Genomic DNA, 57671 nt, shown 5'->3' on the forward strand with positions numbered 1-57671 from the left:
AGGGTCAGGCAGGGGGGTGAGGTCCTCACGCAGCGAGGCTAGTTGCGTAATGGCGCTGACGAACGTTTTGATTGCGGGGCTGAATCGCTGTTGCTGAAAGTGCTCGGCGGATATTTTCAGCAACTTGTAGCTGCGCCACACCACCAGAGGGTACCTGAGTTTTCCCTGCAAAAAGTTAAGCGCCGTCTGAAATCCGTCCTTGAGCAATCCCGTCAGGCTGTGCCAGTCGTCTGCTGCGTCGTTGACGAATTGGCAGGTGAGCATCTTACCGAGTAAGTGGATGTTGTCGTCAAAGATGCGGGTCAGCAGATTCCCCTCGATAGGGGTGTTGCCTAGGCGAATTTCCGAACCCTGCGGATGAGAGGGGGCTTGCAACAAGTTACGGTAGGTGGCTGCATCGGGATCCTGCAGGCGTCGCAGGACCCACTCCTGCAAGGCCCCCGGCGCACTGATCTGACCGACCAAGTCTTCTTCGCGTTGATATTCCCTGAGCGTGTGATGGGGGCTATAGGGGGCGTACAGGACCAGCGGCCCATCGCTGGGGTCGGACGATCCGATCACATAGATGCCGCGAGCCGCTGCCGGCGTGGCGCCTTCGGTGGAGATCAGTTCCAGGGGCCGGATGGTTGCGCAGGCACCCCTGACGCCTTTACGCGCCAGGCCGTCGGGCATATCGAGCACCTGCTGGATCAAGCTCCAGGCCGTCGCTGACAGGCGCTCTTCAAGTTTTTCCTCGTGGGCATGGCGCAGCAGTTGCCACGGCAGTTGCCGACAGAAACGCGTGCGGCGCTGGCGTGCATCGTCAGAGTCGGCTCCAAGGTGTTTGCGCAGCCAGTCGCCGTAGGTGGTCTCCAGCTCCAACTGCTGGATAATCTGGATCACCGCACTGGCGTTGAGCGTGTCCGGCAGTGGTGTGGCATTGCGCGAACGCGGCTCCAGAAGCCGGCTTTGCAGGTCGGGGTGATGCTGCAGCGCAAAGTCGGTCAAGGTTTGTACATCGCCGTCGAGCGCCCGGCGGCCAGGAATCAGGATGTGTTCGCAATTGAGCGCCTGTCCGGGATAACGCTTGTCGAGCAATGCTGTCAGGCGCTTGGCAACCTGCTCGCGCAATGCCGGTATGCCGTGCAGATAATCTTCGCCGTCCAGGGCGCTGAGGCGTTGTTGTTCAAGCAGTTCAGCATGAACGCGCTGCTCGGCGGGTGTGGCCATGCCCAGCCATACCGGAAGTCCCTGCTGCAAGGTGATCGCGCGGGCCAGCGCCAGGGCTCGCGGCACATTGGTGGGGGCCGCCTGCTGCATCAGCGTATCCAGGCAGTCTTGCAAGGGAAGGGCGTTGAGGTGAAGTGCCAGCAGGTGGTCAACGCCGTCGAGCAGGAAATCTCGGTGGCTTTGCTGGCGGTCTTGTATCAGATCGTCATCGATCCTTTGTAACGGGCCGAGCTGATAGGCCTGGTGCGGTGTGCGCCGGGAAATGGACAGGTTTTCGAGCAGCGGCAAACGTGCTTGCGCGTCGTCCAGGCGACGCTGCAAGGCCCTACGCAACGCCTGGATCGAGGTAAAGGTTTCGTGGCCAAGACGGGGAGTCCAGAGCACGGCTTGACCGGAGCGCTCAGGATCGATGCCACCGCGCTCGGTCAGCACGAAGCAATGGGCCAGGGGGCAGGGGGTCGGGTCATCTCCAACGCTGACGGTCAATCTGAATGCGTCTGGCAGAAAACCGTTCAGTGCGTGGCGCGTAAGGCGCCTAAGGCTGTCAGGGCGCAGGACGGTGTCGAGAATGGCATGGGCGCGAGGGGCCATGGTTTTGTTCAGCACACGCAGCTCAGCTTCCTTGCGCAGGCCCATCATCAGGCTCTGGCTCAACTGGCTTTGCCGGGTCTCGAAAAACAGGTGGGGCAAGGTGCGCACGTCATGGCGTGCAAAGGCGGGCGTCACCGCCGCAATGATCGCGTTGAAGGCGCCCACGGTCAGGCTCTCGATCCTGTAACTGGCGCCCGCCTGGTGTTTGCCGTACAGCCCGGTTCGTGCGGTATCGGTGAGCAATTCTCCCTGGTCTGCCAGGCGTTCGATCAGATGATCGACCATGTTCACTGAATGCTGGGCCAGGCGATGCTCTTGCTCCAGGGCTGAAGTGGCGTAGGTATTGATGTAGATATCGTTGGCATCAAGGTCCAGCTGGCGCTTTTCCAGCTCTGCATTCAGGGCCTGGGCCGCCAGGCGGCGCAGGGTAGGCGCGTGGTCGCGCTGTGCGGTCAGGGCCGCTTCTGCCGCCTGCAAGGGTAAAAGATGTTGCTTGGCCCTCTCTGCCTGTACGGTTGAGGGGCGTCCGTTGCCGCTGCTCACCGGGTGCAGGCTCCAGCGCCCTTCGGCATCCAGTGCCAGTAAGCGGTTGTCGAGCATGTTTCGCACGTCCAGGGCCTGGTCGAGCAGGGCATCCAGGTCGACCACGCCTTCACTGCGCCGAAACAGGCCCAGTGCATAATCCATATTGCTCGATTGCTTGAGCACGATGTCTTTCATCATTGCCATGAAAACGCCGTTGGCGATGGGCAGGCCGATGAATTCGACCTCGTCCAACCCGATGAGCAGGCTGCGTTCGTTGATCGATACTAAATTGAGCAATTCATCCTCATGCCCGGACGCCTTGAGCATCGAGCGCAGGGTGTCCGTCAGGTCGTCCTTATCTTTAAGTACTTGCAGCCCACGGGACTGGCTGTACAAGTAGGCGCAGCCGGCGCTGATCATCAGCGTGCCAGCCAGGTCCACATAGTGTTGATAAGGCGCCTGGATGCGCACTCTCTCGATGCGCAGCCTGGTGGCATAGGCAGTGCGGGCAGCCTGGTCGGGAAGGAACAGGGCGAGCAGCTGGGTGCTTTCGGTTACGGAAAGGATACCGCTCTGGCGCTTTAGCAACAGGTCCAGGCGGAACGTGTCACTCATGAACTGGGCAAATAACTCCAGGCGGGACCGGCCGTTTTCGACGTCTTCGTTCCAGTAGGTCAGCAGCAGGCTGCTGAGCAGTTTAGACAGGATGCCAGCGGTTTGTGTGACCAGGCTTTCCCAATGCTGTAGGGTTTTTTCAGGCCGTGCGTCGCCGCCGGCCTGGCGCAGATTGTAAAAGCGACGCGACTGATCAGCAGGCCAGTCTTGCTGCACGTAGAACTGCAACAGCGCTTCACTCAAGGGCACAGAGGCCACCAGGCGCTTGTCCAGCGTTGACTGTGCGCCGACGACAAAACTGTCCATGCGCGTATCGCGCTGGTCCAGGTCTGGAAAGTACGAACGCCCCATGATGGACAGTAATGTGTCGAGCATCCATGGCAGGGAGGGGGTCTTGCGCAATTGCGCCAGGATTGCATTGAGATTCTGCAGATGCGCCGCGTGAAGTTGCCGCTCCTGGTTTTCCATCACGGCGCCGCTGATCAGTTGAGTTGTAACGGGTAAGGAGGACGCCGTCCGCAGCGCGTCACGCTCGGAAATAGACAGGAACCGCACGAGCTCCAGCCGCTGCGGTGGGTCGTTCAAGCGCTGCGTAATCTGTGTCAGCAAATCAGCGCGGGTATCGAAGACCTCCAGGCCTCCGTAGGGCGTGTAGAGCAACGCCTTGCTGCCATCCGGGCTGGGGCTCATCAAGAAAACACCTGCCAGCGGTATTGAAGGCTGCTTGTCCAGGTCGATCATCAGTGTTTCGACGACCATCGGGGCCTCTCGCATGCGCGGGTTCTGACGCGCCTGATCAGTGGCGTAGTACAACGTGAGCATCCAATCGAGGTCCATTAGCGTCAGCCCCAGGGTGCGCTCACGATCAGAAGGCTTGACCCGTTTGACGGGCAGCAGGAATTCGTCGAAAAAATACGGCGGCGTTAACAGTGTCATGGGCAATCCCTGTCGCGGGTGAACGTTACGACAGGGTAGATTTGTGCCCAACGGCGCCTGCGTTAGATAACTGCTGCCGGGCGGGCGGGCAGGAAAAACGCAGGTTGACAGCAGGCTTGTACCGCGGTGTTAATCGTCGGTCAGGATGCCCGGTTTGTTGCCTCTTCCAATCATAAGAACGGAGCTGCAGATGTCACAGGTCCAAGAGCAGGCGTTGACCTGCATCGGCTTTAGCGAACTGGTGGCGTTGCTTCATCAGGTGTTTGTGCGCCACGGTACCTCGCCGCAGGTCGCTGCAATCCTGGCGCGCAACTGTGCCACTGCCGAGCGTGACGGCGCGCACAGTCACGGCATTTTCCGTATTCCCGGTTACGTCAGCACCTTGACCAGCGGCTGGGTCAACGGCAAGGCGGTGCCCGAGGTAACAGACGTGGCATCGGGGTTCGTGCGGGTAGACGCCGGCAATGGCTTTGCCCAACCGGCCCTCGAAGCCGCCCGTGGGTTACTGGTGGAAAAAGCCCGCAGCGCCGGAATTGCCTTGCTGGCGATCCACAACTCCCATCATTTCGCCGCGCTGTGGCCGGACGTCGAACCCTTCGCCGAAGAAGGCCTGGTGGCGCTGAGCGTGGTCAACAGCATGACCTGCGTGGTGCCCCATGGTGCCGACCGCCCCCTGTTCGGCACCAACCCCATTGCCTTCGCCGCGCCCCGTGCGGATGGCCTGCCCATCGTGTTCGACCTGGCCACCAGCGCAATTGCCCACGGTGACGTGCAGATTGCCGCGCGCAATGGCGAGCGCTTGCCGCCCGGCATGGGCGTCGATGGCCTGGGGCAGCCGACCCAGGACCCCAAGGCCATCCTCGAAGGTGGCGCACTGTTGCCGTTCGGCGGGCACAAGGGCTCGGCCCTGTCGATGATGGTCGAGTTGCTCGCAGCGGCACTGACGGGCGGTAATTTTTCGTTTGAATTCAATTGGGCCGACCATCCTGGCGCGAGAACACCGTGGACGGGCCAACTGCTGATCGTGATCGACCCGAGCAAGACTGCCGGGCAGTCGTTCGCCGAGCGCAGTCAGGAGTTGGTGCGACAGATGCATGCAGCGGGATTGCGGCGTCTGCCGGGGGATCGGCGTCATCGCACGCGGGAACGCTCGGATGAGCGGGGAATAGCAGTGGACGCAGCGGCGTTGTCGCACATACGCCAGTTGAGCCTCTAAAGACCGGCGCACCGGCGATGGCATCATCGCCGGTGCGCCCATCGAATCAGTTACGGCGACACAGCAACAGGCCGACCACCAGGCCAAAACCTGCGGAAATGGCTACGGTCTGCCACGGATGGCCGCCAATGTAGGTTTCGGTGGCATCGACGACAGGCTTGCTGCGCTCACGCACGTTGGACACCGAGTCCAGGGCTTGCTTGAGCTTGATCGCCACCTGTTCGCGTAGGGTTTCACCTTCTTCACCCACCAGGGAGGCGCTGCTTTTGAGCAGTTTGTCCGATTCTTCGATCAGCGCGGTCAGTTCACTGAAAGCCTGGTCCTTGATTTGGTCTTCGACAGCTTGGGCAGCAGATTTACGGGCCATTGTGTGACTCCTTGCGGGTAAATGTGACAGTGAACAATGGAGTGTCGGGCAGCATCAAAAGTTGCAGTTTTTTTGCCTTCGCCGGGGCTCGTGCCAAATCCGAGCCCGGACATTTCGACCTACAGTGTAAGATGTCGCCTATTTGTGCAGCAGGTAATTCAACATGAGCTTCAATCTGGCCAACAAGACCCTCGCCGAACGCGCCGAGCTGGAAGATGAAAAGTCCCGCCTCTACGACCTGTGGCAAACCAATCTGGGCAAGGCCAAGGGCGAAGCGGCACGCTTGTTCGGTGAGCGTGCCAAACGCAAGGGCAAGTGGGCTGAATGGGTCCGTGCAGAACTCGACGGCATGTCGCCGCCCGAGTTCTCGAACATGGTGCGCAGCGAAGTCAACAAGCTGATGGCCGCTAGCAAATAAAGCGCGCAACAATCGCATCACGCCCCCCTGCCTGGCGCCAAGCGCCCGGTTGAAACGGTAGGAGGGGCGCCCCCCCCATTGAACCTGCACCGGCAGCAGGATCGACGGATTACCAGGTGGCAGTGTTGGGCAAGTCCAGCGTCCCGCGGTCCACAAAACGCATCGTGCCAAACAGCCCGCCCGCCAGCTTGCCCCGTAGTACGTAGGGCAGGTTGTTCAAGCTCTGGGTCTGGCTCAGGCCGAGGGTCTGGCGCAATACCGAGAACGCCGAAACACTCACTGGCACCGACAGCACGGTCTCGGAAAAGCGTGGAATGCTGCCGCTCTGATCACTCACCCCCGACGCCAACGGCCGGCCATTGACCTCCAGGTCCAGGGCCACGCCGTTGTAGTCGATCGCCGTCTCGTTGGGGTTTTGCACCCGCAGCTTCACGGCAAAGCGCACTTCCAGTTCCTGGCTTTGCAGCGGCTCGATGCCCACTACATTGATGTTCACCGGGTCATGGTTGGGAAACAGCGCGCAGGCGCTCAAGGTCAGCAGCAGTAGCGATAGAACCATGAGCTTGCGCATCGGTAAGTGCTCCTATTTCGTGACGTCCGGGTCCTGCATCACCTTGAGGGTAGAGGACTCCGGATCAAATTCATCTTCTTCCAGCTCTATGAACTCCTCGGGCAGGAAAATGTTCAGCAGGATTGCACAGAAAGCGCCCACGGTAATCGGCGATTCGAAGATGTTGTGCAGCGCCTTGGGCAGGTCGCGCAACACTTCCGGCACCGCCGCCACGCCCAGGCCCATGCCGAGGGAGATCGCCACGATCAGCACATTGCGTCGATGCAAACCGGCTTCGGCGAGGATCTTGATGCCGGCCACCGCCACGGTGCCAAACATGATCAGGGTAGCGCCGCCCAGCACGGGCTTGGGCATCAGTTGCAGCACCGCACCGATCATCGGGAACAGCCCCAGCAGCACCAGCAGGCCGGCGATGAAATACGCCACGTAGCGGCTGGCCACGCCGGTCAGTTGGATCACGCCGTTGTTCTGGGCGAAGGTCACCATCGGCAGGCTATTGAACGTGGCGGCCATCGCCGAATTGAGGCCGTCGGCCAACAGGCCGGACTTGATGCGCTTGATGTACAGCGGACCCTTGACCGGCTGCTGGGAAATCATCGAGTTGGCCGTCAGGTCACCGGCCGCTTCCAACGGCGAAATCAGGAAGATGACGGCCACCGGGATAAACGCCACCCAGTCGAACGAGAAACCGTATTTGAACGGCACGGGCACGCTGATCAGTGGCACCTGTGGCAACGCGGCCATGTCGACGCGGCCCATCAGCCATGCCACCACGAAGCCCAGGGTCAGGCCGATCACGATCGAACCCAGGCGCAGGAACGGGTTGTCGAAGCGGTTGAGCACCACGATGGTCAGCAACACCAGGGCCGCCAGCCCCATGTTGCTCGCGGCACCCAGGTCGCTGGCGCCGAAGCCGCCGGCCATGTCGGTGACCGCTACCTTGATCAGCGACAGGCCCATCAGGGTGATGATGGTACCGGTCACCACCGGCGTGATCAGCTTGCGCAATTTGCCGATGAACTGGCTGAGCACCACTTCGATAAACGCGGCGAAAAAGCAGATGCCAAAGATCGTCGAGAGGATTTCATCGGTGCCGCCGCCCCGCGCCTTGACCATGAAGCCGGCGCTGAGAATCACGCTGATAAAAGAAAAACTGGTGCCCTGCAGGCACAACAGCCCTGAACCGATAGGGCCGAACTTGCGCGCTTGTACAAAGGTGCCGAGCCCCGACACGAACAACGCCATGCTCACCAGGTACGGCACTTCGCTTTCCAGGCCGAGTACGCCCCCAACAATCAGGGTCGGGGTGATGATGCCGACAAAACTGGCCAGCACATGCTGCAACGCCGCGAAAATCGCGGCGGTGAAGTGCGGGCGGTCTTCGAGGCCATAGATCAGGTCGGATTTATAGCGGGGGCGAGGGGCTTGAGCGTCAGACAAAATGCGGGCTCGGGTCAGAAAATGGAGGCGCAGAATGCCAGAAACTGCCTGACGTCAGAAGTGTAAAAATATATTTATAAAACCCCTACGCCTATCCAACGTGCGTGCCGACGCCTCGTATAGGCCCATATTCCACCGATAACCGGCGGTGGATTTGGACGGGAGGGTGGCGCAGTTGATCGCATCAACTGTGTGGCAAGCCCCCTCCCACATTGGGTTTGTGGTGTGTCAGGAAATCAGTGCTTCCAGGCGGCCGGGTTCACCAGGTTTTTGGGCTTTTCACCTGCCAACGCTTGCAACAGATTATCCACCGCACAGGTCGCCATCGCCTCCCGCGTCTCATGGGTCGCCGAACCGATATGGGGCGTGGCGACCACATTGTTGAGGCGCAACAACGGTGAATGGTGGTCCAGCGGTTCTTTCTCGAACACATCCAGGCCGGCAGCGCGAAGGGTGCGCTGTTGCAGCGCTTCCACCAGCGCTGCCTCATCCACCACCTTGCCCCGCGAGATATTGATAAAGATCGTCTCCGGGCCCATTCGCGCGAATTGTTCGGCGCCGATCAGCTTTTCGGTTTCGGCCGTCAGCGGCAAGGTCAGGCAGACGAAGTCGGCCTCTTCCAGCAGCGCATCCAGGCTGCGGAACTGCGCGCCAAACCGCGCCTCCACCGCCGGCTTGGGGGAATGGCTGTGGTAGATCACCGGCATGCCAAAGCCAAAGTGGCCGCGCTGGGCCAGGGCTTCGCCGATGCGGCCCATGCCGATGATGCCCAAGGTCTTGCCGTGCACGTCGCTGCCGAAATGCGCCGGGCCGATGTTCTTGTTCCACTGGCCGGCGCGCACCATGTCGGCCAGTTCGACCACACGGCGGGCGGTGGCCAGGATCAGCGCGAAGCCGGTGTCGGCGGTGGTTTCAGTCAGCACGTCCGGGGTGTTGCTGAGCAGGATGCCGCGTTGGGTCAGGTAGTCGATGTCATAGTTGTCGACGCCCACCGAGACGCTCGCGACCGCTTCCAACTGTGGCGCCAGGTCCAGCAGCCTGGCGTCCAGGCGCAGGCTCGCACCCAGCAGGCCATGGGCGGTGGGCAGCGCGTCGCGCAGTTGGGCCAGGCCGGTCTCGTCCAGGCTTTCGATCAGCGTGACGTCGGCCTGTTCATGCAGGCGCGCCATCAACGGGGCGGAGAGCTTCTTGTACAGCACGACAGATTTTTTCATGAGGTCTTTACCTTCAATTCCAGGGTTGGCCGCGGCGCGCGTTCGCGGGCCTCGGGCTTGAGGGAAATGGTCAGCACCACCGACAGCAGCAACGCGCCGCTCATCAGCAGGTACGAGGCCCCCGGCGAACCGGTGCTGCTATTGAGGTAGCCCACCAGGTACGAGCCGCCAAACGAACCCAGGGCGCCCATGCTGTTGATCAGCGCCATGGCACCGCCGGCAACGTTGGCGGGGAGGATTTCCGGGACGATCGCAAAAAACGGCCCATACGGCGCATACATGCACGCGCCGGCAATCACCAGCAGGGTGTAGGACCACCAGAAGTGTTCGGCGCCGAGCACGTAGGAGGCGTAGAAGGCGATGGAGGCGATCAGCAGCGGCGGCCACACGAAGCGCTTGCGTTTTTGCAGCTTGTCCGAGCCCCACGACACCACCAGCATAGCGATCACCGCCGCCAGGTAGGGCAATGCCGACAGCCAGCCGGCCTCGACCATGTTCATCTGCAACCCGGCCTTGAGGATCGACGGCAGCCACAGCACGAAGCCGTAGACGCCGATGCTCCAGCAAAAGAACTGCAGCGCGAGAATGATGACCTTGGGCGAACGGAACGCCTCGCCGTAGTTCTTCACCGCCTTGAGGCCCACCTGTTCGGCGGCGAGGGCGGTTTCCAGGCTGTGCTTTTCGCTGTCGCTGAGCCACTTGGCATCCTTGGGCCGCTCATCGGCCAGGCGCCACCAGATAAACGCCCAGAACACGGCCGGCAGGCCTTCGACGATAAACATCCAGCGCCAGCTGTAATGCTGCACCAGGTAGCCCGACACCACCGACATCCACAGCATGGTCACCGGGTTGCCGAGGATCAGGAACGTATTGGCGCGCGAGCGTTCGGCGCGGGTGAACCAGTGGCACAGGTACACCAGCATGGCCGGCATCACGGCGGCTTCGACCACCCCGAGCATGAAGCGGATCGCAATCAGCATGTAGGCATTGGAGACCACGCCGGTCAGCGTCGCCAGGCCGCCCCAGAGGATCAGGCTGACGAAGATCAGTTTCTTGACGCTGCGCTTTTGCGCATAGATCGCGCCCGGCACCTGGAAGAAAAAGTAACCGAGGAAGAACAGCGCGCCCAGCAACGACGACATGCCGGGGGTGATCATCAGGTCTTCCGCCATCCCGGAGGCGGCGGCAAAGCCGTAGTTGGCGCGATCCAGGTACGCCAGGCTGTAGGTGATGAAGACGATGGGCATGATGTACCACCAACGACGGGTGGCGAGTTTCACGGTTTCCATGGGGTTGCTCCTGAGCTTGTTGTAGTTGTGGCAACAGGGTGTGGGTCATGCAACGGATTTAACGGGTAGCTCTGAACGGGTGGGCAAGCCTTCCATGTCGCCACGGCTCTGCACGGCGCGGCTGCCGATCCAGTTGCCGCGCTGCACTGCCTCGGGAAAGCTGAGGTTTTCCAACAGGGCGCTGATCATGCCTACGGCGAAGCCGTCGCCGGCACCGACGGTGTCGACGACGTTGTCCACGGGAATGGCGGCGACAAAGCCGTGGTCCATCTGGGTGCGGTAATAAGCGCCGTCTGCGCCGAGCTTGATCGCCACCGCTTCGGCGCCCAGGTCGAGGTAGAACGCGGCAATGTCCGCCGGATCATCGAAGCCGGTGAGCAGGCGGCCTTCGCCCAGGCCAGGCAAGACCCAGTCGGCCAGGCCGGCGAGCGCATTGATTTCACGGATCATCGTCTGCTGGTTGCGCCACAGCGACGGGCGCAGATTGGGGTCGAACGACACGCTGCGCCCGGCTTTGCGCATTTGCGTCATCAGCTCGACGGACAACTCGCGGGTGGCCTCGGACAACGCCGGCGGAATGCCGGTGGCGTGCACGTGGCGGGCTTGCAACAGCGCAGGGCTGAGCGCAGCGATAGACAAATGACTGGCCGCCGAACCTTTGCGGAAGTACTCCACCTGCGGGTCGGCGCCGGTCTCTTCGCGGGACTTGAACTGGAAACCGGTGGGGTGCAGCGGGTCCACTGCCACATGCCGGCAATCCAGGCCTTCGTTTTTCAACGTATCGACCACATAACGCCCGAGGGAATCATCGCCTACCCGGCTCAGCCACGCGACGTTGAAACCCAGGCGCGACAAGCCAATGGCGACGTTGCTGTCGGCGCCGGCAATACGCTTGTGAAACTGCGCGACCTGGGCCAGGTCGCCCGTCTGCTCGGCGACAAACATCGCCATGGTTTCACCGAACGAGAGGATATCGATCTCAGACATGGGCATTCTCCACGCGGGGTTGGCCCAGCAGGGCGAGGGTGGCGACGTGCTGTGCGGTGACGTCGATCAGGTCATCGCCTTGCAGTGGGAATTCCACGGCCCGGGTAATGCTTTGGGGCATGTGCCTGAGCAATTGTTCCCACAGATGCAGGTCGGTGGCGGTGGGTGGCTGGGCGACGAGCTTGCCGTCGGCGCGACGGGCCACGGCCTTGCAGTGCAGGTAATCCACATGTCGGCCCAACAGGCGTGCGGCGGTGAGCGCGGACTGGTCTTGCCACTGCCAGTTGCCGATGTCGAATGTCATCTTCACCGGCAGGCCCAGGCGTTCGACTTCAGTGAAGAAACGCTGCATCGGCTCGATGCGCCCGCCGTGCAGGGTCTGGTCGTTTTCGACCAACAGGTGCACGGGGTGGCGGGCGAGCAGGGCGTGCAGGCTTTCCAGGTCGTTGGTGTCGGTGAAATAACCCAGCGACACTTTGAGCCAGCGCGCGCCAAACGCCTGGGCGCGATCCAGTGTGGAGACCAGTTCCGCGTTCGGCTGGGCGCGTCCAGCCACCCACAGCTCCAGGGGCGATGAGAACACCGATTCCAGCTGTTGCTGTGCGGCCGCCTGGGCGAGTTCGGCGGGTTGTTCGGTGGTCAGCAGCTCTTCGCGCCATTCGATGCGCTGTGCACCGGCGGCCTTGAGCACATCCACAAAACTCAACTGGGTGTGCTGGCGGACCAGCTCGGCGCCGTAGCTGGAAAGGCTGATGGAGACGGGGTATTTATGCATTGTTGTTTACCTCTGAAACCGGTTTCATTTTTTCTGAAAAAAACACTGCGTGTGTAGGCGCGAGCGTGCTTGCGAAAAACTCACGTGCGCCGCGATAACCCGGATGACCGCGTGATCATTGGCGTTTTTCGCGCGCAAGCTCGCTCCTGCAAGGGGTGGTGGAGCCTCGGACGATCAGTTGGGGCAAGAAATCCTGGGTACGGGTGGGTTCGGTGTCCCCGCGCAGGCGCTTGAGCAGGCAATTGAATGCGGTCGCACCGATGGCATCGGTGGGTTGGGCGAGGGCGGTGATGCCATTGCCGACCAGCGGGTACCAGTCCAAGTCATCCAGAGCGATAAGCCCGACGTCGCCAAACAGGTCGCAGCCCAGATTTTTCAGCGCGCGGGTGCAGGCCAGCGCGGCGACGCCATTGGCGCAGAACAGCGCCTTGGCGCCGGGCTTGGCAAGGAAGGTGTGCAGGTGGTCTTGCAGGGCGTCATCCAACTCCAGCACCGCGCCGGTCAACCGCGGGCGGTTGGCGATCTCGGCCTGGAAACTGTGCAAGCGCTCCAGCCGCGAACTGGTGCCATCCGGCGCTTCGCTGACCAGCAACAGATCGCGGTAACCCTGCTGCTCCAGATGCTCCACTGCCATGCGCACCGCTGCCGGGTTGTCCAGGCCGACCAGGTCGCTGTGCAGCGGCTCGACCTTGCGGTCCACCAGCACCAGGGGCATCTCCCGTTGCAGTTCGAGCAATTGGTCGAGATGGTGGCCGAGGGTGTTCACGATCAACCCTTCGATGTTGTACGAACGCAGCGCCGCCAAATGCTGGCGTTCCTGCTCGTCATCACGGTCGGTGTTGCACACCACCAGGCTGTAGCCGTGCTGGCGGCAGGCGGTTTCGACGCCGTGCATCACCGCAATGGAGTAGGGGTTGCGAATGTCTGCCACCAACATGCCGATCAGGCGGGTACGCCCACGTTTGAGGCCACGGGCCATCTGGTTGGGGCGGTAGCCGAGTTGCTCGATGGCGTGCTCGATGCGCAGCGCGATGGCGTCGGAGAGCAGGGCGCGGTCGTCGCCGATAAAACGCGAGACGCTGGCCTTGGACACACCGGCGTGCTCGGCCACATCAAGCATGGTCACGCGGCTGCGCTGGGCGGCAGAAAAATTGTTCACGGTCATCGACCTTCTGTTTTTATTGGAATGACTGAAACCGGTTTCAGGAAAACATTAAACCAAGAAAGTCGTCAAGCCGTTGTAGGACAAAGTCAGATAGCCGGTGCGTCAAACCACCACACCCAGCCAGGTCGCGAGTAGCAACAACAGCGCCATGCCACGGTTGAAACGCTGCATGGCCTTGGCCGAACGGAACACGCGTGTCGATCCAATGCCCAGCAGCGCCCACGTCATCAGGCAGGGCAGCGAAATCACGAAAAATACCAGTGACAGGTACACCACCTGACGTTGGCGCTCCTCACCCTCGCCTGCAAATACACTCACTACCGCGAGTGCCATCATCCAGGTTTTCGGGTTGATCAACTGCAGGCCAGCGGCGCCGATCAGGCCCAGGGGCTTTTCGGTTGAACTCACGTCAATGGCTTGAGCGGGTGCGCTGAAGAGCTGCCACGCCAGGTAATTGAGCCAGGCGACGCCGGTCCATTGCATGGCCAATTGCACCTTTGGCCACTGCACCAGGGACTGGCCAAATCCGCTGCCCACTAACAACACGAGGCCCGCGGCCCCGGCGCAGGCGCCGAGAATGATCCGTAAGGCGGCTTTGAAACCATGTCGAGCGCTGTTGCTCAGCACCAGAATGTTGGTGGGACCGGGGGTGATAGACGCAACGAAAGCGAACAACATAAATGGCAACAATGTGGACAGCATGCTCGGTGACTCCGCAAAACCAATCGGTGGAGTCGATCTTCTCGGCTCTGCACGTTACACGTCTGGAAGATTTGAGCAGCGCTTGCGGTACGTAGCGGGTGTCAGGCCGTAGGCGCGCACGAACCAGCGGCCAAGGTGGCTTTGATCGGCAAAGCCCAGGGTAATGGCGACATCCGCCGGTGGCTCGCCCTTGGCCAGCAAGTGCCGGGCGCGGGCCAGGCGCAGTTGCACCAGGTAGGCGTGGGGCGCAAGGCCAAAGGCGCTCTTGAAAGCGCGACTCAAGCGAAAGCGATCAACGCCGCATGCCAGGGCCACTTCGTCCATACCCACGTCATGGTGCAAGTGGGCATGCAGGTATTCCCGCGCCTTGTTTGCCACCGAGGGCAGTCGTGGGTCGTTGCGGTAGCGCATACGCCAATAGAGCTGGCCGGTGAGGTGCTCCAGCAACTGGTCCATGGCGCGTTGCCGCACGATGCGCAGTTCACCGCTGTGCAAGGTCTGGAAGGCGTGGCTGGTGGCCAGGGCCAGGCGTGGGTTGCTGGTCAAGGTGCTGGCGAAACTGAGTTGGCTACCTTGCGGCGCCTCTTCGAACACCGCACTGACTTCTCGCGCCAACCAATGCGGGTCGAGGTAGAGCATGTGGTAGGTGAACCCCTCTGCCGTGGGCGCGTCGCCGTCGTGCAACTCGCCGGGCTCCACCAGGAACACTTGGCCGGGTACGCTGTGATGGCGAGTGCGGCGACAGTTGAATTGCTGCACGCCTTGTTCGGTAACCCCCACCAGGTAGCTGTCATGCCAATGCGGGTCGTAGGCGTGGCCTTCAAAATGCGCGCGCAAGGTCTCGATGCCGGTGTCGGCATCCTGAGACAGGTCGATCCAGTTGTGCGCGGCCATAAGACACCGAGGCGGACTAAGTGAGGCTATTAGCGCGCACAGCGTGCTAAGCGTCTAGAAGGTTTGTGCAGCCTCAGCCAAACAGCCCGGCGGCGATATTGATCGAGAACCCCAGGATTGCCGTATTGAACAGAAACCCGATCAACGACTGTCCCAGCACCACCTTGCGCATGCCCCGTGTGGCCACCCCCACATCGGAGGTTTGCACCGCCACGCCGATGGTGAAGGAGAAGTAGAGGAAGTCCCAGTAATTGGGCGTGGTCAGGCCTTCGGCAAAGCGCAGCGCCGGTTCCTCGCCATCCCAGGTGTAGTAGAGACGGGCGTAGTGCACGCTGAAAATCACCCCGATCAGCAGCCACGAACCGATCACCGTCAGCCCGGTGAAGCCGTAATGCAGCAGGCGTTCGGCGCTGGCCAGGTCCTTGCTGCCCACCAGTTCGAAGGTGATGGTCGCCAGGCTGGCAATGGCGGCGATGCACACCGTGAACAGCACCAGGCCGGCGTTTTCGTCCTCGACGTCGGCAATGCGTTTGACGTCCGGGGCCTTGGCGCGGATGGTCAGCCACAGCATCAACACCAGGTAGGTCCAGACCCCGGCGTTCCAGCCAATCAGGATTTTGCTCACAACCCCCTCGACAGGGACCAGCAGGCCCACGGCAATGCCCAGCACGGCGGCGGCGGAAAGGCGAGGGTGGGTGCGGGCGAGGAAGGGCATGTGGACTCACAGCTGGCAGCGTGTGAGCCGACTGTACAGGAATGTGAATGGGGCAACTAACCCCCCTGTGGTAGCAGATTTCCGCGCGAGGGCGGTGCACCCGTCTGCGCATCCGGTGGCTGACCCACCGCCTTCGCAGGCAAGCCAGCTCCCGCACTGGATGGTCGGTGGGTTTAAGATTGTGGAGCATGCAGGCCTGGCGATGTTGGCCGAGCAGGGCATCTGAAGTGGGCACGATTTAAATGTGTCAGCCTTGCCCGCCCCCACAAGGGGGGCTGCAACGTTCGTGCTATCGAGGCTTTTTCTTCACCAGTTTCATTACCACCACAAAGAACACCGGCACAAACACCACCGCCAGTGTGGCCGTGATCATCCCGCCGATCACCCCGGTGCCGATCGCCTGCTGGCTCGCCGAACTGGCCCCGGTGGCAATCGCCAGCGGCACCACGCCGAGGATGAACGCCAGCGACGTCATGATGATCGGCCGCAAGCGCAGGCGCGCCGCCTTCAACGTTGCGCTGATCAGGTCTTCACCCTGGTCATACAGGTCCTTGGCAAACTCGATGATCAGGATCGCGTTTTTCGCCGACAGGCCAATGATGGTGATCAACCCCACCTTGAAGAACACGTCATTGGGCATGCCGCGCAGGCTCACGGCCATCACGGCACCGAGTACCCCCAGCGGCACCACCAGCAACACCGAGGTGGGGATCGACCAGCTTTCATACAGCGCCGCCAGGCACAGGAACACGATCAGCAGCGACAGCCCCAGCAACATCGGCGCCTGGGCACCCGACAGGCGTTCCTGCAACGACAGCCCGGTCCATTCCTGACCAAGGCCAGCCGGCAACAGGCTGACCAGGCGCTGGATTTCATTCATCGCCTCACCGGTACTGTGGCCCGGCGCCGCTTCACCGCTGATGGCGATGGCGGGGTAGCCGTTGTAGCGGGTCAACTGCGCCGGGCCCTGGGTCCACTTGGCCTCGACGAAGGACGACAGCGGCACCATGTTTCCGGCGTTGTTACGCACGTTGATCTTCATCAAGTCCGCGACCTGACTGCGCTGGTCGCCTTCCGCCTGCACCACCACCCGCTGCATACGGCCCTGGTTGGGGAAGTCGTTGACATAGGCCGAACCGATGGCCGAAGACAACACGTTGCCCACGTCCGCGAATGACACGCCCAGCGCATTGGCCTGCTTGCGATCCACCACCAACTGCACCTGCGGCGCTTCGGCCAGGGCGCTTTCGCGCACGTTGGCGAGGATCGGGCTTTTCTCCGCCGCCGCGAGCAATTCGGTGCGTGCTGCCATCAGCGCGGCGTGGCCGACACCGCCGCGGTCCTGCAGGCGGAATTCGAACCCGCTGGACGTGCCCAGGCCATCCACCGGCGGCGGCAGGATCGCGTAGGCAATCGCATCCTTGAGCTCGCTGAAGGCCATGTTGGCGCGCTCGGCAATCGACGCGGCCGAGTCGTCGCCGCTGCGCTCGGACCAATCCTTGAGCGTGGTAAACGCCAGCGCCGCGTTCTGCCCTGAGCCGGAGAAGCTGAAGCCCATGATCATGGTGGTATCGCCCACCCCAGGCTCGCTGGCGTTGTGCGCCTCGATCTGCTCGGCCACCTGCACCGTGCGGTTTTTGCTCGCACCTGGCGGCAGCTGGATATCGGTGATGGTGAAACCCTGGTCTTCCACCGGCAGGAACGAGGAGGGCAGGCGCGTGAACAGCCACCCCAGGGCCACCAGCAACACCAGGTAGACCAGCAGGTAGCGGCCGCTGCGCTTGAGGGCGTAGGCCACCCAGCCTTCATAGCCGTCGGTGAGCTGCTCGAAGCGCCGGTTGAAACCGCCGAAGAACCCGCCCTTGGCGTGGTGTGCATCCTTGGCAATCGGCTTGAGCAAGGTGGCGCACAGGGCCGGGGTCAAGGTCAGGGCCAGGAACGCCGAGAACAGGATCGACGTGGCCATCGACAGCGAAAACTGCTGGTAGATCACCCCCACCGAGCCCGCCATGAAGGCCATCGGCAGGAACACCGCAACCAGCACCAGGGTGATGCCGATGATGGCCCCGGTAATCTGACCCATGGCTTTGCGCGTCGCCTCCTTGGGCGACAGGCCCTCGGTGACCATGATGCGCTCGACGTTCTCCACCACCACAATCGCATCGTCCACCAGGATGCCGATGGCCAGCACCATGCCGAACATGGTCAGCACGTTGATCGAGAAGCCCAGCAACAACATGGTGGCGAACGTGCCCATCAGCGCAATCGGCACCACCAGCGTGGGGATCAGGGTGTAACGCACGTTCTGCAGGAACAGGAACATCACCGCAAACACCAGCGCCATCGCCTCCAGCAAGGTGTAGACCACCTTGGTGATCGAGACCTTCACGAACGGTGAGGTGTCGTAGGGAATCTTGTACTCCACGTTGGCCGGGAAGTAGCGCGACAGCTCGTCCATCTTCGCCCGCACCAGGGTCGCGGTGTTCAGGGCGTTGGCGCCGGGTGCCAGTTGCACGCTGACGGCGGTCGACGGCTTGCCGTTCAGGCGCGTGGAAAACTGGTATTCCTGGCTACCGATTTCCACCCGCGCCACATCGCCGACCCGCACGGTGGAGCCGTCCGGATTGGCCTTGAGCACGATGTCGGCGAACTCCGCCGGGGTCGACAGCTGGCCCTTCACCAGGATCGCCGCGGTGATTTCCTGGGTCTTGGTCCCCGGCAAGTCACCGATGCTGCCGGCCGAGACCTGGGCGTTCTGTGCGCTGATCGCGGCGTTGACGTCGGCTGGCGTGAGGTTGAAACCGATCAGCTTCTGCGGATCGATCCAGATGCGCATTGCACGCTCGGCGCCGTATAGCTGGGCCTTGCCGACCCCGTCGAGGCGCTTGAGCTCGTTCATCACGTTGCGCGCCAGGTAGTCGCTGAGCGCCACGTCATCGAGCTTGCCGTCGTTGGAGGTCAGGGTGACCAGCAACAGGAACCCGGCGGAGACTTTTTCCACCTGCAAGCCCTGTTGGGTTACCGCCTGGGGCAGGCGTGGTTCGACGGCCTTGAGGCGGTTTTGCACATCGACCTGGGCCATCTCCGGGTTGGTGCCCGGCTGGAAGGTGGCGGTGATGGTGGCCGAACCGAGGCTGCTCTGGGACTCGAAATACAGCAGGTGATCGGCGCCGTTGAGCTCCTGCTCGATCAGGCTGACCACGCTCTCGTCCAGGGTCTGCGCCGAGGCTCCGGGGTACACCGCGTAGATTTCGACTTTCGGCGGCGCCACGTCGGGGTACTGGGCCACAGGCAACTGCGGGATGGCCAACAAGCCGGCCAGCAGGATAAACAGGGCGACCACCCAAGCGAAGATCGGGCGGTCAATAAAGAACTGCGGCATGTCGGATTATTCCTTTGCGAGCGGGCCGGAGGCGGGGCTGGCGTCCACCTCGACTTTTTCCCCGGGACGGGCGTGTTGCAGACCTTCGACGACAATGCGGTCGCCGGGCTTGAGGCCGCTGCTGACCACCCATCGGTCCTCGATCACCGCGCCCAGCTCCACCGGCTGCAGGCTGACGGTCTGCTCGGCGTCCAGCAGCAACACCATGGGGATGCCGGCGCTGTCACGGGTGATGGCGCGTTGCGGCACGCTGATGCCTTGCTGGTCGACGGCCTGCTCCAGGCGCACCCGCACGAAGCTGCCGGGCAGCAGGTCGAGGTCGGGGTTGGGGAACTCGCTGCGCAGGATGATCTGGCCGGTGCCGGGGTCGACGCTGATCTCGGCGAACAGCAGCTTGCCGGGCAGCGGATACAGGCTGCCGTCATCCTGCACCAGCGTGGCCTTGGCCTGGTCCTCGCCGACCTGCTTGAGGCTGCCGGCGCGGAAGGCGCGGCGCAGGTCGTTGAGTTCGCGGGTGGATTGCGTCAGGTCGGCGTGGATCGGGTCCAATTGCTGGATGATCGCCAGCGGCGTGGCTTCGTTGAGGCCCACCAGCGCGCCCTCGGTCACCAGGGCGCGGCCGATGCGCCCGGAGATCGGCGCAGTCACGGTGGCGTAGCCCAGGTTCAACCGGGCGCGCTCGACGGCGGCCTTGTTGGCGGCGACGTCGGCGTTGGTCTGGCGTACGGCGGCGCGGGCGTTGTCGTAGTCCTGGCCGCTGATCGCGTTGCCTTCCACCAACTGGCGGTAGCGCTGCTCTTGCAGGCGCGCCTTGAATGCCTCGGCCTCGGCCTTGCTCAGGTTGGCCTGGGCGCTGTCGAGGTCGGCCTTGAACGGCGCGGGGTCGATTCGAAACAGCACGTCGCCCTGTTTGACGTCGCGACCTTCCTTGAACACTCGCTGCATCACCACGCCCGCCACCCGCGCACGCACCTCGGCAATACGCGGCGCGGCGATGCGCCCACTCAGCTCGCTGCTCAAGGACAGGGGCTTGGCGTGCAGGGTTTCGATACGCACCTTGGCCAGGGGCGCCTCTGGCGCTTCGGCGGCGGAATCGCCACAGGCGCTGAGGGCGAGGGTCAGGGCGAGGAGGCAAAATGGCGCAAACAGATTCTTCGACATGCTCGTATCCCAATAATGACCGCTGCATCCTAAGGTCACTGGGGTGGCCGTGCTGTGAAGCAATGTAGGGGGTGTGTGAAGAAGTGTAAGGTGCGGCACATACGCTACTGAGGACGTATATCCTGCAACACTCGAGATCCCCTGTGGGAGGGGGCTTGCTCCCACCTGGGATTTATCTGCCACCCATCACTGTATTTTTTCTGGAAACACTGTCATGCCCAACATTCTGCTGGTGGAAGACGACGCCGCGCTCTCCGAGTTGATTGCCAGCTACCTGGAGCGCAATGGCTATCAAGTCAGCGTGCTCAGCCGTGGCGACCTGGTGCGCGAACGAGCGCGCCAGAACCCGCCGGACCTGGTGATCCTCGACCTGATGCTGCCCGGCCTCGACGGCTTGCAAGTGTGTCGGCTGTTGCGCGCCGATTCGGCCTGCCTGCCGATCCTGATGCTGACCGCCCGCGACGACAGTCACGACCAGGTGTTGGGCCTGGAAATGGGCGCCGACGACTACGTCACCAAACCCTGCGAGCCCCGCGTGTTGCTGGCCCGTGTGCGCACCTTGCTGCGCCGCAGCAGCCTGTCCGAACCGCAAGTGGCCAATGACCAGATCCAGATGGGCAACCTGTGCATCGACCTGTCGGAGCGCAGCGTGACCTGGCGCGGCCAGGCGGTGGAACTGTCCAGCGGTGAATACAACCTGCTGGTGGTGCTGGCGCGGCATGCCGGCGAGGTACTCAGCCGTGACCAGATCCTGCAACGCCTGCGTGGCATCGAGTTCAACGGCACCGACCGTTCGGTGGACGTGGCCATCTCCAAGCTGCGCCGCAAGTTCGACGACCACGCCGGCGAAGCGCGCAAGATCAAGACCGTATGGGGCAAGGGTTACCTGTTCAGCCGCTCCGAGTGGGAATGCTGACCCATGTTTCGTGTACTCCTGCGGCTTTACCTCATCACCATCGTCACCTACAGCGCGGCGATCTTCCTGATTCCCAAGCTGGTGATCCAACTGTTCGAACATCGCTACCTCGACTACAACATCGAGCAGTCGCGCGGTATGCAGAAGCTGATCGTCAAGCAGTACCTGCGTGCACCCGTGGAGCATTGGTCCGAGGTGACCGAGCACCTGAACCAGGATTTCGCGCCGCTCAAGGTCAAACTGCTGCTGCGCCAGGACGCCAGCTATTCAACCGCCGAAGAACAGCTGTTGGCGCAGGGCAAACCGGTGATCCGCCTGGGGGAGTGGGGCTGGATGGAGGACATCAGCTCGCCGATCAACGAGCGATTCGTGGTCAAGCTGACTATCCCCCCAGACCCGCTGGACATGAACCTGCTGTACTGGTCGATGAACGTGCTGATCGGCGCCGCCTTGCTGGCGTGTCTGCTGGTGTGGCTACGGCCGCACTGGCGTGACCTGGAGCGACTGAAAAACACCGCTGCGCAACTGGGCAAGGGCAACCTGGCTGAGCGCACTGGCATTCCCGCCAGTTCCAACATCGGCAGCCTGGCGTCGGTGTTCGACACCATGGCCAACGACATCGAACACCTGCTCAACCAGCAACGCGACCTGCTCAACGCCGTGTCCCACGAACTGCGCACGCCACTGACCCGCCTGGACTTCGGCCTCGCGCTGGCGCTGTCCGAAGACTTGCCTGCGGCCAGTCGCGAGCGTCTGCAAAGCCTGGTGGCGCATATTCGCGAGCTGGATGAGCTGGTGCTGGAACTGTTGTCCTACAGCCGTCTGCAAAACCCGGCGCAATTGCCGGAGCGGGTGGAGGTGGTGCTCGACGAATTCATCGACAGCGTGCTGGGCAGCGTCGACGACGAACTGGAAAACCCCGAGATTGTGATCGACGTGGTGCTGGACTGCGCCGTCGAACGCTTCAGCCTCGACCCGCGGCTGACGGCCCGTGCCCTGCAGAACCTGCTGCGCAACGCCACGCGCTACTGCGACAAGCGCATTCAAGTGGGGGTGAAGGTCGGTGCCGATGGCTGTGAGATCTGGGTGGACGATGACGGCATCGGCATTCCCGTGGACCAGCGCGAGCGTATCTTCGAGCCGTTCTACCGCCTCGACCGTAGCCGCGATCGCGCCACCGGCGGTTTCGGCCTGGGCCTGGCCATCAGCCGGCGCGCCCTGGAAGCCCAGGGCGGCACCTTGACGGCATTGGCCTCGCCCTTGGGCGGTGCGCGGTTCCGGCTATGGTTGCCTGGCGCCGTCTGATCAAAGCACCTTGACTGCACGGCCGATGGCCTGGATCGGCCCCGTTGGTTTACCGGTAGGCGAGCCTTGCGGACCTTCCAGCGTCAGCTCGAACAGTTGATTGGGCGCCAGCGGCGGCAACTGGTCGAGCGGGACCGACAGGGTCTGCCCCGGTTTGACCAGGCCTAGGGACACCGGTCCCTGCCAGCCATCACCCTTGGTCCAGAACTCCAGGGCCTTGTCCGCCGGCACTTCCATCACGCCCAACGGGATCAACTGTATCTGCTGGTCGTTGCTGGCCTGGATCACCCAGCCCGGCGCCTGGCTTTGCGGGGCCACCAGCACCACCACGAAAGTCGGCTCGGCGCTGGGCGGACGCGTCAGCAACAGCACGGCGAGCGCCAGGCTGGTCACCAGTCCGGCACCGGCCAGGCCGCGCCACAGGGCCAGCAGGTTCCACCACGGCGTGCGGACGCCGACGAGATGGCTTTCAATCCGCGGCCACAGTTGAGCAGACGGTTGCACCGGTGCGGCCAGCGCGGTCAGCGGCAGCAGGCGTTGCTCCCACGCATCCACCGCCGCGCGCAGTTCGGCATCCTGCGTGAGGCGTCGTTCCACCTCGGCCCGCTGTTCGGCGGGGAGGGTGCCCAGTACGTATTCACTGGCCAGTTCGTCGAGGGTGTCACTCATGCCATGCACTCCCGCAGCGCGGCGAGGCTACGTTTGATCCAGGCTTTGACGGTGCCCAGGGGCGTGTCCAGTTTCTGCGCGATTTCACTGTGGGAAAAACCGTCGACATAGGCATGCAGGATGCAAGTGCGACGGGCCGGGTCGAGCTGTTCCAGGCAAGTGTGGATCTGCCCGGTGCGCGCGCTGAATTCAAAGGCTTCGGCGGGGGCAGCGAGTTGTTCGTGTTCATCGCCCAGTGCCACTTCGCGGTAATGGTTGCGCACGAAATTGAGGGCCTGGTGGCGGGTAACGCTGTAGATCCAACCGCGTGCTGAACCACGGGCAGGGTCAAAACTGCCAGCGCCGCGCCAGATCTTCAGAAAGGCGTCATGCACAATGTCTTCGGCCAGGGCCTTGTCGCGGATGATGCGCAAGGCCACCCCGAGCAGGCGGCTGCTGTCTTCTTCATACAACTGGCGCAACGCACGTTGATCGCCACGGGCGCACGCCAGCAAACACGCTTCATAATCAAACACCGTCGCAAACCTCTCCCCAGGACTGTGTAGGAGCGAGTTTGCTCGCGAAGCTCTCACAGACGCCGCCGTTATCCAGCATAGGCGCGTCGTCGTAGAGGATTTTCGCGAGCAAGCCCGCTCCTGCATACAGAAGGGCAGCGTAGCTTACTTGGCGGCCCAGAAGATGTAATCGGCCTGATACTTCACCACTTCCTGCTTGCCCTTGTTGGCTGCCGTGCATTCGCTGCTCGGTGCCACGCCACCCTTGAGGGCAACCCGCTGGATGTAGGTCACGCCCGTCATCGCGCCTTTGCCTTCAGCCGGATTGGCCTTGACCAATTGATACGGCAGGTTGCCGGCACTCGACGGCGCCACGGCCAGTTGGGTGCCGGTGACTTTCGAACCGTCCTGTGCCTGCCAGGTCGCCGGTGGGCCGAAGTAGGTGCCGACTTGTTTACCGCTGCGATCATTGAGCACGGCCTTCGGGCCGACGAAGGTCCATTCGGTCTGACCGGCGGCGTTGGCTTTGTCTTTGCACTCGTAGGTGATTTCGCCCACGCCTGTAGTCTCCAGTGCAACCTTGTTGCCGTCCGGCACCTTGACGGTGTCGGGCAGGCCCGTCTGGGCGAAAGCGGCCGGGGCAGCGAGGAGGGCGGTCAGGCAGAGCAATGCTTTAGCGTTCATGGGTGTTTCTCCATTGGATAGAACAGCAGGGTTGCTGCTGGTACTACGCGGGAGCCTGGGAAACGGATGCACGGGATTGCAAATAAAATCGCGTAAAGACAAAAAGATCTAAAGTAAGACCATATTGATATAAGTCGTTATAAGAAAAATCGCTATCCTGCCGCCAGAAATTTATAAGGCCGCAGGTAGCTGTAATGGATGTGGGTAATGTTGGTTTCGTGGTTGCTGGCCTGATCGTTGGATTTATCGTAGGCATGACCGGTGTTGGAGGAGGCTCGTTGATGACGCCGATCCTGTTGTGGTTCGGTATCAACCCGGCCACCGCCGTGGGCACCGACTTGCTCTACGCCGCCATCACCAAGTCCGGTGGGGTGCTGGTTCACAGCAAGAACAAGAACATCGATTGGACCATTACCGGTTGGCTCACGCTGGGCAGCGTCCCGGCGGTGTTGCTGACCCTGTGGTTCCTCGCCAGCCTGCACACCGACCCCAGCGCCATGAACGCGGTGATCAAGCAGGCGCTGGGCGTGGTGTTGCTGCTGACCGCCCTGGCGATCCTGTTCAAGAAAAGCCTGCTGGCCTTCGCCCAGCGGCATGCGGGCGACGACTACCACATGAGCCCGCGCAACCTGAACGCGCTCACGGTGGTGACCGGCGCGATCCTCGGCACCATGGTGGCCCTGACCTCCATCGGCGCCGGCGCCCTGGGCACGGTGGCGCTGTTTATCCTGTATCCGTTCCTTGCCACTCGCCGCCTGGTGGGTACCGAAATCGCCCACGCCGTGCCCTTGACCCTGGTGGCAGGCCTGGGCCACGCCAGCATGGGCAACATGGACTGGCACTTGCTGGGCTTCCTGTTGATGGGCTCGTTGCCGGGCATCTACATCGGCAGCCACATGACCGGCAAACTCCCGGACGGCGTGCTGCGCCCGTGCCTGGCCGTGATGCTGATGGCCATCGGCTACAAACTCGCTTTCTAAGCCGCCCCCCAGTCAATCTCAGGTTTTTGCCGGGCCATTGCCGATCTGCCACACAAACGGCGGCTCGGCGCCATTGACCACCCAGTCCCCGACAATGCGCGCCTTGTAGATCACCGGATTGTGCGACGACACCGTCCGTGCATTGCGCCAGTGCCGGTCGAGGGCCTTGCCCTGGCGCACATCCGATGCCCCCAGTGCATTGAACAATTCACTGGTGGCACGCTGGATCAACCCGGACACCACCACCTGCGCCGTTGCCGATTCAATTTCGGCGGCCACGTTGGCTTCACGCTCCAGCCCCTCATCCCCGCCAAACCGCGCCACATACGCGCGCTGCGCCGGCAGCGTGGCCTTCAATGCGCTGGCTTCGGCCGCGTAGACCAGGGCGGCGACTTCGCCCACCACCTGCTGAACCTGTGAGTCCTGGCTGACATGGCTGGCATTGCCATGGCTGTAAATGCGTTGGCGGCTGCGCACCTGGTGGGCCACGTCGCGCAAAGCGGCCCGGCCGATACCGGCCAGGCTGGCCAACAGCACCAACTGGTAGAACGCGGTCTGGTATTTGAACCGGGTGGCGAAATCAATGATGTTTTCCGCCTCCACCACGGCGTTGGTAAACCGCGAGGTGCCGCTGCCGGTGGTGCGCTGGCCGAAGCCGTCCCAGTCATCGCTGTGCTCCACGCCGGGCTGGCGCGCGCGCGTCGCGGCGATGACGTCGCCGCCGGTGTCGCTGCGCTGGGCGTAGACGTCGATCCAGTCGGCGAAAATGCTGCCGGTGCTGTAGAACTTTTCACCGTTGAGTGTCCACTGGTCGCCGTCCGGGCTGACTTTGGTGATCACATCGCCGATGGCAATCGCGCCCACTTCGGTCCAGGCGCAACCGACGATGTCGCCGTCGACGAAGCGCTTGAACCACAGGTCGCGGCCTGCACTCGGCGCAGCGTTGAGGCGATCTTCGACAAATGCGAAATGCCCGCGCAGGGCCTGGGGCACGTTGGAGTCGGCTTCGGCCAGTTCGATCAGCAACTCGAACAGTTGCGGCAACGAAGCCCCGCCACCGCCGTATTCCACCGGCACCCGCACGGCGCCGAAACCGGCCTCCTTGAGCCACTGGATCGGCGCATGGGGCAGCTCGCGGCTCTGTTCCCGCGCCACGGCGCCGTCGGCGATGCGTTGGAAGATCGGCCGGAAACGAGCGGCCAGGGCAGGGTAATCGACGCCGAGGGACAGCGGATTGATGACGTGTTGTTCGGTCATGGGCGGACGGCTCCGAGGCAGTGATCATTAACGGAGGTGATTGCACACTCCGTGCCGGGTGCCAGGGCCTGTATTCATTGGCGTTTGGCGCTCGCGACTGTTGCCCCAGCAACAGCACATCGACAAACCGGCGCGGTCTGCGACAGCTGCGTGCGGTTGCGCTGTTTCCGGCGAGGCCGCTGGCACCGGCGTTTTCCCATGCCTGGCACGCTTGCTGCTCCACGCTCGGTACATCCCTGTGCATGAGGTACCGTCCGATGAGTCAGCAAGCCGTGAAATTTGCCTATTGGGTGCCCAACGTCAGCGGTGGGCTGGTGGTGAGCAAAATCGAACAGCGCACCCACTGGGGCATCGACTACAACCGCAAACTGGCGCAACTGGCCGAAGCCGCCGGCTTTGAATATGGCCTGACCCAGATCCGCTTCACCGCCGGCTACGGTGCCGAGAACCAGCATGAATCCGTGGCGTTCAGCCATGCATTGCTGGCGGCGACCACCACACTCAAGGTGATCGCCGCGATCCTGCCCGGCCCCTGGCAACCAGCCCTGGCAGCCAAGCAACTGGCGACCATCGACCAGCTCACCCACGGACGTATCGCGGTGAACATCGTCAGCGGCTGGTTCAAGGGTGAATTCCAGGCGATTGGCGAGCACTGGCTGGAGCATGACGAGCGCTATCGACGCTCCGAAGAGTTCATCCGCGCGTTGAAGGGCATCTGGACCCAGGACGACTTCACCTTCAAGGGTGACTTCTATCGTTTCAACAACTACACCCTCAAGCCCAAGCCCTTGGGCCAGCCGGAAGTGTTCCAGGGCGGCAGTTCACGGGCCGCGCGCGACATGGCGGCGCGGGTGTCGGACTGGTACTTCACCAACGGCAACACCCCGGAGGGCATCAAGGCCCAGGTCGATGACATCCGCGCCAAAGCGGCGGCGAACAATCACCGGGTCAAGGTCGGGGTGAACGCTTTCGTGATCGCCCGCGACACCGAAGAAGAAGCCCGCGCGGTGCTGGCCGAGATCATCGACAAGGCCGACCCGGACGCGGTGAATGCGTTTGGCGATGCGGCGCGGCAGGCCGGCAAGGCCTCACCGGAAGGCGAGGGCAACTGGGCCAAATCCAGCTTTGAGGACCTGGTGCAGTACAACGACGGGTTCAAGACCAATTTGATCGGTACACCCCGGCAGATTGCCGAGCGCATCGTGGCGCTGAAGGCGGTGGGGGTGGACCTGATCCTGGCGGGGTTCCTGCACTTTCAGGAGGAGGTCGAATATTTCGGCCAGCGCGTATTGCCGTTGGTGCGGGAGTTGGAGGCCAGCGCCTCGACCCAGCAGGTCGCCTGACGGGCAGGCGCCAGTTTTTGTGGTGCGCGGCTACGAGGAGGGGGGTTGCAAGGTCAGCACTTCAAAGCCATCCGCCGTCACTGCCACGGTGTGCTCCCACTGTGCCGACAGGCTGTTGTCCTTGGTCACCACCGTCCAGCCATCCTTGAGGCTGCGCACTTTCGAGCTGCCCTGGTTGAGCATCGGCTCCACCGTGAACACCATGCCTTCGCGCAACTCCAGGCCGGTGCCGGGCCGGCCGAAGTGAAGGATCTGCGGTTCTTCATGCATCTGCCGGCCAATGCCGTGGCCACAATAGTCGCGCACCACGCTGTAGCCATTGGCCTGGGCGTGGCTCTGGATCGCATGGCCGATATCACCCAGGCGGGCGCCGGGCTTGACCTGGCGGATACCGGCCCACATCGCCTCGAAGGTCTGTTCGACCAAACGCCGGGCTTTGGGGGCCACGGTGCCGATCATGTACATCTTGCTGGAATCGGCGATGTAGCCGCCTTTTTCCAGGGTGATGTCGATGTTGATGATGTCGCCGTCCTTGAGGACTTCCTTCGCGCTTGGCATGCCGTGGCACACCACCTCGTTGATCGAGGTGTTGATGCAAAACGGGTAGTCGTATTGCCCCAGGCTGGCCGGGCGGGCCTTGAGTTCGTTGCGGATGAAGGCTTCCACGGCGCTGTCCAGCTCCAGGGTGGAGCGGCCAGCGGCGACGAACCCGTCGAGCATGGTAAAGACCTGGGCCAGCAGGCGCCCGGATTCACGCATCAGCGCCAGCTGCGCCGTGTTCTTGATCATCAGCTGCGCCCCCGGATCAGGTCGGGCTTGTCCAGCAACAGTTTGTTGATCAATTCGTGGTAGGGCAGGCTTGGGTTCAGCTCGGCGAGCAGGCCGATCTTGATCCAGAACTCGGCCTGGGCGTTGATCGAGCGGTCCATGGCGGCGCTTGCCATGCGCAGTTGTTCGTGCAGTTGGTCGGTGATCTTGACGATGCCCATGAGGTTCACTGTGCTGGATTGATAGATGAAGCGTATACGTTTCGTATGCCGAGAGTAAACATTTTGTTGACGTCATTGGTTGCCGCCGGGTAAGTTCGGTGCATGACTTTCCAAGCCTTTCGCAGCCAGCCAAGCATTATTACCGCCATTCCTCATATGGCGGGATAGCACACGGCTGCACCCAAACCCGCCCTAGAGGCGGGTTTTGTTTTTCCGTCTCCAGCGCCCTTTTTGCAAAGCCAGGAGACACCCATGAACACCCGCACCCTCGACACGGCCCTGCTTGAACACTATGTGAAAAAGATCCTCGCTGCGCCGGTCTACGACCTGGCGGTGCGCACGCCCCTGCAAGCGGCACCGGCCCTGTCGGCGCTGCTGGGCAACACGGTGCTGCTCAAGCGCGAGGACCTGCAACCGACCTTTTCCTTCAAGATCCGCGGGGCCTACAACAAGCTGGTGCAACTGAGCGAAGCGCAGAAAGCCCGGGGCGTGGTCACGGCTTCGGCCGGCAACCATGCCCAGGGCGTGGCGCTGGCGGCGCGGGAGCTGGGGATCAGCGCGCGGATCGTCATGCCCGCTACCACACCGGAGTTGAAGGTACTGGGGGTGCGGTCGCGGGGGGCCGAAGCGGTGTTGCACGGCGAGAGTTTCCCGTTTGCCCTGGCCCATGCGTTGCAACTGGCCGAAGCCACGGGTTGCACCTTTGTGTCGCCGTTCGATGACCCGGAGGTGATCGCAGGCCAGGGCACCGTGGCGATGGAGATCCTGCGCCAGCAGCAAGGGCCGCTGGAAGCTATCTTCGTGCCGGTGGGCGGGGGTGGCCTGATCGCCGGTATCGCCGCCTACGTCAAGTACCTTCGGCCTGAGGTGCGCATCATTGGTGTCGAACCCGAAGGTTCCAGTTGCCTGTTGGCGGCTCTGCAGGCGGGTGAGCGAGTGGTGCTGCCGAGTGTCGACGGGTTTGCCGACGGCACGGCAGTCGCGCAGGTGGGCGCCCATGGCTTTGATATCTGCCGGGACTGGGTGGATGAGGTGCTCACCGTCAGCAATGACGAGCTGTGCAGCGCGATCAAGCTGATCTACGACGACACCCGTTCCATCACCGAACCGTCGGGCGCGTTGGCGGTGGCCGGGGTTCGCACGTATGTCGCTCGTCATGGGGTACGTGGAAAGACGCTGGTGGCGATCAATTCAGGCGCCAACATCAACTTTGATAGTTTGCGACATGTTGCAGAAAGAGTGGCGGCTTACACGGCTGCATGATTAAACGGGCGGGGTTAAACGTTTAATCCTGGCCGTTCGACGACGATTAAACCTGTCCATGTTTAATGCGCCGTGAGTTATATAACAACAGTGTTTACTTATGAGGAAAAGTTACAACGGCAGCGAATCCTGCCGAGTAATCTTGGGCACTACAAGCGCCTGCCAAGGTTGGCGAGGCGCTGTCTCAACCCCTGATTGGCGGTCTCATCAAAGGAGAGGTTGTCCATGCTTTCAGAACTCGAACTTCGCAGCATTATTGAAGGAAGTTTCCTGCCCAAACGGTGCGAATGCATCAAAGCCGAAGACGCTTCGCTGACGATCAAAGTCTATGACGACATTGACCGTGACCGAGTTGATTTGGAAGTCAAAGGTATAAACGCTGACAAACTCGACAGCAGTCGAGCCATCTGCAACCTGATAACCGGGTTGCGTGAAGACCTCAAGCACAACCATCCGCCCGTCCTGCAAAGAACGGCAGGTCGGGCCTTGCATTAGACCGAAGTGTGCGCTTGAGCGGCGGTAGAGCGGTGGGCCTGGAGAAATGCCAGGCCCAACATCGCCTCTGTTGCCACTGCCAGCAGGATGCCGGGTCCGGCATTGCCGCTGAGCCAGTCACTGAATCCCAATATGCCCAACATCAGGCAGCCGGTGCTGAACCCTGCGGTCATGGCGCGTCGTGTGTCTGAGGGTGGCGCGTGGCGAGCGCGGTAGAACATCACACCGATGGCCAGGAACAGCGCGGCATTGCGGCGGGACACCAGCCCGGTGGCGCTGGAGTACTCCACGCTCCACATCCACAGCAACAGGTTGGGACGCAGGCCCCAGGCCATGGCGAGGGCGAAGCAGAGCAGGGCGGTAAACGTGGCGAGGGAGCGAAAACTCAGCATGGCGAATCCTTTCGGCCGTATGACAAGCGCGCAAGCCTACTCCCTTTTCCCCGATTCCTACAGTTGATCGCGATAGGGCAGGTCCGGACCGGTCTTGGTGCAGGTCAGTGCAGCAGCACGAACAGCAAAGCCCAGCATGCTGTCGATCTGCGCCCGCGTCAGTTGTTGCAGGCCCTGCACGGAATCCAGCTGCTGCTCGGTCAACCAGGCAATCAAGGCCGCCTGGAAGGTATCGCCAGCCCCCACCGTATCGGCCATGGCGATGGTGACGGCGGGTGCCGACCACGTGCCGTGCTGACGGCTGAATACGCTGGCGCCATCGCCGCCCCGGGTCAGAAACACCAATTGGCAACGGTGCTGCAACCAGCCCTGCAGCACGCTTTCCGGCGATTGGTCGGGGTAGAGCAGGTGCAGGTCTTCGTCGCTGACCTTGATCAGGTCGGCATGCTTGACCAGTTCCGCCACGCGGTCCCGCCACTGCTGGATATCCGGCTGCGGGTTAAGGCGCACGTTGGGGTCGAGGCTGATCAGGCGTTTGCCACTTTCGCGCCGGACCAACTGCAACAAGGTGTCGCCGATTGGCTGCACCACCAGGGAAAACGAGCCCACATGCAGCCCGCGAATGTCTTCGCCCAGCGCCGGCAAGTGTGCGACTTCCAGCAGTCGGTCGGCGCAGCCTTCGCCGCGAAAGTTGTACTGCGGCGAACCGTCGGCACCCACGGCCACCATCGACAGGGTGGTCGGCGCCGCAAACTCCACCAGGAACTGCTCGCTCACGCCTTCATCCCTGAGCACCTGCAGCAGGCGCCGCCCGAGAAAATCCGTGGACAACCCGCCAAACAGCCCGGCGTTGATGCCCAGGCGGCGCAGCCCCACTGCGACGTTGAAGGGCGAACCACCGGCGATTGCCTTGTAATTGACCGTGGAAGCCTGCCCGCTGGCACCCTCCTCGCTGAAAAAATCGAACAGCGCTTCGCCACACACCAGATACATAATCGTTCGCTCTTAAAGGGTTGCCACGAGCCGCTGGTAGCGCTCGTAAGCCTGTTGATAGGCACCGACGTTGGCCGCCACCGGCAAGGTGCGGCTGGCGGAGTCGACGCTCACGCATTTGTCGCACAGGCGGGTCAGCGACTCGCCGGACCGGCTCCACGCGGCCTGGATCGCAGCGCCCAGGGCGGCTGCTTCCGGCTGTTCGGTGCAGACCACTTCGGTGTTCATGATATCGGCGACCATCTGCCGCCATACCGGGCTTTTCGAGCCGCCGCCGATCAGGCGAATGCTCTGGCTTTGCAGGCCGGTCTGGCGCAACAGGTCGAGGCCATAACGCAGGCCGAAGGTGGTGCCTTCGACCACCGCGCGGCACAGGTTGGCGCGGGTCAGGTTGGACATGTTCAGGCCGTGCAGGCTGCCGGTGGCGTGGGGCAGGGCGGGCACGCGTTCGCCGTTGAGGAAGGGCAGCATGCTCACCCCGTCCGCGCCGATGGGGGCCTGTTCGACCAAGGCGTTGAAGGCCTCCAGGTCCAGCTCGAACAGCTCGCGCATCACCCCGGTGGCGTTGGTCAGGTTCATGGTGCAGATCAGCGGCAACCAGCCGCCGCTGGACGAACAGAACGTGGCCACGGACGCTTGCGGGCTCACATTGGCCTGATCGGCAAACGCATACACCGTGCCCGATGAGCCCAGGCTCATGGTGATCACCCCTGGCGCAATATTGCCGGTGCCGATGGCGCCCATCATGTTGTCGCCGCCGCCGCTGGACACCTGGGCATTGGGGTTGATGCCCAGGCGTTCGGCAATGGCGGGCAGCAGCGTGCCGACGTTTTCGTCAGCCTCGATCAGGGCCGGCAAGGCACGTTCCAGCCGACCACTGGGGTCGATGTGCTGGAGCAGCGCCACGTCCCATTCACGCGTGCGTACATTGAAATAACCGGTGCCCGACGCATCGCCGTATTCGGCGACGGCACGGCCGGTGAGCCAGTAGTTGAGGTAGTCATGGGGCAGCAGGATATGGGCAATGCGTGCGAACACCTGCGGGTGTTGCTCCAGGGTCCACAGCAGCTTGGAGACCGTATAGCCCGGCGCAATCGCCACGCCGAGGCGTTCCAGCGAGCCGCTTTCACCGCCCAGGTAGGCCAGCAGGCGGTCGTTTTCCGGCGCGGTCTCGGTGTCGCACCACAGCTTGGCCGGGCGCAGGACCTGGCCGTTGTCATCCAGCAGGACCAGGCCATGCTGCTGGCCGGACACGCCGATGCCGAGGATGTCCTGACCCTCTACGCCGGCCTGTTGCAGGGCGCGGTGGGTGGCGTCGGTGAAGGCGTCGAGCCATTCTTCGGTGTGTTGTTCGCGCCGGCCGTTGGCGCCACTGATCAAGGTGTGCGCGGCAGCGCCCAGGCCGAGTACCTTGCCGCTGGTGGCGTCGAGGACGATGGCCTTGGTGCCCTGGGTACCGCAGTCGATGCCGAGGTAGAGGTTTTGCTGGGTCATGGTGGAGTGCTCAGCAGTATTATTTTTTTGGGTTGGAAACTCGGTCAAATGTGGGAGCGGGATTGCTCGCTCCCCCATGGTTAAGCCAGTTTCTTCAGCAGGTTTTGCAGGGTCGCTGTGACGCCGTTGTCGCGCAGGCTTACATAACACCGCTCGAACGCTGCCACAAACTCAGGCGAATTGGGAATAGCCGTGCCGAAAATCTCTTCCACCCCCAGCAAGCGCTTGCTGATCAAGGCCTCATCGCGCACGAGGTCCTGGCAGAACTCGGCACGCGGGTCGGGGATCTTGTAACTCACGCCGTTCTCATCCACGCCCTTCAAGTACAGCGCCCACGCCGCCACGACCAGCGCTGCACGCTCGGTCTCGCGGCCATCGGCGATCAAGCGGTTGATGGTCGGCACGGTGAACTTGGGAAACTTCGACGAACCATCGGAACATACCCGCTCCAACTGGTCCGCGATGGCCTGGTTGGAAAAGCGATCCACCAGCGTCTGTTTATAGTCGCTAAGATCGATGCCCGGCACCGGAGCGAGGTTCGGGGTGACGTCCAGGTCCATATAGGCGCGCATGTAGGCGACAAACACCGGGTCATTCATGGTCTCGTGCACAAACCGATAACCCTTGAGAAAACCCAGGTACGTCAGCGCCAGATGGCTGCCGTTGAGCAGGCCGATCTTCATCTCTTCATAGGGCGTCACGTCGTCGGTGAACTGCACCCCGACGTTTTCCCAGGCCGGACGGCCGTTGACGAATTTATCTTCCAGCACCCACTGCACAAACGGCTCGCACACCACTGGCCACGCATCGTCGATGCCGTGCTCGTCGTGCAATTGCAGGCGGTGGGCGGTGCTGGTCATCGGCGTGATGCGGTCGACCATGGCATTGGGGAAGCTCACGTTGGCCTTGATCCAGTCATGCAGCTCGGCGTCGTGCAGCGCCGCGAATGCCAGCAAGGCCTTGCGGGTCACCGCGCCGTTATGCGGCAGGTTATCGCAGGACATCACGGTGAACGCCGGGATGCCGGCGGCGCGACGTTGGGTCAGCGCCGCACAGATGAAGCCGAACACGGTTTTCGGTGCCTTCGGGTGGGCCAGGTCGTGCTGGATCTGCGGCAGGTGGGCCATGAACTCGCCGTTGCTGTCGTCGATGCAGTAGCCGCCTTCGGTGATGGTCAGCGAGACGATACGGATCTCAGGGCTGGCCAGTTTGTCGATCAGCGCCTGGGCGCTGTCCTCGGCCAGCAGCATGTCGCTGATGGCGCCGATCACGCGCACTTCGGTGTCGTCGGTGTCACCCAGTTCATACAGGGTGAACAGGTAGTCCTGGCCGGCCAGGTCGTCGCGGGCCTTGCGGTCTTCACTGCGCAGGCCGACGCCACAGATGCTCCAGTCCAGCCCTTCGCCAGTGTTCATCAGCGCATCGGTGTAATACGCCTGATGCGCGCGGTGGAAACCACCGACGCCGATGTGGGCGATGCCCTGGGACGTGTGGGTATACGTGGGCAGTTGCACCTGCGGTGCCAGTTGGCTGAGGTTCTGTTTATTCAGTTTCATCACAAATCTCGCAGATCAGGCGGCAGCGCGCAGTGGGCGGGCCACGGCCACGCCGTCGGTGTCGAACAGGTGGCAGTGCGCCGGGTCGAGGTGCAACTGCAGGGTTTCGCCGTACTGGCTGGCCATGTCGCCGCGAATCCGCATGGTCAACGGCTCGCCGTTGGCGGTGTTGACGTGGCAGAAGGTGTCGCTGCCCAGACGCTCGCCAACGTCGGCGGTGACGGTGAGGGGGGTCTGGCCAGGGCTGGCGATTTCCAGGTGTTCCGGGCGGATGCCCAGGGTCACGGCGCTGCCCACGCTCAAGGTAGAGCCGCTGAGCGGCAGGCTGATCAGGGTGCCGGCGTCCAGCTGCACGTCGCAGCCCTGGCTGTCGACGCGGGTGACCTTGCCCTTGAGAAAGCCCATTTTCGGCGTGCCCAGAAAGCCCGCCACAAACAGGTTGGCCGGCTGGTGGTACAGCTCCAGCGGCGAGCCGACCTGTTCGATACGGCCACTGTTGAGCACCACCACTTTATCGGCCAGCGTCATGGCTTCGACCTGGTCGTGGGTCACGTAAATCATGGTCGCCTGCAGTTCTTTGTGCAGGCGCGCGAGTTCCAGGCGCATCTGCACGCGCAGGGCGGCGTCGAGGTTGGACAGCGGTTCGTCGAACAGGAAGATTTTCGGGTTGCGCACAATCGCGCGGCCAATCGCCACGCGTTGACGCTGTCCGCCCGACAATTGCTTGGGCTTGCGCTCCAGCAACGGGCCCAGCTCCAGGATGCGCGCCGCTTCGTTGACCTTGCTCTCCACCAGTTTTTTATCGACGCCGGCCAGATCCAGGGCAAACGACATGTTTTTGCGCACGCTCATGTGCGGGTACAGGGCGTAGGTCTGGAACACCATCGCCAGGTCGCGCTTGGCCGGGGTCACTTCGGTGATGTCGCGGCCATCCAGTTCGATGGTGCCTTCGCTGACTTCTTCCAGGCCGGCGATCAGGCGCAGCAGGGTGGACTTGCCGCAGCCCGACGGGCCGACGAACACCACGAACTCCTTGTCGTTCACTTCCAGGTCGATGCCTTTGATGATCGAGAAACCTTCGAAGCCTTTTTGCAGATTCTTGATTTTCAGGTTGGCCATGATGGGCCTCCGCTTGGAATTATTATTTAACGGCGCCGAAGGACAAACCGCGCACCAACTGTTTCTGGCTGATCCAGCCAAAGATCAGGATCGGCGCGCAGGCCAGGGTCGAGACGGCAGACAATTTGGCCCAGAACAAGCCTTCAGGGCTGGAGTAGGACGCGATCAACGCGGTCAGTGGCGCGGCATTCGACGAGGTCAGGTTCAGCGACCAGAACGCCTCGTTCCAGCACAGGATCAGCGACAGCAATACCGTGGACGCCAGGCCGCCCTTGGCGATCGGCAGCAGGACGCGGACCATTTCCTGCCACAGGGTCGCACCATCGAGGCGGGCCGCTTCGAGGATGTCTTTGGGGATGTCCTTGAAGTAGGTGTAAACCATCCAGACCACAATCGGCAGGTTGATCAGGGTGTAGATGATGATCAGCGCAATGCGCGTATCCAGAAGGCCCATGCTCTTGGCCAGCAGGTAGATCGGCATCAGCACGCCCACCGGCGGGAGCATCTTGGTGGACAGCATCCACAGCAACGTACCTTTGGTGCGCTGGGTTTCGTAGAACGCCATGGAGTAGGCCGCGGGCACCGAAATCAGCAGGCACAGGGCGGTGGCGCTGAAGGAAATCAGCACCGAGTTCCACGCGTAGCTGAAGTAGTTGCTGCGCTCGTTGATGTGCAGGTAGTTCTCCAGCGTCGGCGTGAAGATGAACTGCGGCGGCGTGGCGAACGCGTCGATTTCGGTCTTGAAGCTGGTCAGCACCATCCAGAAGATCGGGAAGAAGATCAGGATCGCGATGGCCCAGGCCAATGTGCCGAGCAACAGGCTTTGCAGCCGGCGGGATTGTTGAAGCGTCATGGCGCGGCCCTCAAGGCTTGTCAGTCAGGTTTTTGCCGATCATCCGCACCAGGATGATCGCCGCGATATTGGCGATGACCACGGCAATCAAGCCGCCCGCCGAGGCCATGCCCACGTCGAACTGCACCAGCGCCTGGTTGTAGATCAGGTACGCGAGGTTGGTCGAGGCGTAGCCCGGACCACCGTTGGTGGTGGTGAAGATTTCGGCGAACACCGAGAGCAGAAAGATCGTCTCGATCATCACCACCACGGCAATCGGCCTGGCCAGGTGGGGCAGGGTGAGGTGCCAGAAGATCGCGATGGCGCCGGCACCGTCCAGGCGTGCGGCTTCCTTTTGTTCCTGGTCGAGGGACTGCATGGCGGTCATCAGCAACAGGATCGCGAAGGGCAGCCATTGCCAGGACACAATGATGATGATCGACAGCAACGGGTAGTGCGCCAGCCAGTCCACCGGCTCGGCACCGAAAAACTTCCACACGGCGGCGAGCACGCCGGACACCGGGTGGAAAATCAGGTTCTTCCAGATCAGCGCACCGACGGTGGGCATGATGAAGAACGGCGAGATCAACAGCACCCGCACCAGGCCGCGACCGAGAAACTCGCTGGCTTCGAGCAAGGCACTGATCAAGACGCCGAAGACCACGCTGATCAGCAGCACGCTGCCCACCAGCAAGAGGGTGTTGGTGGCGCCGGGCAGGAAGCCCGAATCGGTGACGAAGTAGGCGAAGTTCTCCAGCCCGACGAACTCGTTTTCACCGGGGTAGAGCAGGTTGTAGCGGATCAGCGAAAAGTACAGGGTCATGCCCAGCGGCACGATCATCCACAGCAGCAGCAGGGCCACCGAAGGGCTGACAAGGAACCAGCCGGGGTTGGCCAGACGGTTTTTGGCGGGTGTATTCATGGTATTCACGACCGGTACAGAGCAAGAATCGGAGTGCGGTCAATGTGGGAGGGGGGTTGCCCCCGATAGCGATCTACCAGTTGATGAGTCTTTGCCTGATACACCGTCATCGGGGGCAGGCCCCCTCCCACATTTGACTGTGGGTGGCCTGCTTTATTTGGGGTAACCGGCCCGCTTCATCTCACGCTCGGTGGTGGTCTGCGCAGCGGTGAGTGCCGCGTCGACCGTTTGCTGGCCAGTCAGCGCACCCGAGAAGAACTTGCCGACCTGGGTCCCAATCGCCTGGAACTCAGGAATGGTCACCAACTGGATGCCGATGTACGGCACCGGCTTGAGCGTCGGCTTGGTTGGGTCCGCGACTTTCAGCGATTCCAGCGTCACCTTGGCAAACGGCGCGGCCTTCATGTACTCGTCGCTGTAGGTCGATTTGCGCGTGCCTGGCGGCACGTTGGCAACGCCGTCGGTCTTGGCGACCAAAGCGCCGTATTCCTTGGACGTGGCCCAACTGGTGAACACCTTGGCGGCGTCCTTGGCCTTGGAGCTGGTAGGGATTGCCAGGCTCCAGGAATACAGCCACGACGTGCCCTTGTCGGTCTTCTCGTGCGGGGCGAAGGTGAAGCCCACATGGTCAGCCACTTTGCTCTGGGTCTTGTCGGTGACAAACGAGCCGGCCACGCTGGCATCGACCCAGATCGCACACTTGCCGCTGTTGAACAGCGCCAGGTTTTCGTTGAAGCCGTTACTCGACGCACCCGGCGGGCCGGATTTCTTCATGTTGTCGACGTAGAAGTTCAGCGCATCTTTCCATTCAGGTCCGTTGAATTCTGGTTGCCACTTTTCATCGAACCAGCGCGCACCGTAGCCGTTGGCCAGGGTGGTGATCAGCGCCATGTTCTCGCCCCAGCCGGCTTTGCCGCGCAGGCACAGGCCGTATTGCTCCTTGGTCTTGTCGGTGAGCTTGCTGGCGAATTCGCCGATCTGCGTCCAGGTCGGGTGCTCGGGCATGGTCAGCCCGGCGTCCTTGAACAGGTCGGTGCGGTAATAGGTGATCGAGCTTTCGGCGTAGAACGGCAGGGCGTACAGCGAACCCTTGACGGACAAACCGTCACGTACAGAAGGGAAGACATCATCAAGGTCGTAGGACGCCGGCAGATCCTTCATCGGCTCCAGCCAACCCTTGGCGCCCCACAGTGCAGCTTCGTACATGCCGATGGTCAACACATCAAACTGCCCGCCCTGGGTGGCGATGTCGGTGGTCAGGCGCTGGCGCAGCACGTTTTCTTCGAGCACCACCCAGTTCAGCTTGATCTCCGGATGCTCGGCCTCGAAGGTTTTCGAGAGCTTCTGCATGCGGATCATGTCGCTGTTGTTGACGGTGGCAATGGTCAGGGTCTGCGCGCCAAGGCTGACGGCGCTGATAGTCAAGCAGGTGGATGCAAGCAGTACTTTTGCTGTGAACTTCATCGCGCACTCCATTTCCGCGCCCAGGGGGCTACAGAAGGACAGTTATTGTTGTTGTGTCTTCCTACAAGCAGTCAGGAAGAGTGTGCGTCGATTACAGCCTTGAAATGGCAATGTGACAAATCCTTGGGAGCACTGGGACTGATACTTTTTTGCACTGCTTCATGATCGCTGCCACGCCGTGCATGGGAACGATCAAACCGGTGGGTGTTGAGTTCAGGCCAGGTTTTGTTCGGTCAGGCGCTGCACCGCCAGGCGGCGGTAGTGGGATGGGGTCATGCCCTTGAGTTGCTGGAAGCGCCGGTTGAAGTTGGAGATATTGTTGAATCCCGACTCGAAACACACATCGGTCACGGCTTTGTCGCCGTCTGCCAGGAGTTCGCAGGACTTGCTGATGCGCAGCCGGTTTACAAATTCGATGAACGTGCGCCCGGTAGCCTGCTTGAACACGCGGGAGAAGTACGTGGGCTTCATCCCCAGGTGTTCCGCCACTTCTTCCAGCGGCAATTCCCGCGCGTAGTGGGCAAAGATGTAGTCCACCGCGCGGTTGGTGCGGTCGATGCTGTGCTCGTCGGCCAATTGCGGCGTGGTGACGCCTGAGAGCAGCTGGTAGTCCTCGCACGCACTCAACACTTCCAGCAGGATAAAAAAGTGCCCCAGCCGCGCCATGCCCTGGGCGTCCTCGATACGTTGCATCAGGGCCATGGCCTGGGCGATGGTCTTTTTACAGCGAAACTCGATGCCGTACTGCGCGCGTTCCAGCAACGGGGCGAGGCTTTTGAGCTCGGTGAAGATGTGGCTGCCTTGCTCGAACAGCTCATCGGTGAAGTTCACCAGCATGTCGCGCTTGGGCACCACTTCGTCTTCGTCCACCTGGCTGATCCAGTTGTGGGGCAAGTTGGGGCCGGTGAGGAACAGGCTTTCCGGGTAGAAATTGCCGATGTAGTCACCGATGAACACCTTGCCGGAGCTGGCGACGATCAGGTGCAGCTCGTATTCCTTGTGGAAGTGCCAGCGCACCAGCGGGCAGGGGAAACCGTGCTGGCGATAGATGATGGACAGGCCGTTGTGGTCGTCCATCAACTCGTAGGAAGGGTCGGTGATGCGCGCTGCTCGGGTCATGCTGCCGTCGCTTTATTGTTGGTTGCGACCCGAATAATGCCCCTATGCGTGTAAGCCTGCCAGCGCCGATGTTTATACGATGCGGTTTTTCGCCTCGATCCACTGGGACATGTACTGCGTACTTTTATGCGCGTGGTGACGCAGCATGCTGCCGGTGAAGTTGTCCCGGCGATGGTCGGCTAGCCGGCGACGGCATTGTTCGAGGCAGTCCACCAGCGTCGGGCCGTGCAGGGTCTTGTCATAACGCCCCGCCAGCAGTTGGCGCCCGCGCGCCTGGGCCTGGGTCCAGCGCGCGCAGTCCTGGTACAACGCCACGGCGGCGTCGGCCAATGCCTGTGCGCTCTGCTCGATGGCGCCCGGCCACGGCTGCGCATCGCCCATGGCTTCGGCGCCGACCGGCGTGGTGACGCTGGGCGTGCCACAGAGCATTGCGTCCACCAACTTGCCCTTGATCCCGGCGCCGAAACGTAGCGGTGCCAGGCAGATGCGAGCCGCGGTCATCACCTGCAAGGCATCTTCGGCCCAGTTCATCACATGAAAGCCTTGGGCCGGATTGTGCAGGGCGGTGGCCTTCGGCGGCGTGTAGGCACCATAGATATGTAGCTGGACGCCCGGCAGTTGCTGGCGGATCAACGGCCACAGGCTGTTCTTCATCCACAGCACGGCATCCCAGTTGGGGGCGTGGCGGAAGTTGCCGATGCTGAGGAAGTGCGCGCGGTCGTCGAACGGTACAAAGGCCTGGGCGGGTGGCTCGATCATCAGCGGGCACCAGTGGAGCAGGGCGGCCGGCACCTTGAATTGCTCGGTGAGCAGGCGGATCTCCACGTCGGAGATCATCAGGCTGATGTCACAGCGGTAGATGGCCGCGATTTCACGCTTGGCAACGTCGGTGTCGGCCATCCGCTGGAATGCTTCTTCCAGGGCCGGGGCAAACAGCGGGCTGAAGTCGTCGCTGTCCGGGGCGGCCTTGAGGCGCTCCTTCAAGCGTTGCTGGCGGGCGTCGCGCAGGCTTTGCAGGTCGCTGGTCTCCAGTACGCGCAAGGCGGTGGGGCAGTGTTTTTCCACGCGCCAGCCGAATTGCTCTTCCATCATGAAGCGGTCGAACAACACGATGTCCGGGGCCAGTTCGCGAATAAAGTCGTCGAAACTGCTGTTATTGAGCTCGATTGCGCATTCGGCAATGCCCAGGGCGGGCAGGTCGGCCTTGTGTTCGCCGGTGGTTGCCGGGCTGCTGAAGGTAATCTCCCAACCTGCTGTAAGAAAACTCTCTAAGATCTGCATCATATGTCCGCCGGCGGCCGAGGAGCGGGGTTCCGGCCAGACGTAACCAATGACCAGGACTTTGGTGGCGGGCAGATTCATCGACAGCGGTTTCCTTGGAGGGCAGGTGAAAAACGCGCAATTAAACCACAACCCGAAGGCATGACAATTTGCGACTGGGCATAGGTAGCCACCGTACTTTGTGGTTAACTTCGGCCTCTCGAATTCGTTTAACCCAATACAGCAGAAGGATTCCGTTCATGGCTCAAGTCACCCTCCGTGGTAACCCTGTCCAGGTTGAAGGCCAATTGCCGCAAGTCGGCAGCCAGGCCGCTGATTTCACCCTGACCGCCGGCGATCTGTCGGACGCAACCCTGGCGACCTTCGCCGGCAAGCGCAAAGTGCTGAACATCTTCCCAAGCGTTGATACCCCGACCTGCGCCACATCGGTTCGCAAGTTCAATGCCCAGGCCAACGAGCTGGACAACACTGTTGTGCTGTGCATTTCCTCGGACCTGCCGTTTGCCCAGGCGCGCTTCTGCGGTTCGGAAGGCCTGGAGAACGTCAAAAGCCTGTCGGACTTCCGCAGTGCTGCGTTCTCGGAAGATTACGGTGTAAACATCGTTGACGGCCCACTGCGCAGCCTGACTGCCCGCGCCGTTGTCGTGCTGGACGAAAACGATAAAGTCCTGCACAGCGAACTGGTTGCCGAAATCGGCCAAGAGCCAAACTACGAAGCTGCCCTGGCAGTCTTGAAGTAACTGTTTCAACGCATGACTGTCGCCTGGCAGTAACACGCGTGCTACATGATTGCGGCCTGGCCTAGTCCAGGCCGTTTTCATTTAAGGGTCAAATGCTTAGCTGAATTAGCCAATGGACTAAGGTCAGACGTTAAAAGTTGTAAGCCCAAGGTAAATAGCCGGTAAAGCCGCTTTTCTAAACGCGCTCCAGTGCTTATCTTTCAGCCTCCCGAAGAAGAAGCTCTCGCGCCCAATGGTTGATCACTCCATGCAATCGTCCCCCCGCAATTCCCGTCGCTGGCTGTTCGGCCTGCTTGTGCTGCTGGTTATCGCCGGCCTGTGCTGGAAATTCTGGCCCGCCAGCCACACCGACGCCGCCGCGCAGAAGCAGGCCGGGCGTGCCGGTAAGTCGGGGATGATGCGCCCGGGCTTCGGCGGCTCCACCGAGCCGGTGCCGGTGCGCGTTGCGCCGGTGGTGCTGGGGGAATTCCCGGTGTACTACAAGGCCCTGGGCACAGTGACCGCGCTCAACACCATCAATGTGCGCAGCCGGGTGGGCGGCGAGTTGGTCAAGATCGCCTTTGAAGAGGGGCAGCGGGTCAAGGCCGGCGACCTGTTGGCCGAGATCGACCCACGCAGCTATCAGAACGCCTTGCTCCAGGCCCAGGGCACGTTGCTGCAGAACCAGGCCCAGTTGAAAAACGCCCAGGTCGATGTGCAGCGCTATCGCGACCTTTATGCCCAGGACAGTATCGCCAAGCAGACCCTGGACACCGCCGAAGCGCTGGTTTTGCAATACCAGGGCACGGTCAAGACCAACCAGGGCGCGGTGGATGACGCCAAGCTCAACCTCGAGTTCACCAAGATCCGTGCACCCATCAGCGGTCGTGTGGGCTTGCGCCAGATCGACGTCGGCAACCTGGTCTCGGCCAACGACACCACGTTCATTGCCGTGATCACCCAGACCCAGCCGATCAGCGTCGCGTTCACCCTGCCGGAAAACTCCCTGGAAACCGTGCTCACCCGCTACCACGCCGGCAACCAGATGCCCGTGGAAGCCTGGGACCGTGGTGACGCGAAGCAGCAGGCCGCCGGCGTGCTGCAGAGCCTGGACAACCAGATTGACGTCACCACCGGCACGCTGAAATTCAAGGCGCGCTTCGATAACAAGGACCAGGCGCTGTTCCCCAACCAGTTCGTCAACGTGCACCTGCTGGCCGACACCCTGCACAACGTCGTGCTGGCGCCCTCGGCGGCGATTCAGTTTGGCAATGCCGGCACCTTCGTCTACGTGCTGGACGGCGACAAGAAGGTCAAGGTACAGCCGCTGGTGGTGGGTGATACCGATGGCGACAATACCGTGATCAAGCAGGGCCTCAAGGCGGGTGACCGTGTGGTGCTGGAAGGCACCGACCGTCTCAAGGACGGCAGCGAGATTGAAGTGGTCAACGACAGCAGCGAAGTGCCGACCACGCCGACTGAGCACCTGCAAGGCAAACCAGCGGCCAAAGGGGAGACCGGCACCACCGCCGGCAAGGCGCAAAAGGTCGGTTCATGAACCTGTCGCGGCTGTTTATCCTTCGCCCGGTCGCCACCACGCTGAGCATGCTGGCCATTGTTCTGGCCGGCATCATTGCCTACCGCCTGTTGCCGGTTTCGGCCTTGCCCCAGGTGGATTACCCGACCATCCGCGTGATGACCCTGTACCCCGGCGCGAGCCCGGACGTGATGACCAGCGCGGTCACCGCGCCGTTGGAGCGCCAGTTCGGGCAAATGCCCGGCCTCACGCAGATGGCGTCCACCAGTTCCGGCGGCGCGTCGGTGCTGACCCTGCGCTTCAACCTCGACATCAACATGGATGTCGCCGAGCAACAGGTGCAGGCCGCGATCAACGCTGCCACCAACCTGTTGCCCAATGATTTGCCGGCGCCGCCGGTGTACAACAAGGTCAACCCGGCGGACACCCCGGTACTGACCCTGGCCATCACCTCCAAGACCATGCTGTTGCCCAAGCTCAATGACCTGGTCGACACGCGCATGGCGCAGAAAATCGCCCAGATCAGCGGCGTTGGCATGGTCAGCATTGCCGGCGGCCAGCGCCAGGCCGTGCGCATCAAGGTCAACCCCGAGGCCCTGGCGGCGAATGGCTTGAACCTGTCGGATGTACGCACCCTGATCGCCGCGTCCAACGTCAACCAGCCCAAGGGCAACTTCGACGGCCCCACGCGGGTGTCGATGCTCGACGCAAACGACCAATTGGTTTCGCCCCAGCAGTACGCCGAACTGATCCTGGCCTACAACAACGGTGCACCGTTGCGCCTGAAGGATGTAGCGCAGATCGTCGATGGCGCCGAAAACGAACGCCTCGCCGCCTGGGCCAACGAAAACCAGGCCGTGCTGCTCAACATCCAGCGCCAGCCGGGCGCCAACGTGATCGATGTGGTGGACCGCATCAAGGCGCTGCTGCCGAGCATCACCGATAACCTCCCGGCCGGTATCGACGTGACGGTACTCACCGACCGCACCCAGACCATCCGCGCCTCGGTGACCGACGTACAGCACGAGCTGCTGATCGCCATTGCCCTGGTGGTGATGGTGACCTTCCTGTTCCTGCGCCGGGTCAGCGCCACGATCATTCCTTCCATCGCCGTGCCGCTGTCACTGGTGGGCACCTTCGGCGTGATGTACCTGGCGGGTTTCTCCATCAACAACCTGACGCTGATGGCGCTGACCATTGCCACCGGCTTTGTGGTAGACGATGCCATCGTGATGCTGGAGAACATTTCCCGCTATATCGAGGAGGGCGAAACGCCGATGGCGGCAGCGCTCAAGGGCGCCAAGCAGATCGGTTTCACCTTGATTTCCCTGACGCTGTCGCTGATCGCGGTGTTGATCCCGCTGCTGTTCATGGCTGACGTCGTGGGACGCCTGTTCCGCGAATTCGCCATCACCCTGGCGGTGGCCATCCTGATTTCCCTGGTGGTGTCCCTGACCCTCACGCCGATGATGTGCGCGCGCTTGCTCAAGCGTGAACCCAAGGAAGAAGAGCAGAGCCGTTTCTACCGAGCCAGCGGTGCGTGGATCGATTGGTTGGTTGCACGGTACGGCAGCCTGTTGCAGTGGGTGCTCAGGCACCAGCCGCTGACGTTGCTGGTGGCCATCGCCACGCTGGCCCTTACCGTGTTCCTGTACCTGATCGTGCCCAAGGGCTTTTTCCCGGTGCAGGACACCGGGGTGATCCAGGGCATTTCCGAAGCGCCGCAGTCGATCTCCTTTGCCGCCATGAGCCAACGCCAGCAGGCGTTGGCCAAGATCATCCTGGCCGACCCGGCGGTGGAAAGCCTGTCGTCCTACATCGGTGTGGACGGCGACAACGCCACCCTCAACAGCGGTCGCCTGCTGATCAATCTCAAGCCCCACGCCCAGCGTGACTTGAGCGCCGTCGAAGTGATCAACCGCCTGCAACCGCAAATGGACAAGCTGGTGGGGATCCGCCTGTTCATGCAACCGGTGCAGGACCTGACCATCGAAGACCGTGTGAGCCGCACCCAGTACCAGTTCAGCATGTCCTCGCCGGACGCCGAGCTGCTGGCGCTGTGGAGCGACAAGCTGGTACACGCCCTGGCTCAGTTGCCGGAACTCACCGATGTGGCCAGCGACCTGCAGGACAAGGGGTTGCAGGTGTTTCTGGTGATCGACCGTGATGCGGCCTCGCGCCTGGGCGTCAGTGTGTCGACCATCACCGACGCGTTGTACGACGCCTTTGGCCAACGGCAGATTTCCACCATCTACACCCAGGCCAGCCAGTACCGCGTGGTGTTGCAGGCTCAGTCCGGTGAAACCCTGGGGCCGGATGCGCTGAACCAGATCCATGTCAAAACCACCGATGGCGGCCAGGTGCGCCTGTCCAGCCTGGCTCGTGTGGAACAGCGCCAGGCGCAGTTGGCGATTGCCCACATCGGCCAGTTCCCGGCGGTCATGATGTCGTTCAACCTGGCCCCCGGCGTGGCGCTGGGCAAGGGCGTGGAGCTGATCAACCAGACGCAGCAGGACATCGGCATGCCGGTGGGCGTGCAGACCCAGTTCCAGGGCGCGGCGCAGGCGTTCGAAGCGTCGCTGTCGAGCACCTTGCTGCTGATCCTGGCGGCCGTGGTGACCATGTACATCGTGCTCGGCGTGCTCTACGAGAGCTACATCCACCCGATCACCATCCTGTCCACCTTGCCGTCGGCAGCGGTAGGGGCCTTGCTGGCGTTGCTGCTCAGCGGCAATGACCTGGGCATGATCGCGATCATCGGCATCATCCTGCTGATCGGTATCGTCAAGAAGAACGCGATCATGATGATCGACTTCGCCCTCGACGCCGAACGCAACCAGGGCCTTGATCCGCAGACGGCCATTTACCAGGCGGCGCTGCTGCGCTTCCGTCCGATCCTGATGACCACCCTGGCCGCGCTGTTTGGCGCGGTGCCCTTGATGCTCGCCAGCGGCTCTGGCGCCGAGTTGCGTCAGCCGTTGGGCCTGGTGATGGTGGGCGGCCTGCTGGTGAGCCAGGTGCTGACCCTGTTCACCACTCCGGTGATCTACCTGTATTTCGACCGCCTCGGTCGCCGCTGGCGCAAAGAGCCGCAAAGCCTGGAGCCGGTTGAGTCATGAACCTGTCCGGACCTTTCATTCGCCGGCCGGTAGCGACCATGCTGCTGAGCCTGGCGATCATGTTGCTGGGCGGGGTGAGTTTCAACCTGCTGCCGGTGTCGCCGCTGCCGCAGATCGACTTCCCGGTGATCGTGGTGTCGGCCAGCCTGCCGGGCGCCAGCCCCGAGGTGATGGCGTCTACGGTGGCAACGCCGCTGGAGCGCTCGTTTGGTGCGATTGCCGGCGTCACCACCCTGAGCAGTTCGTCGAGCCAGGGCTCGACACGGGTGATCCTCGCGTTCGACTCCGACCGCGACATCAACGGTGCGGCGCGCGAAGTGCAGGCCGCGATCAACGCCTCTCGCAACCTGTTGCCCAGCGGCATGCGCAGCATGCCCACCTACAAGAAGATCAACCCGTCCCAGGCGCCGATCATGGTGCTGTCGCTGACTTCGGACGTGTTGCAGAAAGGCCAGTTGTACGACCTGGCCTCGACCATCCTGTCTCAGAGCCTGTCCCAGGTGCCGGGCGTGGGCGAAGTGCAGATTGGCGGCAGCTCCCTGCCGGCGGTGCGCATCGAGTTGGAGCCCAAGGCCCTGGACCAATACGGCGTGGCCCTGGACGATGTGCGCAACACCATCGCGAACGCCAACCAGCGGCGGCCCAAGGGGTCGCTGGAAGACGCCGAACGCAACTGGCAGATCCAGGCCAACGACCAGTTGGAAAAGGCCAAGGACTACGAGCCCCTGCTGATCCGCTACCAGAACGGCGCCGCCCTGCGCCTGGGTGATGTGGCCAAGATCAGCGATGGGGTGGAGGACCGCTACAACAGCGGCTTCTTCAACAACGAACCGGCGGTGCTGCTGGTGATCAACCGCCAGTCCGGGGCCAACATCATCGAGACCGTGCGGCAGATCAAGGAACAGTTGCCGGCGTTGCAGGCGGTGCTGCCGTCCAGCGTCAAGCTCAACCTGGCCATGGACCGTTCGCCGGTGATCACCGCGACCTTGCATGAAGCCGAGATGACCTTGCTGATCGCCGTGGCCCTGGTGATCCTCGTGGTGTACCTGTTCCTCGGCAATTTCCGTGCGTCGCTGATCCCGACCCTGGCCGTGCCCGTGTCGCTGGTGGGCACCTTTGCGGTGATGTACCTCTACGGCTTCTCGTTGAACAACTTCTCGCTGATGGCGCTGATCCTCGCCACCGGACTGGTGGTGGACGATGCCATCGTGGTGCTGGAAAACATCTCTCGGCATATCGACGACGGCGTGCCACCGATGAAGGCGGCCTACCTGGGGGCCCAGGAAGTCGGCTTCACCTTGCTGTCGATGAACGTGTCGCTGGTGGCGGTGTTCCTGTCCATCCTGTTCATGGGCGGGATCGTCACCAACCTGTTCCGCGAGTTTTCCATCACCCTGTCGGCGGCGATCATCGTCTCGCTGGTGGTGTCGCTGACCCTCACGCCGATGCTCTGCGCGCGCTGGCTCAAGCCCCACGTCAAAGGGCACATGACTGGCGTGCAGCGCTGGAGCCAGAAAATCAACGACCGCATGGTGGCCGGTTATGCCACCAGCCTGGACTGGGTGCTGCGCCATCGTCGCCTGACCTTGCTCAGCCTGTTGATCACCGTCGGCGTCAACATTGCGCTGTACGTGGTGGTGCCGAAGACCTTCATGCCCCAGCAGGACACCGGCCAGTTGATCGGTTTTGCCCGTGGCGATGACGGCCTGTCGTTCAACGTGATGCAGCCCAAGATGGAGATTTTCCGCCAGGCAGTGCTCAAAGACCCTGCGGTGCAGAGCGTGGCGGGCTTCATTGGCGGTAACAACGGGACCAACAACGCGACCATGCTGGTGCGCCTCAAGCCCATCAGCGAACGCAAGGTTTCTGCCCAGGCGGTGATCGAGCGGCTGCGCAAAAGCGTACCGCCGGTGCCCGGTGGGCGGCTGTTCCTGATGGCCGACCAAGACCTGCAATTTGGCGGCAGCCGCGGGCAGAGCAGCGCACAGTATTCGTACATTCTGCAAAGCGCAGACCTGGCCGCGTTGCGCCTGTGGTACCCGAAAGTGGTGGCAGCCATGCGCGAGCTGCCGGAGCTGACCGCCATCGATGCCCGTGAAGGCCGGGGTGCGGCGCAGGTCACGCTGGTGGTCGACCGTGACCAGGCCAAGCGCTTGGGGATCGACATGGACATGGTCACCTCGGTGCTCAACAACGCCTACAGCCAACGGCAGATTTCAACCATCTACGACAGCCTCAACCAGTACCAGGTGGTGATGGAGGTCAACCCGAAATACGCCCAGGACCCGATCACCCTCAACCAGATGCAGGTGATCACTGCCGATGGCGCGCGGGTGCCGTTGTCCACCATTGCCCATTATGAGAACAGCCTGGCGGACGACCGTGTCAGCCATGAAGGCCAGTTCGCGTCGGAAACCATCGCGTTCGACATGGCGCCCGGCGTCACGGTGGAGCAGGGCACGGCCGCTATCGAGCGAGCGATTGCCAAGGTCGGCTTGCCGGAGGACGTGATCGCCAAGATGGCCGGCACCGCCGATGCATTTGCCGCGACCCAGAAGGGCCAGCCGTTCATGATCCTCGGCGCGCTGGTGGCGGTGTACCTGGTGCTGGGCATTCTGTATGAGAGCTACATTCACCCGCTGACCATCCTCTCGACGCTGCCGTCGGCGGGCGTTGGCGCGTTGCTGTCGATCTACCTGCTGGGCGGGGAGTTCAGCCTGATTTCCCTGCTGGGCTTGTTCCTGCTGATTGGCGTGGTGAAGAAAAACGCGATCCTGATGATCGACCTGGCGTTGCAACTGGAGCGCCACGAGCGCATGACGCCGCTGGAGTCGATCCGCAGCGCCTGCCTGCTGCGTCTGCGGCCGATCCTGATGACCACGCTGGCAGCCATCCTTGGCGCCTTGCCGCTGCTGCTCGGCTCCGGCGACGGCGCGGAAATGCGCCAGCCCCTGGGCCTGACGATTATTGGCGGCCTGGTGTTCAGCCAGGTCCTGACCCTCTACACCACCCCGGTGGTCTACCTCTATCTCGACCGCGCGCGCCATCGCTTCAACGCCTGGCGCGGCGTGCGTACCGATGCTGCCCTGGACACTGCGCTATGACCGATTCAATTAACGCCAACGTTCCGCGATCCTCTGCAGGCGCTGGCTTGCCGGCGAGACACTCAAAGGCAGCGCGTGCTTCCAGGCTCGGCGCGTCATCGTTGACGGTTTTCGCGAGCAAGCTCGCGCCTACCGTGGGTTTGGCGCTCTTGCTCAGCGCGTGCGCCATCGGCCCCGATTACAAGCGCCCGGAGGTGGTCGAGCCGGTGCAATTCAAGGAAGCCCAGGGCTGGCGCCAGGCCGCGCCCAGCGACGCCCTGGCCCGTGGCGCCTGGTGGGAGCTGTACGGCGACCGCCAGCTCAACGACCTGGTCACACGCCTGAACACCTCCAACCAGACCGTGGCCCAGGCCGAAGCGCGTTTTCGCCAGGCACAGGCCCTGGTGCGCAGTTCCCGTGGCGCGTTTTACCCCACCGTGGACCTCAGCGCCGGCAAGACCCGCGCCAGCCAGGGCACCGGCAGCAGCAGTGCGAGCCTGAGCAGCTCCAGCAGCGGTATCCGCGATACCCTCAACGCCCAGTTGGGCGTGAGCTGGGAGGCGGATATCTGGGGCAAGCTGCGCCGTGGCCTGGAAGCCAATGAAGCCAGCGCCGAGGCCAGTTCGGCGGACCTTGCCGCCATGCGCTTGAGCCAGCAATCGGAGTTGGTCCAGAGCTACCTGCAACTGCGGGTGATGGACGAACAGACCCGCTTGTTGCAAGCCACCCTGGACACCTATCAGCGCTCCTTGCAAATGACCCAGAACCAGTACCGCGCCGGCGTCTCCGGCAAGGACGCGGTTGCCCAGGCGCAGACCCAGCTCAAGAGCACCCAGGCCAGCCTGATCGATCTGATCTGGCAGCGTGCCCAACTGGAAAACGCGATCGCCGTGCTGATCGGCGAAGCGCCGGCCAACTTCAACCTGGCGGTGAGCCAGGACATACCGGCACTGCCACAGATTCCGCTGAGCCTGCCGTCGCAATTGCTGGAACGCCGCCCGGACATCGCCTCGGCAGAACGCTCGGTCATTGCTGCCAACGCCAATATCGGCGTGGCCAAGGCGGCCTATTACCCGGACCTGAGCCTGAGCCTGGCGGGGGGTTATTCCAGCAGCACCTACGCCAACTGGATCAGCCTGCCGAACCGTTTCTGGTCGGTGGGGCCCAAGCTCGCGATGACTCTGTTCGACGGCGGCCAGCGCTCGGCGGAAGTCGATCGCACCGTGGCCAGCTACGATGAAACCGTGGCCAAGTACCGCCAGACCGTGCTGGATGGTTTCCGCGAAGTGGAAAACTATATGGTGCAGCTCAAGGTGCTGGAGGACGAGGCGGTGGTCAGCAACGAAGCGCTGGACGCCGCGCGTGAATCCCTGCGTCTGACCCAGAACCAATACAAAGCGGGCTTGATCGCTTATCTGGACGTTGTGCAGGTACAGGCGACCGCCTTGAGCAATGAGCGCACGGTGCTGACCCTGCTGCAAACGCGCCTGGTGGCCAGTGTCCAGTTGATCGCGGCTCTGGGCGGTGGCTGGGACGGGCAGATGCCCATCGAGAACAAACCGTGAGACGCTGATCTTCTCTCCAACCAACTGATTTATATGGTTTTTATAGACGTAAGATTGACGTCAAAAAGACAATGATGGCTATACGATAATTAATCAACTGTACAAGAATTATTCTCGCTACAATCGGCCGCTTTGCACCCCCGGCACAGGCTGATCCCGCCTGTCTGTAGCGAGAAATTCCATGCTCATCGGCAGTTATTCACCTTCTCTGGTCGTGATCTCCCTGTTCGTCGCGATCCTGGCTTCCTACACTGCGCTGGACTTGTCCGGCCGCATCGCCACCGCCCGGGGGCGGGCGGTGTATTTGTGGATCGCGGGCGGCGCGATCGCAATGGGCATCGGTGTGTGGTCGATGCACTTCATCGGCATGCTGGCGCTGCGCTTGCCGTTTGCCTTGGGTTTCGATTTAGGCATTACCGCGTTCTCGTTGCTGGTGGCCGTGTTGTCCAGCGGCTTCGCCCTGTGGCTGGTCAGCCAGCCGCAATTGCCGGCCTGGCAAGTGGGGTTTGGCGCGCTGGTCATGGGCACTGGCATCGCGGCCATGCATTACACCGGGATGGCGGCAATGCGCATGACCCCGGGCATCGACTACGACCCGAGCCTGTTCGGCGCCTCGCTGCTGATCGCGGTGGCTGCGTCCGGCGCGGCACTGTGGATCGCCCACAACCTGCGTCGCAACACGCCATATGTGCGCCTGCTGCGGGGCGCAGCGGCGGTCGTGATGGGGTTTGCCATTGTCGGCATGCACTACACCGGGATGGCTGCGGCCCGCTTTGCCGATGAGAGTTTCTGCGGTGCCGCGCTCAATGGCTTGAGCGGCAAGGGCCTGGATAACCTGGTGCTGGTCACCACCCTTGCGGTACTCGCCATCGCGCTGCTGACCTCGCTGTTGGACGCGCGCCTGGAAGCCCGCACGGCGGTGCTGGCCGACTCTCTCAGCCTCGCCAACCAGGAGCTGACCCACCTGGCCCTGCACGACATGCTCACCGGGCTGCCCAATCGCACCTTGCTGGCCGACCGCATTCAACAAGCCATGCAGGCGGTCAAGGAGCAAGGGGGGTGCTTTGCGCTGATGTTTATCGACCTGGACGGCTTCAAACCGGTCAACGATGCCTTCGGCCACTACATGGGCGACCAGTTGCTGCGGGAAGTCGGCCTGCGCCTGCGCGAAGACTTGCGCAGCCATGACACCCTGGCCCGCATCGGCGGTGACGAATTTGTCTTACTGGTGCAACTGGCCCAGCCTGACGACGCGCTGCGTCTGGCCGAGCGCCAGGTGGGGCTGATCAACCAGGCGTTCCATGTGGCGGAGCATGAGCTGAAAATTTCGGCCAGCATCGGCATTGCCCTTTTCCCGGGCAACGGCGGCAACCCCCACGAGCTGCTGATGAACGCCGACGCCGCCATGTACCACGCCAAGGGCATGGGCAAGAACGGCTACAGCTTCTTCGACGTGTCGATGAACACCAACGCGCGCAAGCAACTTCAACTGCTGCAGGACCTGCGCAACGCCATCGAACACGAGCAATTTCGCTTGTATTACCAGCCCAAGTTCGACGCCGTCACCGGCATTGCAGTCGGCGCGGAGGCGCTGCTGCGTTGGGAGCATCCGCAGCAAGGCCTGTTGCTGCCAGCGATGTTTATCGAGTTGGCGGAAAAAACCGGGCTGATCATTCCGATGGGTGAGTGGGTGCTCAACGAGGCCTGCCGTCAGATGCGCGTGTGGTACACCGAAGGGTATGAGGATTGGCGCATTGCGGTGAACCTGTCGGCGTTGCAGTTCTGCCACGCGGGGCTGGTCAACAGTGTGGCGGCGGCATTGGAACGCCACCAGTTACCCGCCAACAGCCTGACCTTGGAAATCACCGAAACCACGGCCATGAGCGACGCCGACGCGAGCATGACGGTGCTCCAGCAGTTGTCGGACATGGGCGTCGACCTGTCCATCGATGACTTCGGTACGGGTTATTCCAGCCTGATGTACCTCAAGCGCCTGCCGGCCAACGAGCTGAAGATCGACCGTGGCTTTGTGCGCGACCTCGAACACGACAGTGACGACGCGGCCATCGTGTCGGCCATCGTCGCCCTCGGCCAGGCACTCGGCCTGCGCATTGTCGCCGAAGGCGTGGAAACCGATGTGCAGCAAAACTTCCTGACACGCCTGGGCTGTAATTCGCTGCAAGGCTTTCTGCTGGGGCATCCGTTGCCGGCGGACGGCTTCATGGCCGACATCCAGCGCGCCGAGCTTGCCCTGGTGCCTGACAAAAGCCACGGGTGACGGGTATTCTCTGAGCCAGCCATAAACATCAGGTTGAGTCAGGAGCGCGCGCACATGGACAAAGTGGTCATCATCACCGGGGGCAGCCGTGGGATTGGCGCCGAGACGGCCTTGCTGGCCGCTCGCCAGGGTTATCGTATCTGCATCAACTACCATGCCAACGAGGACGCCGCCCTGCGCGTGCTCGAACAGGTGCGCGGCCTGGGTGCCCAGGCCATCGCCGTGCGTGCCGACGTAAGCCGCGAAGATGAGGTGATCGGGTTGTTCAAGCGTGTCGACGCTGAGTTGGGCCGGGTCACCGCGCTGGTCAACAATGCGGGTACGGTGGGGCCCAAGTCGCGGGTCGATGAGATGTCCGAGCTGCGTATCCTCGACATCATGAAAACCAATGTGCTGGGGCCGATCCTGTGCGCCAAGCACGCAGTGCTGCGCATGTCGCCGCGCCATGGCGGGCAGGGCGGCAGCATCGTCAACGTGTCTCGGTGGCCGCGCGCCTCGGGTCGCCGGGAGAATATGTCGATTACGCGGCGTCCAAGGGCGCACTCGACACCTTCACCCTGGGCTTGTCCAAGGAAGTCGCGGGCGAGGGCATTCGCGTCAATGCGGTGCGGCCTGGTTACATCTTCACAGACTTTCATGCCTTGAGTGGCGATCCGGACCGGGTCAGCAAGCTCGAGTCGGGTATTCCCATGGCCCGTGGCGGGCGCCCGGATGAAGTGGCTGAGGCGATTATCTGGCTGTTGTCGGATAAAGCGTCCTACGCCACGGGCACGTTTCTGGACCTGGGTGGTGGTCGCTAGGCATGGGTTCAGGTGCGTAAATGCTTCAGCACCGAATAACCCTTTTCGGAAAACGCCTTGAGTACGCTGGCTTCCGAGTTATCCAGCGTGCCATAGCCGTTGCTGGCAAAGCCGTCAATGTTGCCGTTGCGGCTGTGGATGGCGTTCAAGTGGCGGTCGTCGAGGTTGTCGATAAATCGCAAGACTTTATCCAGGTCGTAGGCCGCGTTTGCCCGGGCCTCAGGGTCGGGGTTGGCATGGGTCCAATCGCCCACCTGCCGTCGCAGATCATCGATCATGTGGTAGTTGTCGCGGTTGTCAAGGAAGCTCTTCAGCAGGGAGCTTTTTTCGATGATGCTGTCGGCAGAGCGATGGTCGCCGTCAGGGCGGCCCATGGGGCCGTTCATTTCGCGCACCTGCTTCTGCTCGTCATCGCGCATGTAGTGGGGGGGCACGCGCGGCGGTGTGTGGGAAGAAATGCTCGTCGTCTTCATGGAAAGTCTCCAGGTTGAACAGGGAAAAGGTTTGCCCTGTGTGACATCCTGGCGAGTTTGGTTCCGGTTCAAAACGAACGCACGATTCTTCCTAGCGTTTCCATGGCTTTTTCCGACGTCTCGGTCCACGGGCTGCCGTAGTTCAAGCGAATGCAATTCCTGAAACGCTGGGTGGCCGAGAAGATCGGCCCCGGCGCGATGCTGATGCCTTGGGCCAAGGCCATCTGGAACAGCTTGAGCGAATCGATCGCCTCTGGCAGCTCAAGCCACAGGAAGTAGCCGCCTGCGGGCTGGCTGACGCGGGTCTGCGCCGGGAAGTAGCGCGCAATCGCCGCCAGCATGGCGCTTTGCTGTTCCTCCAGGGCGTAGCGCAATTTGCGCAGGTGGCGGTCGTAGCCGCCGTGTTGCAGGTAATCGGCAATCGCCGCCTGGGCCGGCATGGACGGGCACAGTGAGGTCATCAGCTTTAACCGCTCGACCTTCTGCGCAAAGCGCCCGGCGGCCACCCAGCCGACTCGATAGCCCGGCGCCAGGCTCTTGGCGAACGAGCCGCAGTGCATCACCAGGCCCTCGGTGTCGAAGGCCTTGGCCGGTTTTGGCGCGTGTTGTCCGTAATACAACTCGGCGTAGACATCGTCTTCGATCAGGGGCACCTGATGGCCGCGCAGCAATTCCACCAGCGCCTGTTTCTTTGCCTCGGGCACGGTGGCGCCCATGGGGTTCTGGAAGGTGGTCATGCTCCAGCAGGCCTTGATCGGATAACGCTCGAGCGCTTGCGCCAGGGCGCCGAGGTCGATGCCATCACGAGGGTGCACGGGGATTTCCACCGCCTTGAGTTTCAAACGCTCCAGCACTTGCAGGCAGGCGTAGAACGCCGGCGCTTCGATGGCCACCAGGTCGCCAGGTTCAGTGACGGCTTGCAGGCAGAGGTTGAGGGCCTCGAGTGCGCCGTTGGTGATCAGCAGCTCCTCCATCGGCAGCATCAGCCCGCCGACCATGTAGCGCAGGGCGATCTGCCGCCGCAGTTGGGGGTTGCCCGGCGACATGTCGGTGACCACCAGGCGCGGGTCCATTTCGCGGCTGGCGCTTGCCAGGGAGCGGGCCAGTCGCGGCAGCGGGAACAGCATCGGGCTGGGGAACGCCGAGCCGAACGGCACCGTGTTGGGGTCCTTGATCGAGTCGAGCACCGAGAACACCAGCTCGCTCACGTCAACCTCGGTGGATTCGTGCACCGTTTCGCTCACCACCGGCTCGGAAAACGGGCTGGGTGCATGGGTGTTGACGAAGTAGCCGGAGCGCGGCCGCGCGCGGATCAGGCCGCGGCGCTCCAGCAGGTAGTACGCCTGGAACACCGTGGACGGGCTGACGCCGTAGGTCTGGCTGGCATAGCGCACCGAGGGCACGCGCTGGCCGGGACCTAGGACGCCGGAGCGGATCAGTTCTGCGATGTCGTCGGCGAATTTTTCGTAGCGTTTCATGGCAGCCTTAAACAATTTTTGGGTACAGGCACCGATCAACGTCAGTGCCGGGTGTCAGCGATTCAACGGCGCCACGAAGCGGCTATCGGCCGCGCTGTAGACCCACGGCTCATCCACGTCCGTGACCCTGAAACGCACGGTCTGCGAGCTGCTCGCGGGTTTATCCGCCAGCATCGCGACTGACACCGGTACGTCGATGATTTCCCCGGGGGCCAGGCGTACCTGGGTGTTGCCGTGCAGTTCGAAGCCTTGCGCGTCCACCAGTTCCACGCGGTATTCCTGGGGCTGCTGGGTCTTGTTGATGACCTTGAGGCTGTAGATGTTTTCGATCTGGCCCTGGGCGTTCTCACGGAAAAGACCCCGGTCCTTGGTCACGTCCAGCGACACCATCGGCCGCTCCACCAATGCCACCACCAGTGCGGCAATCATCATCAGCAGCACCGCACTGTAGCCGATCAGGCGCGGTCGTAGCAGCCGGGTGTTGCCGCCTTGCAGTTGATGCTCGCTGGTATAGCTCACCAGGCCACGGGGATAACCCATCTTGTCCATGATCGAATCGCAGGCATCGATGCACGCTGCACAACCAATGCATTCCATTTGCAGGCCGTCGCGGATGTCGATGCCGGTAGGGCACACCTGCACGCACAATGTGCAATCGATGCAGTCACCCAGGCCGGCGTCGGCGGGGAGGGTCTCGCGTTTACGCGGGCCCCGGCGTTCGCCACGGGCGGCGTTGTAGGCAATGGTCAGGGTGTCCTTGTCGAACATCACGCTCTGGAAGCGCGCGTACGGGCACATGTGCATGCACACCGCTTCGCGCAGCCAGCCGGCGTTCAGGTACGTGGCCGCAGTGAAAAACAGCACCCAGAACAGGCTCACA

At 62.5% G+C, this 57671-nt stretch carries 47 protein-coding genes and 1 pseudogene (1 of these 48 running past the window's edge); 15 read left to right on the plus strand and 33 right to left on the minus strand.

Going from position 1 to position 57671, the window contains the following annotated elements; all coding sequences use genetic code 11:
- The coding region (locus tag CQ041_RS22110; protein WP_105649056.1) for a dermonecrotic toxin domain-containing protein at positions 1–3876 on the minus strand (3876 nt) is incomplete at its 3' end.
- 190 nt (positions 3877–4066) lie between these two features.
- Here CQ041_RS22110 and CQ041_RS22115 point away from each other — a divergent pair.
- The gene (locus tag CQ041_RS22115; protein ID WP_105524446.1) at positions 4067–5092 is read left to right on the plus strand and encodes an Ldh family oxidoreductase; all 1026 of its coding nucleotides are present in this window, start codon (positions 4067–4069) and stop codon (positions 5090–5092) included.
- 46 nt (positions 5093–5138) lie between these two features.
- On the opposite strand, the gene CQ041_RS22120 is transcribed toward CQ041_RS22115, so the two are convergent.
- On the minus strand, positions 5139–5459 hold the full coding sequence (locus tag CQ041_RS22120) for a YqjD family protein (RefSeq protein WP_105524445.1): 321 nt from the start codon (positions 5457–5459) through the stop codon (positions 5139–5141).
- Positions 5460–5622: 163 nt separating this feature from the next.
- Here CQ041_RS22120 and CQ041_RS22125 point away from each other — a divergent pair, with 163 nt between their 5' ends.
- Entirely contained in the window at positions 5623–5877 is a 255-nt protein-coding gene (locus tag CQ041_RS22125) for a hypothetical protein (RefSeq protein ID WP_071490635.1), read from the plus strand.
- 109 nt (positions 5878–5986) lie between these two features.
- Here the strand turns inward: CQ041_RS22125 and CQ041_RS22130 are convergent, their stop codons facing one another.
- The 12 genes from CQ041_RS22130 to CQ041_RS22190 form a co-directional block, all read right to left on the minus strand.
- Entirely contained in the window at positions 5987–6448 is a 462-nt protein-coding gene (locus CQ041_RS22130) for an LEA type 2 family protein (RefSeq protein ID WP_105524444.1), read from the minus strand.
- A 12-nt stretch (positions 6449–6460) separates the two neighbouring features.
- Positions 6461–7888, minus strand: a complete 1428-nt coding sequence (locus CQ041_RS22135; protein ID WP_105524443.1) for a nucleobase:cation symporter-2 family protein — start codon at positions 7886–7888, stop codon at positions 6461–6463.
- A 236-nt stretch (positions 7889–8124) separates the two neighbouring features.
- Positions 8125–9102, minus strand: a complete 978-nt coding sequence (locus tag CQ041_RS22140) for an NAD(P)-dependent oxidoreductase (protein WP_105524442.1) — start codon at positions 9100–9102, stop codon at positions 8125–8127.
- Positions 9099–10391, minus strand: a complete 1293-nt coding sequence (locus CQ041_RS22145; RefSeq protein WP_105524441.1) for an MFS transporter — start codon at positions 10389–10391, stop codon at positions 9099–9101. Before CQ041_RS22145 ends, CQ041_RS22140 begins: the two co-directional genes overlap by 4 nt.
- Before the next feature lie 45 nt (positions 10392–10436).
- The gene (locus CQ041_RS22150; protein WP_105524440.1) at positions 10437–11378 is read right to left on the minus strand and encodes a sugar kinase; all 942 of its coding nucleotides are present in this window, start codon (positions 11376–11378) and stop codon (positions 10437–10439) included.
- On the minus strand, positions 11371–12153 hold the full coding sequence (locus tag CQ041_RS22155; RefSeq protein WP_105524439.1) for a TIM barrel protein: 783 nt from the start codon (positions 12151–12153) through the stop codon (positions 11371–11373). The genes CQ041_RS22150 and CQ041_RS22155 overlap by 8 nt, the downstream gene beginning before the upstream one ends.
- Positions 12154–12268: 115 nt before the next feature.
- A complete protein-coding gene (locus CQ041_RS22160; protein WP_105524438.1) occupies positions 12269–13318 on the minus strand; it encodes a LacI family DNA-binding transcriptional regulator in 1050 nt (349 codons plus the stop codon).
- A gap of 102 nt (positions 13319–13420) precedes the next feature.
- Positions 13421–14020 carry a LysE family translocator gene (locus CQ041_RS22165; RefSeq protein WP_105524437.1) on the minus strand — a complete coding sequence of 200 codons (600 nt, stop codon included), beginning with the start codon at positions 14018–14020 and terminating at the stop codon, positions 13421–13423.
- Positions 14021–14074: 54 nt separating this feature from the next.
- The gene (locus tag CQ041_RS22170) at positions 14075–14914 is read right to left on the minus strand and encodes an AraC family transcriptional regulator (RefSeq protein WP_105524436.1); all 840 of its coding nucleotides are present in this window, start codon (positions 14912–14914) and stop codon (positions 14075–14077) included.
- 73 nt (positions 14915–14987) lie between these two features.
- On the minus strand, positions 14988–15629 hold the full coding sequence (locus CQ041_RS22175; RefSeq protein ID WP_105524435.1) for a DUF1345 domain-containing protein: 642 nt from the start codon (positions 15627–15629) through the stop codon (positions 14988–14990).
- A 289-nt stretch (positions 15630–15918) separates the two neighbouring features.
- The gene (locus CQ041_RS22185) at positions 15919–19011 is read right to left on the minus strand and encodes an efflux RND transporter permease subunit (RefSeq protein ID WP_105524433.1); all 3093 of its coding nucleotides are present in this window, start codon (positions 19009–19011) and stop codon (positions 15919–15921) included.
- A gap of 6 nt (positions 19012–19017) precedes the next feature.
- Positions 19018–20172, minus strand: a complete 1155-nt coding sequence (locus CQ041_RS22190; protein ID WP_105524432.1) for an efflux RND transporter periplasmic adaptor subunit — start codon at positions 20170–20172, stop codon at positions 19018–19020.
- Between the two features lie 214 nt (positions 20173–20386).
- Here CQ041_RS22190 and CQ041_RS22195 point away from each other — a divergent pair, with 214 nt between their 5' ends.
- The gene (locus tag CQ041_RS22195; protein ID WP_105524431.1) at positions 20387–21088 is read left to right on the plus strand and encodes a response regulator transcription factor; all 702 of its coding nucleotides are present in this window, start codon (positions 20387–20389) and stop codon (positions 21086–21088) included.
- Positions 21089–21091: 3 nt separating this feature from the next.
- A complete protein-coding gene (locus CQ041_RS22200; RefSeq protein WP_105524430.1) occupies positions 21092–22393 on the plus strand; it encodes an ATP-binding protein in 1302 nt (433 codons plus the stop codon).
- Here the strand turns inward: CQ041_RS22200 and CQ041_RS22205 are convergent, their stop codons facing one another.
- From CQ041_RS22205 to CQ041_RS22215, 3 genes are all read right to left on the minus strand, one after another.
- On the minus strand, positions 22394–23062 hold the full coding sequence (locus CQ041_RS22205; protein ID WP_105524429.1) for an anti-sigma factor domain-containing protein: 669 nt from the start codon (positions 23060–23062) through the stop codon (positions 22394–22396).
- On the minus strand, positions 23059–23577 hold the full coding sequence (locus CQ041_RS22210) for a sigma-70 family RNA polymerase sigma factor (RefSeq protein WP_181153949.1): 519 nt from the start codon (positions 23575–23577) through the stop codon (positions 23059–23061). The genes CQ041_RS22205 and CQ041_RS22210 overlap by 4 nt, the downstream gene beginning before the upstream one ends.
- Before the next feature lie 144 nt (positions 23578–23721).
- Positions 23722–24240: a DUF3455 domain-containing protein gene (locus CQ041_RS22215; RefSeq protein ID WP_105524427.1), complete on the minus strand. Its 519-nt coding sequence runs from the start codon at positions 24238–24240 to the stop codon at positions 23722–23724.
- 194 nt (positions 24241–24434) lie between these two features.
- Here CQ041_RS22215 and CQ041_RS22220 point away from each other — a divergent pair, with 194 nt between their 5' ends.
- On the plus strand, positions 24435–25220 hold the full coding sequence (locus tag CQ041_RS22220) for a sulfite exporter TauE/SafE family protein (RefSeq protein WP_105524426.1): 786 nt from the start codon (positions 24435–24437) through the stop codon (positions 25218–25220).
- 18 nt (positions 25221–25238) lie between these two features.
- Here the strand turns inward: CQ041_RS22220 and CQ041_RS22225 are convergent, their stop codons facing one another.
- Complete coding sequence (locus CQ041_RS22225; protein WP_105524425.1) at positions 25239–26477, minus strand: acyl-CoA dehydrogenase family protein; 1239 nt, start codon at positions 26475–26477, stop codon at positions 25239–25241.
- Between the two features lie 257 nt (positions 26478–26734).
- On the opposite strand from CQ041_RS22225, the gene sfnG reads away from it, so the two are divergent.
- The gene (gene sfnG, locus CQ041_RS22230; RefSeq protein ID WP_105524424.1) at positions 26735–27820 is read left to right on the plus strand and encodes a dimethylsulfone monooxygenase SfnG; all 1086 of its coding nucleotides are present in this window, start codon (positions 26735–26737) and stop codon (positions 27818–27820) included.
- Positions 27821–27850: 30 nt separating this feature from the next.
- Here sfnG and map read toward each other — a convergent pair whose 3' ends face one another.
- Positions 27851–28609, minus strand: coding sequence for a type I methionyl aminopeptidase (gene map / locus CQ041_RS22235; RefSeq protein WP_105524423.1), 759 nt, complete (start codon positions 28607–28609; stop codon positions 27851–27853).
- On the minus strand, positions 28609–28809 hold the full coding sequence (locus CQ041_RS22240) for a ParD-like family protein (RefSeq protein ID WP_105524422.1): 201 nt from the start codon (positions 28807–28809) through the stop codon (positions 28609–28611). The genes map and CQ041_RS22240 overlap by 1 nt, the downstream gene beginning before the upstream one ends.
- A gap of 252 nt (positions 28810–29061) precedes the next feature.
- On the opposite strand from CQ041_RS22240, the gene ilvA reads away from it, so the two are divergent.
- Positions 29062–30072 carry a threonine ammonia-lyase, biosynthetic gene (ilvA, locus tag CQ041_RS22245; RefSeq protein WP_105524421.1) on the plus strand — a complete coding sequence of 337 codons (1011 nt, stop codon included), beginning with the start codon at positions 29062–29064 and terminating at the stop codon, positions 30070–30072.
- A gap of 225 nt (positions 30073–30297) precedes the next feature.
- Positions 30298–30567: a DUF1652 domain-containing protein gene (locus tag CQ041_RS22250; RefSeq protein WP_105524420.1), complete on the plus strand. Its 270-nt coding sequence runs from the start codon at positions 30298–30300 to the stop codon at positions 30565–30567.
- Here the strand turns inward: CQ041_RS22250 and CQ041_RS22255 are convergent.
- The 10 genes from CQ041_RS22255 to CQ041_RS22300 all read right to left on the minus strand — a co-directional run bounded on the left by CQ041_RS22255 (position 30564) and on the right by CQ041_RS22300 (position 41820).
- The gene (locus CQ041_RS22255; protein ID WP_105524419.1) at positions 30564–30959 is read right to left on the minus strand and encodes a hypothetical protein; all 396 of its coding nucleotides are present in this window, start codon (positions 30957–30959) and stop codon (positions 30564–30566) included. The two genes, CQ041_RS22250 and CQ041_RS22255, sit on opposite strands and share 4 nt — an antisense overlap.
- 57 nt (positions 30960–31016) lie before the next feature.
- Positions 31017–31952, minus strand: a complete 936-nt coding sequence (locus CQ041_RS22260) for a carbohydrate kinase (protein ID WP_105524418.1) — start codon at positions 31950–31952, stop codon at positions 31017–31019.
- Between the two features lie 12 nt (positions 31953–31964).
- Entirely contained in the window at positions 31965–33446 is a 1482-nt protein-coding gene (gene xylB, locus CQ041_RS22265; protein WP_105524417.1) for a xylulokinase, read from the minus strand.
- An 80-nt stretch (positions 33447–33526) separates the two neighbouring features.
- Positions 33527–35002, minus strand: coding sequence for a mannitol dehydrogenase family protein (locus tag CQ041_RS22270; protein ID WP_105524416.1), 1476 nt, complete (start codon positions 35000–35002; stop codon positions 33527–33529).
- 15 nt (positions 35003–35017) lie between these two features.
- On the minus strand, positions 35018–36121 hold the full coding sequence (locus CQ041_RS22275; RefSeq protein ID WP_105524415.1) for an ABC transporter ATP-binding protein: 1104 nt from the start codon (positions 36119–36121) through the stop codon (positions 35018–35020).
- Positions 36122–36143: 22 nt separating this feature from the next.
- Entirely contained in the window at positions 36144–36974 is an 831-nt protein-coding gene (locus tag CQ041_RS22280) for a carbohydrate ABC transporter permease (protein ID WP_105524414.1), read from the minus strand.
- 10 nt (positions 36975–36984) lie between these two features.
- Positions 36985–37875: a carbohydrate ABC transporter permease gene (locus CQ041_RS22285; protein WP_105524413.1), complete on the minus strand. Its 891-nt coding sequence runs from the start codon at positions 37873–37875 to the stop codon at positions 36985–36987.
- Between the two features lie 153 nt (positions 37876–38028).
- On the minus strand, positions 38029–39339 hold the full coding sequence (locus CQ041_RS22290; protein ID WP_105524412.1) for a sugar ABC transporter substrate-binding protein: 1311 nt from the start codon (positions 39337–39339) through the stop codon (positions 38029–38031).
- Positions 39340–39552: 213 nt separating this feature from the next.
- Complete coding sequence (locus CQ041_RS22295; protein ID WP_105524411.1) at positions 39553–40458, minus strand: AraC family transcriptional regulator; 906 nt, start codon at positions 40456–40458, stop codon at positions 39553–39555.
- A 72-nt stretch (positions 40459–40530) separates the two neighbouring features.
- Complete coding sequence (locus tag CQ041_RS22300) at positions 40531–41820, minus strand: glycosyltransferase (protein WP_105524410.1); 1290 nt, start codon at positions 41818–41820, stop codon at positions 40531–40533.
- A 158-nt stretch (positions 41821–41978) separates the two neighbouring features.
- On the opposite strand from CQ041_RS22300, the gene tpx reads away from it, so the two are divergent.
- The 7 genes and pseudogenes from tpx to CQ041_RS22335 all read left to right on the plus strand — a co-directional run bounded on the left by tpx (position 41979) and on the right by CQ041_RS22335 (position 54840).
- The gene (gene tpx, locus CQ041_RS22305) at positions 41979–42479 is read left to right on the plus strand and encodes a thiol peroxidase (protein WP_105524409.1); all 501 of its coding nucleotides are present in this window, start codon (positions 41979–41981) and stop codon (positions 42477–42479) included.
- 232 nt (positions 42480–42711) lie between these two features.
- Entirely contained in the window at positions 42712–44016 is a 1305-nt protein-coding gene (locus CQ041_RS22310) for an MdtA/MuxA family multidrug efflux RND transporter periplasmic adaptor subunit (RefSeq protein WP_105524408.1), read from the plus strand.
- Positions 44013–47114 (plus strand): MdtB/MuxB family multidrug efflux RND transporter permease subunit, encoded by a 3102-nt coding sequence (locus tag CQ041_RS22315; protein ID WP_105524407.1) that lies wholly within the window; start codon positions 44013–44015, stop codon positions 47112–47114. The genes CQ041_RS22310 and CQ041_RS22315 overlap by 4 nt, the downstream gene beginning before the upstream one ends.
- The gene (locus tag CQ041_RS22320) at positions 47111–50218 is read left to right on the plus strand and encodes an efflux RND transporter permease subunit (protein WP_105524406.1); all 3108 of its coding nucleotides are present in this window, start codon (positions 47111–47113) and stop codon (positions 50216–50218) included. The genes CQ041_RS22315 and CQ041_RS22320 overlap by 4 nt, the downstream gene beginning before the upstream one ends.
- Positions 50215–51762, plus strand: coding sequence for an efflux transporter outer membrane subunit (locus tag CQ041_RS22325; protein ID WP_105524405.1), 1548 nt, complete (start codon positions 50215–50217; stop codon positions 51760–51762). Before CQ041_RS22320 ends, CQ041_RS22325 begins: the two co-directional genes overlap by 4 nt.
- 181 nt (positions 51763–51943) lie before the next feature.
- Positions 51944–54040 carry a bifunctional diguanylate cyclase/phosphodiesterase gene (locus CQ041_RS22330; RefSeq protein ID WP_105524404.1) on the plus strand — a complete coding sequence of 699 codons (2097 nt, stop codon included), beginning with the start codon at positions 51944–51946 and terminating at the stop codon, positions 54038–54040.
- A 54-nt stretch (positions 54041–54094) separates the two neighbouring features.
- Positions 54095–54840: pseudogene (locus CQ041_RS22335) on the plus strand (SDR family oxidoreductase).
- Positions 54841–54848: 8 nt separating this feature from the next.
- On the opposite strand, the gene CQ041_RS22340 reads toward CQ041_RS22335, so the two are convergent.
- The 3 genes from CQ041_RS22340 to ccoG form a co-directional block, all read right to left on the minus strand.
- The gene (locus CQ041_RS22340; RefSeq protein WP_231501165.1) at positions 54849–55313 is read right to left on the minus strand and encodes a hypothetical protein; all 465 of its coding nucleotides are present in this window, start codon (positions 55311–55313) and stop codon (positions 54849–54851) included.
- Between the two features lie 68 nt (positions 55314–55381).
- On the minus strand, positions 55382–56791 hold the full coding sequence (gene mapR / locus CQ041_RS22345) for a GntR family transcriptional regulator MpaR (RefSeq protein WP_105524449.1): 1410 nt from the start codon (positions 56789–56791) through the stop codon (positions 55382–55384).
- Between the two features lie 54 nt (positions 56792–56845).
- Positions 56846–57671, minus strand: partial view of a cytochrome c oxidase accessory protein CcoG gene (gene ccoG, locus CQ041_RS22350; protein WP_105524403.1) — the 3' portion only. Its footprint extends 584 nt past the window's final position; the window shows 826 of its 1410 coding nt (coding positions 585–1410); its start codon lies off the right edge, out of view — the gene reads right to left on this strand; the stop codon is at positions 56846–56848.

It is taken from the genome of Pseudomonas sp. MYb60, from assembly GCF_002979555.1.
GTDB lineage: Bacteria > Pseudomonadota > Gammaproteobacteria > Pseudomonadales > Pseudomonadaceae > Aquipseudomonas.

What these genes read in the sequence shown, in the direction of transcription:
- CQ041_RS22115 (WP_105524446.1), top strand. Translation starts at nt 4,067, where the DNA reads ATGTCACAGGTCCAAGAGCAGGCGTTGACCTGCATCGGCTTTAGCGAA.
- CQ041_RS22120 (WP_105524445.1), bottom strand. Translation starts at nt 5,459, where the DNA reads ATGGCCCGTAAATCTGCTGCCCAAGCTGTCGAAGACCAAATCAAGGAC.
- CQ041_RS22125 (WP_071490635.1), top strand. Translation starts at nt 5,623, where the DNA reads ATGAGCTTCAATCTGGCCAACAAGACCCTCGCCGAACGCGCCGAGCTG.
- CQ041_RS22130 (WP_105524444.1), bottom strand. Translation starts at nt 6,448, where the DNA reads ATGCGCAAGCTCATGGTTCTATCGCTACTGCTGCTGACCTTGAGCGCC.
- CQ041_RS22140 (WP_105524442.1), bottom strand. Translation starts at nt 9,102, where the DNA reads ATGAAAAAATCTGTCGTGCTGTACAAGAAGCTCTCCGCCCCGTTGATG.
- CQ041_RS22145 (WP_105524441.1), bottom strand. Translation starts at nt 10,391, where the DNA reads ATGGAAACCGTGAAACTCGCCACCCGTCGTTGGTGGTACATCATGCCC.
- CQ041_RS22150 (WP_105524440.1), bottom strand. Translation starts at nt 11,378, where the DNA reads ATGTCTGAGATCGATATCCTCTCGTTCGGTGAAACCATGGCGATGTTT.
- CQ041_RS22155 (WP_105524439.1), bottom strand. Translation starts at nt 12,153, where the DNA reads ATGCATAAATACCCCGTCTCCATCAGCCTTTCCAGCTACGGCGCCGAG.
- CQ041_RS22160 (WP_105524438.1), bottom strand. Translation starts at nt 13,318, where the DNA reads ATGACCGTGAACAATTTTTCTGCCGCCCAGCGCAGCCGCGTGACCATG.
- CQ041_RS22165 (WP_105524437.1), bottom strand. Translation starts at nt 14,020, where the DNA reads ATGCTGTCCACATTGTTGCCATTTATGTTGTTCGCTTTCGTTGCGTCT.
- CQ041_RS22170 (WP_105524436.1), bottom strand. Translation starts at nt 14,914, where the DNA reads ATGGCCGCGCACAACTGGATCGACCTGTCTCAGGATGCCGACACCGGC.
- CQ041_RS22175 (WP_105524435.1), bottom strand. Translation starts at nt 15,629, where the DNA reads ATGCCCTTCCTCGCCCGCACCCACCCTCGCCTTTCCGCCGCCGCCGTG.
- CQ041_RS22185 (WP_105524433.1), bottom strand. Translation starts at nt 19,011, where the DNA reads ATGCCGCAGTTCTTTATTGACCGCCCGATCTTCGCTTGGGTGGTCGCC.
- CQ041_RS22190 (WP_105524432.1), bottom strand. Translation starts at nt 20,172, where the DNA reads ATGTCGAAGAATCTGTTTGCGCCATTTTGCCTCCTCGCCCTGACCCTC.
- CQ041_RS22195 (WP_105524431.1), top strand. Translation starts at nt 20,387, where the DNA reads ATGCCCAACATTCTGCTGGTGGAAGACGACGCCGCGCTCTCCGAGTTG.
- CQ041_RS22200 (WP_105524430.1), top strand. Translation starts at nt 21,092, where the DNA reads ATGTTTCGTGTACTCCTGCGGCTTTACCTCATCACCATCGTCACCTAC.
- CQ041_RS22205 (WP_105524429.1), bottom strand. Translation starts at nt 23,062, where the DNA reads ATGAGTGACACCCTCGACGAACTGGCCAGTGAATACGTACTGGGCACC.
- CQ041_RS22215 (WP_105524427.1), bottom strand. Translation starts at nt 24,240, where the DNA reads ATGAACGCTAAAGCATTGCTCTGCCTGACCGCCCTCCTCGCTGCCCCG.
- CQ041_RS22220 (WP_105524426.1), top strand. Translation starts at nt 24,435, where the DNA reads ATGGATGTGGGTAATGTTGGTTTCGTGGTTGCTGGCCTGATCGTTGGA.
- CQ041_RS22225 (WP_105524425.1), bottom strand. Translation starts at nt 26,477, where the DNA reads ATGACCGAACAACACGTCATCAATCCGCTGTCCCTCGGCGTCGATTAC.
- sfnG (WP_105524424.1), top strand. Translation starts at nt 26,735, where the DNA reads ATGAGTCAGCAAGCCGTGAAATTTGCCTATTGGGTGCCCAACGTCAGC.
- map (WP_105524423.1), bottom strand. Translation starts at nt 28,609, where the DNA reads ATGATCAAGAACACGGCGCAGCTGGCGCTGATGCGTGAATCCGGGCGC.
- CQ041_RS22240 (WP_105524422.1), bottom strand. Translation starts at nt 28,809, where the DNA reads ATGGGCATCGTCAAGATCACCGACCAACTGCACGAACAACTGCGCATG.
- ilvA (WP_105524421.1), top strand. Translation starts at nt 29,062, where the DNA reads ATGAACACCCGCACCCTCGACACGGCCCTGCTTGAACACTATGTGAAA.
- CQ041_RS22250 (WP_105524420.1), top strand. Translation starts at nt 30,298, where the DNA reads ATGCTTTCAGAACTCGAACTTCGCAGCATTATTGAAGGAAGTTTCCTG.
- CQ041_RS22255 (WP_105524419.1), bottom strand. Translation starts at nt 30,959, where the DNA reads ATGCTGAGTTTTCGCTCCCTCGCCACGTTTACCGCCCTGCTCTGCTTC.
- CQ041_RS22260 (WP_105524418.1), bottom strand. Translation starts at nt 31,952, where the DNA reads ATGTATCTGGTGTGTGGCGAAGCGCTGTTCGATTTTTTCAGCGAGGAG.
- xylB (WP_105524417.1), bottom strand. Translation starts at nt 33,446, where the DNA reads ATGACCCAGCAAAACCTCTACCTCGGCATCGACTGCGGTACCCAGGGC.
- CQ041_RS22270 (WP_105524416.1), bottom strand. Translation starts at nt 35,002, where the DNA reads ATGAAACTGAATAAACAGAACCTCAGCCAACTGGCACCGCAGGTGCAA.
- CQ041_RS22275 (WP_105524415.1), bottom strand. Translation starts at nt 36,121, where the DNA reads ATGGCCAACCTGAAAATCAAGAATCTGCAAAAAGGCTTCGAAGGTTTC.
- CQ041_RS22280 (WP_105524414.1), bottom strand. Translation starts at nt 36,974, where the DNA reads ATGACGCTTCAACAATCCCGCCGGCTGCAAAGCCTGTTGCTCGGCACA.
- CQ041_RS22285 (WP_105524413.1), bottom strand. Translation starts at nt 37,875, where the DNA reads ATGAATACACCCGCCAAAAACCGTCTGGCCAACCCCGGCTGGTTCCTT.
- CQ041_RS22290 (WP_105524412.1), bottom strand. Translation starts at nt 39,339, where the DNA reads ATGAAGTTCACAGCAAAAGTACTGCTTGCATCCACCTGCTTGACTATC.
- CQ041_RS22295 (WP_105524411.1), bottom strand. Translation starts at nt 40,458, where the DNA reads ATGACCCGAGCAGCGCGCATCACCGACCCTTCCTACGAGTTGATGGAC.
- CQ041_RS22300 (WP_105524410.1), bottom strand. Translation starts at nt 41,820, where the DNA reads ATGAATCTGCCCGCCACCAAAGTCCTGGTCATTGGTTACGTCTGGCCG.
- tpx (WP_105524409.1), top strand. Translation starts at nt 41,979, where the DNA reads ATGGCTCAAGTCACCCTCCGTGGTAACCCTGTCCAGGTTGAAGGCCAA.
- CQ041_RS22310 (WP_105524408.1), top strand. Translation starts at nt 42,712, where the DNA reads ATGGTTGATCACTCCATGCAATCGTCCCCCCGCAATTCCCGTCGCTGG.
- CQ041_RS22315 (WP_105524407.1), top strand. Translation starts at nt 44,013, where the DNA reads ATGAACCTGTCGCGGCTGTTTATCCTTCGCCCGGTCGCCACCACGCTG.
- CQ041_RS22320 (WP_105524406.1), top strand. Translation starts at nt 47,111, where the DNA reads ATGAACCTGTCCGGACCTTTCATTCGCCGGCCGGTAGCGACCATGCTG.
- CQ041_RS22325 (WP_105524405.1), top strand. Translation starts at nt 50,215, where the DNA reads ATGACCGATTCAATTAACGCCAACGTTCCGCGATCCTCTGCAGGCGCT.
- CQ041_RS22330 (WP_105524404.1), top strand. Translation starts at nt 51,944, where the DNA reads ATGCTCATCGGCAGTTATTCACCTTCTCTGGTCGTGATCTCCCTGTTC.
- CQ041_RS22340 (WP_231501165.1), bottom strand. Translation starts at nt 55,313, where the DNA reads ATGAAGACGACGAGCATTTCTTCCCACACACCGCCGCGCGTGCCCCCC.
- mapR (WP_105524449.1), bottom strand. Translation starts at nt 56,791, where the DNA reads ATGAAACGCTACGAAAAATTCGCCGACGACATCGCAGAACTGATCCGC.